This window comes from Streptomyces argenteolus, assembly GCF_042902585.1.
Classification (GTDB): domain Bacteria; phylum Actinomycetota; class Actinomycetes; order Streptomycetales; family Streptomycetaceae; genus Streptomyces; species Streptomyces argenteolus.
The window spans coordinates 287,489-344,131 of sequence record NZ_JBIBEG010000008.1 but is presented as its reverse complement, the minus strand read 5'-3'; the positions used below and the strand labels follow the sequence as shown (position 1 = coordinate 344,131).

49 protein-coding genes (1 of these 49 running past the window's edge) are annotated in these 56,643 nt (G+C 72.2%); 22 read left to right on the top strand and 27 right to left on the bottom strand.

From position 1 onward, the window contains the following. The 3 genes from ACFY8O_RS27035 to ACFY8O_RS27025 form a co-directional block, all read right to left on the bottom strand. Positions 1-642: the beginning of a DUF5719 family protein gene (locus ACFY8O_RS27035; RefSeq protein ID WP_387906637.1), read on the bottom strand. It extends 924 nt beyond the left edge of the window; the window shows 642 of its 1,566 coding nt (coding positions 1-642); its start codon is at positions 640-642; its stop codon lies off the left edge, out of view. Further along, the gene (locus ACFY8O_RS27030) at positions 639-4,469 is read right to left on the bottom strand and encodes a glycosyltransferase (RefSeq protein ID WP_387906634.1); all 3,831 of its coding nucleotides are present in this window, start codon (positions 4,467-4,469) and stop codon (positions 639-641) included. Before ACFY8O_RS27030 ends, ACFY8O_RS27035 begins: the two co-directional genes overlap by 4 nt. A gap of 269 nt (positions 4,470-4,738) precedes the next feature. Next, entirely contained in the window at positions 4,739-5,002 is a 264-nt protein-coding gene (locus ACFY8O_RS27025) for a WhiB family transcriptional regulator (RefSeq protein ID WP_031093859.1), read from the bottom strand. 677 nt (positions 5,003-5,679) lie between these two features. On the opposite strand from ACFY8O_RS27025, the gene ACFY8O_RS27020 reads away from it, so the two are divergent. The 3 genes from ACFY8O_RS27020 (at position 5,680) to ACFY8O_RS27010 (ending at position 8,568) form a co-directional block, all read left to right on the top strand. After that, complete coding sequence (locus tag ACFY8O_RS27020; RefSeq protein ID WP_387906631.1) at positions 5,680-6,180, top strand: cysteine dioxygenase; 501 nt, start codon at positions 5,680-5,682, stop codon at positions 6,178-6,180. Between the two features lie 109 nt (positions 6,181-6,289). After that, a complete protein-coding gene (gene cofD / locus ACFY8O_RS27015; protein WP_387906628.1) occupies positions 6,290-7,246 on the top strand; it encodes a 2-phospho-L-lactate transferase in 957 nt (318 codons plus the stop codon). After that, positions 7,243-8,568: a coenzyme F420-0:L-glutamate ligase gene (locus tag ACFY8O_RS27010; protein WP_387906625.1), complete on the top strand. Its 1,326-nt coding sequence runs from the start codon at positions 7,243-7,245 to the stop codon at positions 8,566-8,568. The genes cofD and ACFY8O_RS27010 overlap by 4 nt, the downstream gene beginning before the upstream one ends. Before the next feature lie 9 nt (positions 8,569-8,577). On the opposite strand, the gene ACFY8O_RS27005 is transcribed toward ACFY8O_RS27010, so the two are convergent. The 3 genes from ACFY8O_RS27005 to ACFY8O_RS26995 all read right to left on the bottom strand — a co-directional run bounded on the left by ACFY8O_RS27005 (position 8,578) and on the right by ACFY8O_RS26995 (position 12,241). After that, positions 8,578-9,576 (bottom strand): DNA-3-methyladenine glycosylase family protein, encoded by a 999-nt coding sequence (locus ACFY8O_RS27005; protein ID WP_387906622.1) that lies wholly within the window; start codon positions 9,574-9,576, stop codon positions 8,578-8,580. 58 nt (positions 9,577-9,634) lie between these two features. After that, positions 9,635-10,726, bottom strand: coding sequence for a sugar phosphate nucleotidyltransferase (locus tag ACFY8O_RS27000; RefSeq protein WP_145808909.1), 1,092 nt, complete (start codon positions 10,724-10,726; stop codon positions 9,635-9,637). A gap of 78 nt (positions 10,727-10,804) precedes the next feature. After that, a complete protein-coding gene (locus ACFY8O_RS26995) occupies positions 10,805-12,241 on the bottom strand; it encodes a peptidoglycan recognition protein family protein (RefSeq protein ID WP_387906620.1) in 1,437 nt (478 codons plus the stop codon). Between the two features lie 139 nt (positions 12,242-12,380). Here ACFY8O_RS26995 and ACFY8O_RS26990 point away from each other — a divergent pair, with 139 nt between their 5' ends. From ACFY8O_RS26990 to ACFY8O_RS26980, 3 genes are all read left to right on the top strand, one after another. Further along, complete coding sequence (locus tag ACFY8O_RS26990; RefSeq protein WP_387906617.1) at positions 12,381-13,133, top strand: TIGR03089 family protein; 753 nt, start codon at positions 12,381-12,383, stop codon at positions 13,131-13,133. A 186-nt stretch (positions 13,134-13,319) separates the two neighbouring features. Next, positions 13,320-14,678 carry an LCP family protein gene (locus tag ACFY8O_RS26985; protein ID WP_387906615.1) on the top strand — a complete coding sequence of 453 codons (1,359 nt, stop codon included), beginning with the start codon at positions 13,320-13,322 and terminating at the stop codon, positions 14,676-14,678. 536 nt (positions 14,679-15,214) lie between these two features. Further along, on the top strand, positions 15,215-16,879 hold the full coding sequence (locus ACFY8O_RS26980) for an LCP family protein (RefSeq protein WP_387906612.1): 1,665 nt from the start codon (positions 15,215-15,217) through the stop codon (positions 16,877-16,879). A 65-nt stretch (positions 16,880-16,944) separates the two neighbouring features. Here ACFY8O_RS26980 and ACFY8O_RS26975 read toward each other — a convergent pair whose 3' ends face one another. Continuing rightward, entirely contained in the window at positions 16,945-17,967 is a 1,023-nt protein-coding gene (locus ACFY8O_RS26975) for a glycosyltransferase family 2 protein (protein WP_145808918.1), read from the bottom strand. Positions 17,968-18,107: 140 nt separating this feature from the next. On the opposite strand from ACFY8O_RS26975, the gene ACFY8O_RS26970 reads away from it, so the two are divergent. Next, positions 18,108-19,658: an LCP family protein gene (locus ACFY8O_RS26970; protein ID WP_449341830.1), complete on the top strand. Its 1,551-nt coding sequence runs from the start codon at positions 18,108-18,110 to the stop codon at positions 19,656-19,658. Positions 19,659-19,749: 91 nt separating this feature from the next. Here ACFY8O_RS26970 and ACFY8O_RS26965 read toward each other — a convergent pair whose 3' ends face one another. After that, positions 19,750-21,171 (bottom strand): MFS transporter, encoded by a 1,422-nt coding sequence (locus tag ACFY8O_RS26965; protein WP_387906608.1) that lies wholly within the window; start codon positions 21,169-21,171, stop codon positions 19,750-19,752. Positions 21,172-21,174: 3 nt separating this feature from the next. Then, positions 21,175-22,413: a M20 metallopeptidase family protein gene (locus ACFY8O_RS26960; protein ID WP_387906606.1), complete on the bottom strand. Its 1,239-nt coding sequence runs from the start codon at positions 22,411-22,413 to the stop codon at positions 21,175-21,177. A gap of 59 nt (positions 22,414-22,472) precedes the next feature. Between ACFY8O_RS26960 and ACFY8O_RS26955 the strand changes: the two genes are divergently transcribed. After that, positions 22,473-23,600, top strand: a complete 1,128-nt coding sequence (locus ACFY8O_RS26955; protein WP_387906603.1) for an Lrp/AsnC family transcriptional regulator — start codon at positions 22,473-22,475, stop codon at positions 23,598-23,600. Between the two features lie 76 nt (positions 23,601-23,676). Here ACFY8O_RS26955 and ACFY8O_RS26950 read toward each other — a convergent pair whose 3' ends face one another. Beyond that, entirely contained in the window at positions 23,677-24,225 is a 549-nt protein-coding gene (locus tag ACFY8O_RS26950) for an acyl-CoA thioesterase (protein WP_145808927.1), read from the bottom strand. Positions 24,226-24,344: 119 nt separating this feature from the next. Here ACFY8O_RS26950 and ACFY8O_RS26945 point away from each other — a divergent pair, with 119 nt between their 5' ends. Continuing rightward, entirely contained in the window at positions 24,345-25,631 is a 1,287-nt protein-coding gene (locus ACFY8O_RS26945; protein ID WP_387906601.1) for an LCP family protein, read from the top strand. 91 nt (positions 25,632-25,722) lie between these two features. Here ACFY8O_RS26945 and ACFY8O_RS26940 read toward each other — a convergent pair whose 3' ends face one another. Both ACFY8O_RS26940 and ACFY8O_RS26935 read right to left on the bottom strand, forming a co-directional pair. Then, complete coding sequence (locus tag ACFY8O_RS26940; RefSeq protein WP_387906598.1) at positions 25,723-25,869, bottom strand: hypothetical protein; 147 nt, start codon at positions 25,867-25,869, stop codon at positions 25,723-25,725. Between the two features lie 306 nt (positions 25,870-26,175). Then, entirely contained in the window at positions 26,176-27,333 is a 1,158-nt protein-coding gene (locus ACFY8O_RS26935; RefSeq protein WP_145809368.1) for an acyl-CoA dehydrogenase, read from the bottom strand. A 240-nt stretch (positions 27,334-27,573) separates the two neighbouring features. On the opposite strand from ACFY8O_RS26935, the gene ACFY8O_RS26930 reads away from it, so the two are divergent. Then, on the top strand, positions 27,574-28,917 hold the full coding sequence (locus ACFY8O_RS26930) for a UDP-glucose dehydrogenase family protein (RefSeq protein ID WP_387906596.1): 1,344 nt from the start codon (positions 27,574-27,576) through the stop codon (positions 28,915-28,917). A gap of 325 nt (positions 28,918-29,242) precedes the next feature. On the opposite strand, the gene ACFY8O_RS26925 is transcribed toward ACFY8O_RS26930, so the two are convergent. The 3 genes from ACFY8O_RS26925 to ACFY8O_RS26915 are packed head-to-tail and all read right to left on the bottom strand — an operon-like array spanning position 29,243 to position 32,131. Continuing rightward, on the bottom strand, positions 29,243-30,439 hold the full coding sequence (locus tag ACFY8O_RS26925; RefSeq protein ID WP_387906593.1) for a dipeptidase: 1,197 nt from the start codon (positions 30,437-30,439) through the stop codon (positions 29,243-29,245). Positions 30,440-30,446: 7 nt separating this feature from the next. Beyond that, positions 30,447-30,983, bottom strand: coding sequence for a 5-(carboxyamino)imidazole ribonucleotide mutase (gene purE, locus ACFY8O_RS26920; RefSeq protein ID WP_145808937.1), 537 nt, complete (start codon positions 30,981-30,983; stop codon positions 30,447-30,449). Continuing rightward, complete coding sequence (locus ACFY8O_RS26915; protein WP_387906590.1) at positions 30,980-32,131, bottom strand: 5-(carboxyamino)imidazole ribonucleotide synthase; 1,152 nt, start codon at positions 32,129-32,131, stop codon at positions 30,980-30,982. The genes purE and ACFY8O_RS26915 overlap by 4 nt, the downstream gene beginning before the upstream one ends. Positions 32,132-32,305: 174 nt before the next feature. Here ACFY8O_RS26915 and ACFY8O_RS26910 point away from each other — a divergent pair, with 174 nt between their 5' ends. Next, the gene (locus ACFY8O_RS26910; protein WP_145808940.1) at positions 32,306-32,824 is read left to right on the top strand and encodes a GtrA family protein; all 519 of its coding nucleotides are present in this window, start codon (positions 32,306-32,308) and stop codon (positions 32,822-32,824) included. 84 nt (positions 32,825-32,908) lie between these two features. Here the strand turns inward: ACFY8O_RS26910 and ACFY8O_RS26905 are convergent, their stop codons facing one another. Both ACFY8O_RS26905 and ACFY8O_RS26900 read right to left on the bottom strand, forming a co-directional pair. Beyond that, on the bottom strand, positions 32,909-34,174 hold the full coding sequence (locus tag ACFY8O_RS26905; RefSeq protein ID WP_387906588.1) for an ATP-binding protein: 1,266 nt from the start codon (positions 34,172-34,174) through the stop codon (positions 32,909-32,911). A gap of 15 nt (positions 34,175-34,189) precedes the next feature. Continuing rightward, positions 34,190-34,867: a response regulator transcription factor gene (locus ACFY8O_RS26900; protein WP_099177243.1), complete on the bottom strand. Its 678-nt coding sequence runs from the start codon at positions 34,865-34,867 to the stop codon at positions 34,190-34,192. Between the two features lie 487 nt (positions 34,868-35,354). Here ACFY8O_RS26900 and ACFY8O_RS26895 point away from each other — a divergent pair, with 487 nt between their 5' ends. Next, on the top strand, positions 35,355-36,845 hold the full coding sequence (locus ACFY8O_RS26895) for an oligopeptide:H+ symporter (protein WP_387906585.1): 1,491 nt from the start codon (positions 35,355-35,357) through the stop codon (positions 36,843-36,845). 106 nt (positions 36,846-36,951) lie between these two features. Here ACFY8O_RS26895 and ACFY8O_RS26890 read toward each other — a convergent pair whose 3' ends face one another. Together ACFY8O_RS26890 and ACFY8O_RS26885 are read right to left on the bottom strand one after the other, a co-directional pair. Further along, positions 36,952-37,443 (bottom strand): ATP-binding protein, encoded by a 492-nt coding sequence (locus ACFY8O_RS26890; protein ID WP_387906583.1) that lies wholly within the window; start codon positions 37,441-37,443, stop codon positions 36,952-36,954. 205 nt (positions 37,444-37,648) lie between these two features. Then, positions 37,649-38,017, bottom strand: a complete 369-nt coding sequence (locus tag ACFY8O_RS26885) for an STAS domain-containing protein (RefSeq protein WP_387906580.1) — start codon at positions 38,015-38,017, stop codon at positions 37,649-37,651. A 290-nt stretch (positions 38,018-38,307) separates the two neighbouring features. Between ACFY8O_RS26885 and ACFY8O_RS26880 the strand changes: the two genes are divergently transcribed. Further along, positions 38,308-39,297 (top strand): RNA polymerase sigma factor SigF, encoded by a 990-nt coding sequence (locus tag ACFY8O_RS26880; protein ID WP_387906578.1) that lies wholly within the window; start codon positions 38,308-38,310, stop codon positions 39,295-39,297. 275 nt (positions 39,298-39,572) lie between these two features. Here ACFY8O_RS26880 and hutI read toward each other — a convergent pair whose 3' ends face one another. From hutI to hutU, 4 genes are all read right to left on the bottom strand, one after another. After that, positions 39,573-40,760 (bottom strand): imidazolonepropionase, encoded by a 1,188-nt coding sequence (gene hutI, locus ACFY8O_RS26875; protein WP_387906575.1) that lies wholly within the window; start codon positions 40,758-40,760, stop codon positions 39,573-39,575. Positions 40,761-40,924: 164 nt separating this feature from the next. Continuing rightward, positions 40,925-42,295, bottom strand: coding sequence for a formimidoylglutamate deiminase (locus ACFY8O_RS26870; RefSeq protein WP_387906573.1), 1,371 nt, complete (start codon positions 42,293-42,295; stop codon positions 40,925-40,927). Then, a complete protein-coding gene (locus ACFY8O_RS26865; protein ID WP_387906698.1) occupies positions 42,286-43,500 on the bottom strand; it encodes an allantoate amidohydrolase in 1,215 nt (404 codons plus the stop codon). The genes ACFY8O_RS26870 and ACFY8O_RS26865 overlap by 10 nt, the downstream gene beginning before the upstream one ends. 149 nt (positions 43,501-43,649) lie before the next feature. Beyond that, positions 43,650-45,314, bottom strand: a complete 1,665-nt coding sequence (hutU, locus tag ACFY8O_RS26860; protein WP_145808951.1) for a urocanate hydratase — start codon at positions 45,312-45,314, stop codon at positions 43,650-43,652. 123 nt (positions 45,315-45,437) lie between these two features. On the opposite strand from hutU, the gene ACFY8O_RS26855 reads away from it, so the two are divergent. The 5 genes from ACFY8O_RS26855 (at position 45,438) to ACFY8O_RS26835 (ending at position 48,010) form a co-directional block, all read left to right on the top strand. Continuing rightward, a complete protein-coding gene (locus ACFY8O_RS26855) occupies positions 45,438-45,560 on the top strand; it encodes a hypothetical protein (RefSeq protein ID WP_387906570.1) in 123 nt (40 codons plus the stop codon). A 311-nt stretch (positions 45,561-45,871) separates the two neighbouring features. Continuing rightward, positions 45,872-46,276: a hypothetical protein gene (locus tag ACFY8O_RS26850; protein ID WP_387906568.1), complete on the top strand. Its 405-nt coding sequence runs from the start codon at positions 45,872-45,874 to the stop codon at positions 46,274-46,276. Beyond that, the gene (locus ACFY8O_RS26845; RefSeq protein ID WP_145808954.1) at positions 46,273-47,067 is read left to right on the top strand and encodes a helix-turn-helix domain-containing protein; all 795 of its coding nucleotides are present in this window, start codon (positions 46,273-46,275) and stop codon (positions 47,065-47,067) included. The genes ACFY8O_RS26850 and ACFY8O_RS26845 overlap by 4 nt, the downstream gene beginning before the upstream one ends. A 38-nt stretch (positions 47,068-47,105) precedes the next feature. Beyond that, the gene (locus tag ACFY8O_RS26840; protein ID WP_145808956.1) at positions 47,106-47,573 is read left to right on the top strand and encodes a roadblock/LC7 domain-containing protein; all 468 of its coding nucleotides are present in this window, start codon (positions 47,106-47,108) and stop codon (positions 47,571-47,573) included. A gap of 62 nt (positions 47,574-47,635) precedes the next feature. Next, entirely contained in the window at positions 47,636-48,010 is a 375-nt protein-coding gene (locus ACFY8O_RS26835) for a hypothetical protein (RefSeq protein WP_145808957.1), read from the top strand. 9 nt (positions 48,011-48,019) lie between these two features. On the opposite strand, the gene ACFY8O_RS26830 is transcribed toward ACFY8O_RS26835, so the two are convergent. Both ACFY8O_RS26830 and ACFY8O_RS26825 read right to left on the bottom strand, forming a co-directional pair. Then, on the bottom strand, positions 48,020-48,559 hold the full coding sequence (locus ACFY8O_RS26830) for a hypothetical protein (RefSeq protein ID WP_387906695.1): 540 nt from the start codon (positions 48,557-48,559) through the stop codon (positions 48,020-48,022). Between the two features lie 235 nt (positions 48,560-48,794). Further along, positions 48,795-49,643, bottom strand: coding sequence for a MurR/RpiR family transcriptional regulator (locus tag ACFY8O_RS26825; RefSeq protein ID WP_387906565.1), 849 nt, complete (start codon positions 49,641-49,643; stop codon positions 48,795-48,797). Between the two features lie 179 nt (positions 49,644-49,822). On the opposite strand from ACFY8O_RS26825, the gene ACFY8O_RS26820 reads away from it, so the two are divergent. Continuing rightward, complete coding sequence (locus ACFY8O_RS26820; RefSeq protein ID WP_387906563.1) at positions 49,823-50,404, top strand: thioredoxin domain-containing protein; 582 nt, start codon at positions 49,823-49,825, stop codon at positions 50,402-50,404. Between the two features lie 297 nt (positions 50,405-50,701). On the opposite strand, the gene ACFY8O_RS26815 is transcribed toward ACFY8O_RS26820, so the two are convergent. Further along, a complete protein-coding gene (locus ACFY8O_RS26815; RefSeq protein ID WP_387906560.1) occupies positions 50,702-51,508 on the bottom strand; it encodes a maleylpyruvate isomerase family mycothiol-dependent enzyme in 807 nt (268 codons plus the stop codon). Between the two features lie 129 nt (positions 51,509-51,637). On the opposite strand from ACFY8O_RS26815, the gene ACFY8O_RS26810 reads away from it, so the two are divergent. Next, positions 51,638-52,057 carry a hypothetical protein gene (locus ACFY8O_RS26810; RefSeq protein ID WP_387906557.1) on the top strand — a complete coding sequence of 140 codons (420 nt, stop codon included), beginning with the start codon at positions 51,638-51,640 and terminating at the stop codon, positions 52,055-52,057. A gap of 299 nt (positions 52,058-52,356) precedes the next feature. On the opposite strand, the gene ACFY8O_RS26805 is transcribed toward ACFY8O_RS26810, so the two are convergent. Further along, complete coding sequence (locus tag ACFY8O_RS26805) at positions 52,357-53,760, bottom strand: cystathionine beta-synthase (RefSeq protein WP_145808964.1); 1,404 nt, start codon at positions 53,758-53,760, stop codon at positions 52,357-52,359. A gap of 155 nt (positions 53,761-53,915) precedes the next feature. Between ACFY8O_RS26805 and ACFY8O_RS26800 the strand changes: the two genes are divergently transcribed. Both ACFY8O_RS26800 and ACFY8O_RS26795 read left to right on the top strand, forming a co-directional pair. Continuing rightward, positions 53,916-55,070: an SGNH/GDSL hydrolase family protein gene (locus tag ACFY8O_RS26800; RefSeq protein WP_387906692.1), complete on the top strand. Its 1,155-nt coding sequence runs from the start codon at positions 53,916-53,918 to the stop codon at positions 55,068-55,070. 159 nt (positions 55,071-55,229) lie between these two features. Further along, positions 55,230-56,450, top strand: a complete 1,221-nt coding sequence (locus ACFY8O_RS26795; RefSeq protein ID WP_145808966.1) for an acetyl-CoA C-acetyltransferase — start codon at positions 55,230-55,232, stop codon at positions 56,448-56,450. Positions 56,451-56,643 lie beyond the last annotated feature (193 nt).

Genomic DNA, 56,643 nt, shown 5'->3' with positions numbered 1-56,643 from the left:
GGCGGCCGTGTCGTCGGGGTTGGTCAGGTGGATGTAGTCCTGCCGCGCCGGCGCGGTGCTCGCGCCGGGGAACCAGAAGTCCGTGTCGGGCGCGGAGCAGCTGACCCCGAGGAGACCCCGGGCACCGCCGGCGGCGGCCGTGGTGGTCTGCTGGGCCGCCCAGCCGGGGGCCAGCTTGCCGGTCGCGGTGCCGATGAGCGCGGGAGCGTCGGACTTGTCCGTGTCGGCGGTGGACGGCTTTCCGGTGTCCTTGAGGGAGATGACGGGCTCACCGTCGGCCGCCGTCTCCTTGTCGGCGTCCTTCTCCTTCTCCTTCTCCTCGTCGGAGGCGCCGTCCTCGTCCGACGCGTCCTCGTCGGCGGGTGCGTCCTCGTCCGCGGGAAGGGCCTCGGCGGGCTCCAGCTCGGCGGCACCGGCCTCGCCGCCGCTCTTCCCGGCCGGCGTGAAGGACGTGTACGTCGTCTCCGCGAGGTCGGACATGCTGGGGACGGGGCACAGCAGGCTCGTGCGCTCGACCGGGAGCCGGGCCGCCGCCCTCGCCTCCGGTTCGTCCGCGTCGCCGGGCGCGGTGAGCGCGGCGAAGCCGGTGACTGCGGCGAGGGCGACGGTGCCCGCGATGAGGGACAGGGGGGTGGACTTCACTCGGACTCGCCTCGCGATGCGTTGCCGTTGCCGTTGCCGTTGCCGTTCTGCCACGGGTCCTGACCCGGTGCAGGGTTCTCGTCGTGCCCGCCGTACGGCGAGGTGTCCTCGGCCGCTGCGCCGTAGGGCTGCTGCTGGGCGTAGCCGTACGGGTCGTAGGCGCCCTGCTGATACGGGTCCAGCTGGTAGGCGTCGCCCTGGTAGTACTGCCCGGCGTCCTGGCCGCCCTGGTACTGCCCGGTGTCCTGGCCGCCCTGGTACTGGCCGGTGTCCTGGCCGCCCTGGTACTGGCTGTAGTCCACGTCCTGGTACTGCTGCTGGGCGTCCCACTCCCCGTAGCCGCTCTGCTGCGGGACCGCCGCGTACGTGCCGTCCTGGTCACCGGGAACAGCCGCGTACGCACCCGTGGCGTCCTGGTCACCCGGAACCGCCGCGTACGGATCGGTGGTCTGCTGCGCCGGGATGTACTGCCCGTCGGCGGCGGGTGCCTCCTCGGTGGGGAAGGCCTCCGCGTAGGCCGTGGCCGTACCGGCTTCGCCCTCGGCCGCCGCAGCGGCGTCCGCCTGGGCCGCCGCGCGCAGCCTGCGCGCCCGGCGTCCCTCGCCGACGACCGGTTCGGCCGGGACGTTCTCCGTCTCCTCGGGCAGATCGTCGTCGATCTCCCGGCGTCGGCCGGGCAGGGCGAGCACCACCAGGACGACGCCCAGCGCCACCTGCGTCCAGACCCATGCGGTGTGCGCGACGGGGGTGTCGTACGTGAGGTCGAGCGTCCCGCCGCCGGAGGGGAGCTGGAAGCCCTGGGCCCAGCCGTCCACGGTCTTCGGGGTCAGGGCGACACCGTCGAGCGTGGCCTGCCAGCCCGGGTCGGCGGCGTCGGCGATCCGCAGCACCCGGCCGGACCCGCCCTCGGGGATCTCGGTGTGCGCCTCGACCGGCAGCGAACCCACCGGTACGGGCTCGGCGCCCTCGCCGGAGGGGACGATGGTGAGGCGGGACGCCTGGCGGTCGACGCGCCACAGGGCACTGCCGTCCAGCTGGCTGAGCCGGCTCAGGCCGGGGGTCGAGTCCAGGACCCGGCTCATCTGGCGCGGGGCTCCGTCCCGTACGAGGACGTAGCGGATCGCGAAGCCGCTCAGCTGGCTGCCCTGGTCGGCGCCGGAGCCGGCCACCAGGTTGGCGACGACCTTGTCGAGGTGGGAGTTGCTGCCGCCGGCCTCGGTGAGTTCGGCGTCGCCGAGCCGTGCGCCGGAGCCGCGGACCAGGCTGTAGGAGACGGTCGCCGGTGAGGTGCCCCCGAGGATCAGGGTGCGCGGCTGGTCCCGGGTGGTGCTCTCCTCCGCGACGAAGGCGGGCACCTGTACGGGGTCGCGGCGCTCCAGCGGTCCGGCGGCGCCGCCGATCATCCAGCCCGCCGCGGCCAGGACCGGTGCGAGGCCGGCGGCCAGGGCGATCAGCGCGGCGACCGGCTGGCGCCAGCCGAAGCTCAGCGCGGCCACCCGCACCCGGGCGCCGTCCGCACCGAGCAGGGCGGCACAGAGCAGCGCGATGCCGTAGACGAGGGTGGCGGGGCCGGCCCAGGTGGAGCCGTTGGAGATCCCCGCGAACACCAGGGCGACGAGCACGACGACCCAGGACGTACGGATCGCGAACTGCCGCTCCCCGCGCAGCAGCGCGGCCAGCGCCGCGAGCACGATGCCCAGCAGCAGGACGCCGCCCGCGGCCTTGGGGCCGCCGGGGCTGATGCCGAGCAGGTCGAGGGCGGACGCCGTACCCGTGCCGATGTCCAGCCCGGCCTCCTTCAGGAAGCCGGACGGGCTGGTCAGCAGGGACAGCGACCAGGGCGCGAGGACGAGCATCGGGGTGGCCGCCGTGGCCAGGAAGCGCAGCCCGTACGCGGTGATGTCGCTCCGCCGCAGCACGAGCACCCCCATGCCGAGGACCAGCGCGAGCGGCCAGACGATCGGGGTGAACGCCGTCGTGAAGGTGAGCAGCAGGGTGTACGCCCAGGTGGCGCGCCAGCTGCCGCGTGCGGTGGAGCCGTCGCCGCGCAGCCCGTGCGCCGCGACGGCGGCCCGGGCGATCAGCGGCAGGAGGACGGCCAGGACGGCCGTACCGAGGCGGCCGGTGGCCAGAGCTCCGGTCGCGGCGGGCAGGAAGGCGTACGCGATGCTCGCCCAGGCCCGCAGGAGCCGGGACTCGATCAGCGGCCGGGAGGCGAAGTACGCGGTGAGCCCGGCGAGCGGGACGGAGCAGACGAGCAGGAGCGTGAGGGCGAAGCCCGTGGAGCCGAGGAAGAGCGCCGAGAGGGCGGCGATCACCGCGAGGTAGGGCGGCGCGGTCTGGGTTCCGCCGGTCCCCACGGGGTGCCAGCCGTCCGCGTAACGCGCCCAGAGGTCGGAGACGTCGGCCGGGGCGGGCAGCAGCGCGCCGCCGGCGAGGGCGCCGCTGCCGAGGAGGCCGCGGCAGGCGACCAGGGAGACCAGGAGGAGGAGCAGGAAGAGCACGGGGCCGGGCTTGCGGCCGACCCGCTTGAGCCGCGCGAACTGCTCGATCTCCAGGAAGTCCGCGTCGTCGCCGCCGGGGCCGGACTCGACCGCCCCGTGCCGGGAACCGCCGGAATCGGATTCGGAGCGGCTGCCGAAGTTGCCCGCGACCTGCTCGACGGTGGCCCGTACGGTGGCGCCGGGCGGCGGGAACAGGGACCGCAGCTCGGCCGCGTCCACCGCCCCCTTGCCGCGCGCGCGGCGCGCGGCGATGATCCGCCCGGGGCGCAGCAGCGTGCCGAAGAGTCCCGCGACCTCGTCGAGCGCCTGCCCCGGCACCTTGCCGACGAGATAGGCGAGGGTGCGCAGCAGTGTGCCGACGACGAGGCGGAGCAGGGCCCACGGCAGCTGCTTGCCGCGGGCGTTGACGAGCATCGTGTAGACGGCGCCCGCCTTGTCGACGCGGTGCGGGCTCGACACGGAGCGTCCGGCACAGTCGATGGGGCGGCGTTCCCTTGCGGAGGCCTCGGCGTGCCGCAGCACGGCGTCGGGGGCGACGAGCACCCGGTGGCCCGCCATGTGCGCGCGCCAGCAGAGGTCGACGTCGTCCCGCATCAGCGGGAGCCTGCGGTCGAAGCCGCCGAGCTCCTCCCAGACGTCACGGCGCACGAGCATGCCCGCCGAGGAGACGGAGAGCACGGTACGGATCTGGTCGTGCTGCCCCTGGTCCTGTTCGCGGCGGTCCAGGCCGGTCCAGCGGCGTCCGCTGTTGGCGATGGAGACGCCGACCTCGAGGAGCTGCTTGCGGTCGTACCAGCCGCGCAGCTTGGGCCCGACGATCGCGGCGTGCCGGTCGTTCTCGACGACGCGCAGCATCTCGGCGAGCGCGTCCGGCTCGGGTGCGCTGTCGTCGTGCAGCAGCCAGAGCCACTGGACGGGCTCGCCGTGCGGGAGTTCGGGCAGGTCGTACGCGTCGTCGCGCCAGCTGCGGGTGACGGGGTCCCAGCCGCTGGGGCGCTTCAGGTACGGCAGGTCGTCGGGGGTGAGCACCCCTGCCGTCCGGACCGCCTCGTCGACGGCGGTGCCGAAGCTGGTGCGCCGCGCGAGGTGCAGGACGCGCTCGCCGCCGAGCGCCTCGGTGACCAGGCGGGCGGAGTCGTCGGCGCTGCCGGTGTCGGCGGCGACGACGTTCTGCACGGGGCGTTCCTGCCCGAGCAGTCCGGCCAGCACGCGGGGCAACCAGCGTGCACCGTCGTGCGAGACGAGCACGGCGGTGACCACGTGCCGGGGGAACTCTGGGGCGGCGGCCTCGTTCGGCGCCGCCGGGTGGCTGTGCACGGACATCGGGGTAGGGGCCCTCCGGCCGGATCCGGAGGGGGTTCCCCCCGGGGGCTGCATCGGTGTACACGCGCGCCCCGGCGGGGCGTTGGCGCGTCTCTCGGACGGGGCCCCACACTAACGGTACGGATGTGCGCCCCGCGCCGAACGGCTGACCGGCGGGATCCGGGGGCGCTTCGAGGCGGACGGACGCGGCGACGGCCCGGGGCCCCACCCTGCGTGCAGGGTGGGGCCCCGGGCCGTCGCGGTCCCGGCGTCAGCTCGCGCCGGGTGCGTCAGATCGCGGCCTTCTTCAGGCGGCGCCGCTCACGCTCGGAGAGGCCGCCCCAGATGCCGAAGCGCTCGTCGTTGTTGAGGGCGTATTCAAGGCATTCCGAGCGGACCTCGCAGGCGAGACAGACCTTCTTGGCCTCGCGGGTCGAGCCGCCCTTTTCGGGAAAGAAGGACTCGGGATCGGTCTGGGCGCACAGCGCGCGCTCCTGCCAGCCGAGTTCCTCGTCCGCGTCCTCGACCAGCAGTTGCTGGAACAGCTCGGTCATGTGCGCCCCTCGTCTGTCTCTTGCGTCCCCGTGATGCGGCCGTTATCGATGCGGCCGAACGACACGAGTGAAATTACAAGTGTGTAGCTTCGGGCCAGTCAAGCGAAGATCTGCTATTGGCCTCGGTATTCACTCTGCGGAACCAAGCGTATACAGAAAGTGTTCAAATCACCAAAAATCTGACATATGCCATGCGCGTCCGACATCGCGGCCTCTCACCCAGTGAGACGAGCGAGCGGGCCGCAATGTTTCGATTTGATCACCGAAGCGACCAAGATCACAGTCGGGTCACGGGTCGTCAGGCCTGCGCACGGACCCAGTTGTTGCGCCACCTTGCCTGCCGGAGGGGAGCTAAAACCTTTCTCCACCCCCTGCGACCGGATGGTGTGAAACATTGCCGCCAAATCGGGCATTGAGTTGACAGACCGCCCACAGAGCCGGTCTCCTTGACCGCATGCCAGCGACCGCAGCCTCGTACACGACCCGCATCCGCGGGTTCCGTACGGCTGTCCAGGCCCGCTGTTGCTGTTCCAGCTGTCACAGCTGTTGAGCCGTAGCGCTCCAGCTCTGATCCAGCTCCTCCCACCGCGTCACCGCGGTCTTCCGCTCCACCGCATTCCGGTCTTCCGCGACACCCCCACGTACGCGCATCCACATGCCGAGGAACCACCGCACCCATGAACAGCGACAGCGACCTCTCCATCGCCGGGGACATCCTCGATGTCCAGCACCTTCTGCGTCCTGCCCGCCCCCACCCCTCCACCGTCGCCGAGTTCGTCGGACTGGCCCGCTCCCTCGCGGCCGACCGCGACAGCTGGGCCCCGCTCGTCCGGTACGACACCACGACCCGCTGGTACCACCGGCTGCGCACGGGCCCCGGCTACGAGGTGTGGCTGCTGAGCTGGGTCCCCGGCCAGGGCAGCGGGCGCCACGACCACGGCCCGTCCTCCGGCGTCCTCACGGTGCTGGAGGGCGAGTTGACCGAGCACACCGCACGCGGCCCGCTGACCCTGGGTCCCGGCGCCCAGCGTGTCTTCGCCCCCGGTTACGTCCACGAGGCCGTCAACGACTCCCTCCAACCCGCCGTCAGCCTGCACATCTACTTCCCGGGCCTGACCGAGATGCCGATGCACTCGGCGCGGTGCTCCCCGGTGGCCGAGACCTCCGTCCCGGCCTGACCCCTCCGCGCGGGGACGGGCTCGCCAGGCCCGCCCTCCGCCGGACGGCCCACCCGCCGCCCGCCACCACCCCGACGAGGACCGTGCTCCGCCTGACAGACTGTCGGGCATGCGCATTGTGGTTCTGGCCGGCGGTATCGGTGGTGCTCGTTTCCTGCGTGGCCTCAAACAGGCCGCTCCCGACGCGGACATCACGGTGATCGGCAACACCGGTGACGACATCCATCTGTTCGGGCTGAAGGTCTGTCCCGACCTCGACACCGTGATGTACACCCTCGGCGGTGGCATCGACGAGGAGCAGGGCTGGGGGCGTACCGACGAGAGCTTCCGGGTCAAGGAGGAGCTCGCGGAGTACGGCGTAGGGCCGGAGTGGTTCGGCCTCGGCGACCGTGACTTCGCCACCCACATCGTCCGGACGCAGATGCTCGGCGCCGGCTACCCGCTGAGCGCGGTCACGGAGGCGCTCTGCGCCCGGTGGAAGCCCGGGGTCCGGCTGATCCCGATGTCCGACGACCGCGTCGAGACGCACGTGGCCGTGGACGTCGACGGCGAGAGCAAGGCCATCCACTTCCAGGAGTACTGGGTGAAAATGCGCGCCTCCGTGGCGGCGCGGGCCGTCGTGCCGGTCGGCGCGGAGCAGGCCAAGCCCGCCCCCGGGGTCCTGGAGGCCCTCGCCGAGGCCGACGTCATTCTCTTCCCGCCCTCCAACCCCGTGGTGTCGGTGGGCACCATCCTCGCCGTGCCCGGCATCAGGGAGGCGATCGCCGACGCCGGTGTCCCCGTGGTCGGGCTCTCCCCCATCGTGGGCGACGCGCCAGTGCGGGGCATGGCCGACAAGGTCCTCGGCGCGGTGGGCGTGGAGTCGACCGCCTCGGCCGTCGCCCGTCACTACGGTTCGGGTCTGCTCGACGGCTGGCTCGTCGACACCGTGGACGCCGGATCGGTCGACGAGGTGGAGGCGGCGGGTATCCGCTGCCGTGCCGTTCCCCTGATGATGACGGACGTGGACGCCACCGCCGAGATGGCCCGGCAGGCCCTGGCGCTGGCCGAGGAGGTACGGGCATGAGCGGCCAGGCACCCTCGTACCGGGTGTGGGCCCTGCCGGGGATGCCCGAGGTGCGGGAGGGCGACGACCTCGCGAAGCTGATCGCCGCCACGGACCCCGGTCTGGTGGACGGCGACGTCCTGCTGGTCACCTCGAAGATCGTCTCCAAGGCGGAGGGACGGATCGTCGAGGCCGCCGACCGGGAGGCAGCGATCGACGCCGAGACGGTCCGGGTCGTCGCCCGGCGCGGGACGCTGAGGATCGTGGAGAACAGGCAGGGCCTCGTCATGGCCGCGGCCGGCGTCGACGCCTCGAACACCCCGGCGGGGACCGTGCTGCTCCTGCCCGAGGACCCGGACGCCTCGGCGCGGACCCTCAGGGACGGTCTGCGCGACGCGCTCGGCGTGGAGGTCGGGGTCGTCGTCACGGACACCTTCGGCCGCCCCTGGCGCAACGGTCTGACGGACGTGGCGATCGGCGCCGCCGGGGTCAGGGTCCTGGACGACCTGCGGGGCGGCACCGACGCCCACGGCAATCCGCTGAGCGCCACGGTCGTGGCCACGGCCGACGAGCTGGCGGCGGCCGGGGACCTGGTGAAGGGCAAGGCGTCAGGACTGCCGGTCGCCGTGGTGCGCGGGCTCCCCCACGTGGTGGCGACGGGTCCCGGCACGTCCGGGGACGAGGACCGGGGCGCGCGGGCGATGGTGCGGGGCGCGGCCGACGACATGTTCCGGCTGGGGACGTCCGAGGCGGTGCGGGAGGCGCTCGGTCTGCGCCGCACGGTGCGGGAGTTCACGGACGAGCCGGTCGATCCCGGCGCGGTGCGGCGCGCGGTGGCCGCGGCGGTGACCGCCCCCGCTCCGCACCACACGACACCCTGGCGGTTCGTCCTGCTGGAGTCGGAGCGCGCGCGGACCGGGCTGCTCGACGCGATGCGGGACGCCTGGATCGCGGACCTGCGCCGGGACGGGCGCAGCGAGGAGTCGGTCGCCAGGCGGGTGCGGCGGGGCGACGTCCTGCGCGACGCGCCGTATCTGGCGGTGCCGTGCCTCGTGATGGACGGCTCGCACTCCTACGGAGACGAGCGCAGGGACACGGCGGAGCGCGAGATGTTCGTGGTCGCGGCCGGTGCGGGTGTGCAGAACTTCCTGGTGGCGCTGGCCGGCGAGCGGCTCGGCTCGGCGTGGGTGTCCTCGACGATGTTCTGCCGGCCGGTGGTGCGCGAGGTGCTGGACCTCCCGGACTCCTGGGATCCGCTGGGCGCGGTGGCCGTGGGGCATCCGAAGGGGACTCCTCCGGCCCGGGCCCCGCGTGACGCCGGGGCGTTCATCGAAGTGCGGTGAGGCGCGGGGTCACAGCCGGGCGATGTCGCCCGGCGTCATCCGGGGCGCCCGGCGCGCCGGGATGTGGCCCGAGAGCAGGATCAGCCGGGTCGCCCGGTGGCGCTGGCCCTCGTACGGTTCGAGCAGCGTGAGCATCTCGTCGTCGCCCGCGTCGCGGTTGCCCGCGAGCGCGTGACCGACGATGCCCGGCAGGTGGTAGTCGCCGACGGTGACCGCGTCGGCCGCGCCGTTGGAGCGCTGGAGGGTTTCCGCCGCGGTCCAGGGGCCGATGCCGGGGATGAGCTGGAGCCGGGCCATCGCCTCGGGCAGCTCCATCGAGGCCGCCTCCTCCATGCGCCGGGCCACCCGGACCGCGCGCAGGACCGTGGCGGAGCGCTTGGAGTCGACGCCCGCGCGGTGCCACTCCCAGGAGGGGATCAGCGACCAGGTCCTCGCGTCCGGCATGACGTGCAGTCCGTACGCCCCGAACGCGGCGTCGGCGGGGCCGGGGGCCGGGGTGCCGTAGGTGCGGACGAGCAGCCGCCAGGCCCGGTAGGCCTCGTCGGTGGTGACCTTCTGTTCCAGGATCGACGGGATCAGGGACTCCATGACCAGCCCGGTGCGCAGCAGGCGCAGACCGGGCCGCCGGCGCTGGGTCTCGGCGACCAGCCGGTGGCGCGGGCGGAAGACCTCCGGGGTGTCCTCGGCGCCGAGGAGCGCGGGCAGGCCGTCCAGCAGCCACTGCGCGCCCGGACCCCAGGCCGCCGCCGCGACCCCGCCGTCACGGGCCGCGCAGAGGCGCAGGGTGCCGGGTCCCGCCGGGGTGCGGGTGGCCCGCCAGAAGGTCCCGTCACGCAGGGCCCGGAAGCAGGGGTCCGCCGGGCCGCGCCGCAGGGGGCTCAGGACCAGCCGGAGGTCGAGGGGCCCCGCCGGAGCCCAGGTCCGGGTCAGCGGCGCGGCGGACGTCTGCGCCACCGCCGCCTGCCTGCGCGGCACGGCGGTGGTGCGGGGTACGAAGCGTCCTGCCACGGGTGAAGATCCTAGGTCGTCGGGGGTCCCTGTCGAGGGTAAGGCCGACGAGGACCGTTCACTGGTCGGACGAGAAGCGGACCGAGGCATCGGGGAGGCTTGCGCCGCACCAGATCCGGATGCCGTCGCGCAGTTCGTTGTCGGCTCCGACGTGAGCACCGTCACCCACGACCGCGCCGGTGAGGACCGTACGGCTGCCGATCCGGGCGCCCGCCCCGACCAGGGAGTCGGTGATCACCGCGCCCGGCTCGACGACGGCGCCGGCCAGCACGGTGGAGCCGGTGATCCTCGCGCCCTCGCCGATCAGCGCGCCCTCGCCGACGACCGTGCCACCGGTGAGCTTGGCATCGGCGGCCACCGAGGCGGTGGGCAGGACGAGCCGGTCGCCGCAGCGACCGGGCACCGCCGGGGAGGGAGCGCGGCCCAGGACCAGGTCGGCCGAGCCGCGCACGAACGCCTGCGGGGTGCCGAGGTCCAGCCAGTAGGTGGAGTCGACCATGCCCTGGAGATGCGCCCCGGACGCCAGCAGCCCGGGGAAGGTCTCGCGTTCCACCGAGACCGGCCGGCCCGTGGGGATCGTGTCGATGACCGACCTGCGGAAGACGTACGCCCCCGCGTTGATCTGGTCGGTGACTATCTCCTCGGGGGTCTGCGGCTTCTCCAGGAAGGCCGTCACCCTGCCCGTGGGATCCGTCGGCACGAGACCGAAGGCCCGCGGGTCCTCCACCCGCGTGAGGTGCAGGGAGACGTCCGCCCCGGACGTGGCGTGCGCCGCGACCAGGGCCCGGATGTCGAGACCGGTGAGGATGTCGCCGTTGAACACGATGACGGGTTCGTCCGGTCCTGAGGCCAGGCGCGAGGCCACGTTCCGGATGGCCCCGCCGGTGCCGAGCGGCTCGCGTTCCGTGACGTACTCGATGGAGAGGCCGAGCGACGAGCCGTCACCGAAGTACGGCTCGAACACCTCCGCCAGGTAGGACGTCGCGAGCACGATGTGCTCCACCCCGGCGGCCCTCGCACGCGCGAGCTGGTGCGTGAGGAACGGCACCCCCGCGGCCGGGACCATCGGCTTCGGGGTGTGCACCGTGAGCGGACGCAGCCGGGTGCCCTTGCCACCGACCAGGAGGATCGCTTCTCTTGCCTCTGTCACAGCACCGTCTCTGCTTCCTGCTGGGGCCGGGCCTCGTATCGGCTGGCCAGTGTATGCAGACCGTTCGGTCCCTCCCGGTCAGCGGCCCTGCAGCTTGGCCGAACTCGTCCGGGCCGTGCCGAGCTTCTTGTAGAGACGGATTCCAGGGCATTCGGTTGCGAATCCGTCGCGGTGCCCGGAGATGACGTTGAGTGTGGCCTTCGCGCCCTTCTTGTACTTGCCGCTGCCCCCGGAGACGAGTGTGACCTTGCCCTTGGGGTTGCGACCGAACAGCCCGAGCTTCCAGGCCGTCAGTTTGGCGATGGCGGTGACGGAGGCGGCGGGCGGGTTCTTCGAGCTGAACGTCCCGAGGACCGCGATGCCCATGCTGTTGGTGTTGAACCCGAGCGTGTGGGCCCCGAGGACCGCCTTCGACACGCCTCCGGCGCGCCCTTCGTAGATGTTTCCGCACTTGTCGACGGCGAAGTTGTAGCCGAAGTCGCGCCAGCCACTGCTCTTGACGTGGTAGCGGTAGATACTGCGCAGGACCGAGGGGGCCTGGGCGCAGGTGTAGTTGTTGCCGGTGGCGCTGTGGTGGACGAAGGCGGCCTTGACGGTCGAGGTGTACGCGAAGGCGCGCTCGCGCAGGCTCTCGTCGGCGCCCCAGCCCTTACGCGTGACGATGCGCGGGCGCGGTCCCACGAACGGCTTGGCGCCCGCCGCCACGACCGCCTGTTCCTCGGACTCCGCCTTGCCGAGGGCCGGGATCTCCCTGGCGCCCAGCGGTGCGAGGTCGGCGTTGACCGCCGAGCTCTCGGCCGCGGCCAGGGTGAGGCCCGCGGTCTCGGGCAGGGCCCCCGGCTGGGCGGCCGTGGTGGTGCCCGCCGAGGGGGCCACGGCGGGGACGGCGGTCGCGCTGCCCGTGGCCGGGGCGCCTTCGGTGCGCGGCTGTTCCGGGTCCTCGCCCGGGTCGACGAGCTCCACCCGCAGCCCGGCGGGGAGGGCCCCGGCGGCGGTGGTGTCGCGGGTCCCGGCGCTCTCGGAGCGGACGCGTACGTCGACGCCGTCCGAGTCGCCGACCCAGAGCGGGGCGGTGGAACCGCGCACCTTGCCCGATTCGCGCTCCGGGCTGCCGGAGTCGGCGGCGTGGTCGATGTTGTGGGTCTCCAGGGACTGCCAGCCGGACCAGCGGCCGGTGCCGGTCGCACGGGTGCGGACCTGGACGGTGCCGTGCAGCTCGGCGTCGGCGTCGTCCCAGATCACGCCGACGAGCGAGAAACGGTGGGCGTCCCGGCGGAGCAGCCCTTGTGCGGCTGCGGGATTCGAGGATTCGGTGGGTTTGCCGGTGGCCCTCGGTGCGGTGAGTGCCCGCAGGGGCAGGGACTGGGTCGAGCCCGCGGGCTCGGCCGGGGACGCCACGGCCGCCGGGGCGACCGTGGCCGTGGTGGCGGGGGTGGCAGGGGCGGGCGCGGCGAGCGGAAGGGTGAGTGCCGTCGCGCAGGTGACGCCGATGGAAGTCGCAAGAAGTGCTCGCATGAGGAGAATCCTTGACGTAGTCGGACACATCGGCTACTGGAGTACACACGGGGCGATGTGACGCTCCGTCTGCCGAACCGGTGTACCGGGCACCCGTCACGCGCGGTCGGGCTTCCGCCCGCCGCGTACCCTTGCGCGGATGAACGCCAGTGATCGCACCCCCGCCGACCTGCTGCGATCCGCGCTCGCCGCGGACCCGGCCCGCCCTCTCGTCACCTTCTACGACGACGCAACCGGAGAGCGCGTCGAACTGTCGGTGGCCACCTTCGCCAATTGGGTGGCGAAGACCGCCAACCTGCTCCAGGGTGACCTGGCCGCCGAGCCGGGCGACCGGCTCGCGCTGCTGCTTCCGGCCCACTGGCAGTCGGCCGTCTGGCTGCTCGCCTGCTCCTCGGTGGGTGTCGTGGCGGACGTGCAGGGGGATCCCGCCTCCGCCGATCTGGTGGTCAGCGGGCCGGACGGCCTCGACCGCGCCCGGGCGTGCCGCGGCGAGCGGATGGCGCTGGCGCTCCGCCCGCTGGGAGGCCGCTTCCCGCAGCCGCCCGAGGGCTTCGCGGACTACGCGGTGGAGGTGCCGGGCCAGGGCGACCGCTTCGCCCCGTACGCCCCGGTGGACCCGGGGGCGCCCGCTCTGGCCGTGGCGGGCACCGGGCTGACGGCGGAACAGGTGGTCGCCCGGGCCCGGGAGGACGCCGCGGCTCTGGGGCTCGGGCCGGGGTCCCGGCTGCTGACGGGGCGCGCGTACGACACGTGGGAGGGCCTGTCCGCCGGGCTCTTCGCGCCGCTCGCGGCGGGCGGCTCCGTGGTGCTGTGCCGCTATCTGGACCAGCTCGACGCGGACGCGCTGGCCAAGCGCGTCGAGAGCGAGCGCATCACCGGCACCGCGGTATGACAAGCGCCCCGAGGGCCACTCGTCCGGCCCATGGCGGGCCGAGCCCCCGGGACTGAGCACCGACGGCGGTACATGATCGGGCGGTACGGGGGCACCGACGAGAACGCCGCCCGAATGCACAACCAAGCGTGAGGTTCAGCCGTCTACTTCTGCGACCGGCGGCCCATCGCGCCGCCGAACGTGAGGATGGACGCAGACGTGAGCGACAGCCCCGGCACCCCGGCCGACCCGGACCGCCCGGACAGCGCGGACAGCCCGGCCGGGGAGGGGCGGACGAAGGGATCCCGGGAGACCTCGGACGCCGCTCCGCGGGACGACGCGGCCCCCGCCGCCCCCGCGGCGCCCGAGGACGGCGGGGACGGGACCTGGGGTGCCCGGCCCGAGCGCGACCCCGGGCAGCACAGACGTCACTGGCTCCGCTGGACCGCCCTCGCCGCCTCCTTCCTCGTGCTGATCGCCGCCGGGGCCGGCTGGTGGCTGTACAAGAAGCTCGACGGGAACATCACGACGGACACGAGCGCCGCCGCCGAGCTCAAGGCGTACGAGAAGGACCGCCCGCTGCCGATCGCACGGAACGCGCAGAACATCCTGCTCATCGGCTCCGACACCCGGTCGGGCGACAACAGGGCCTACGGGCGCGACGACGGCGGCAGCCAGCGTTCGGACACCACGATCCTGCTGCACCTCGCGGCCGACCGGAAGAGCGCCACGGCGGTGTCCATCCCGCGTGACCTGATGGCCGAGATCCCCAGCTGCCACACGGCGGACGGGAAGGCCACCAGGGAGCAGTTCGCGCAGTTCAACTGGGCCTTCGAGCTCGGCGGCACGGCCTGCACGATCCGCACGGTGGAGAAGATGACGGGCATTCGCGTCGACCACCACATGGTCATCGACTTCAGCGGCTTCAAGGACATGGTGGACGCCGTGGACGGTGTCGAGGTCTGCCTGAAGAAGCCCGTCGACGACGCCGACGCGCACCTCAAGCTCCCGGCGGGCCGTCAGAAGCTGGACGGCGAGGAGGCCCTCGGCTACGTGCGGGCGCGCAAGTCGATCGGCAACGGCAGCGACACCGAGCGCATGGACCGCCAGCAGAAGTTCCTGGGCGCCCTCGTCAACAAGATGCAGAGCAACGGCGTCCTGCTGAACCCGACGCGGCTCTACCCGGTGCTGGACGCGGCGACGAAGTCGCTCACCACGGACCCGGGCCTCGACTCGCTGAGGGACCTGTACGACCTGGTGCGCGGCATGCGCAACGTCCCGACCGACCAGGTGCAGTTCCTGACCGTGCCCCGCCAGTCCTACCGGGCCGACGCGAACCGGGACGAGCTCGTCCAGCCGGCCGCGGACCAGCTGTTCGCGGCGCTGCGCGAGGACGAACCCGTGGCCGTGGTCCCCGCCGGCGAACTCAATTCCGGGGATTCACAGGCGGACCACAGCTCCGAGAAGGACTCGTCCGGCCAAAAGCCCGGTGATACGGACGCGAGCCCCACGCCTGCTCCCACCTATTCGGGGTCGAATGCGGCCGAGGATCCGTGCGGCTCGTAAAACAATTCTCAAACAGGGGTGGCAATCGGCGCGGAATAGGTGGAATGCCCGGTTGTAAGGAACGTGGAATGTGTCACGCGCGCCCCCCGTGGGCGAATCCGCCGGATAGTGTGACGCGATCCGGCACCGGCGGCCACCAGACCGCGCACGGCCGGAGTGTGAGGAACCGAGCGCCGTGCCGGGGGAGGCGCCTCGCGTGGCACCGACGGAGGATCCAGGCAGCCGTGGACGCGCACAGTTGTGGGCGGGCGGAGGAAATAAATCCCGCCGACCAGTGGGTGCCCGGCTCGCGGACCGGCCCTTACGAATTGCGACGGAACAACTCCGGAACAGAGTCGGCCGGTCCTTCCGGCGTCCATGGTCCTCGCATCGCATCACGGCGGAGGAAGGCACGGCCGCGGGCAGGCGGGGTCACGGACCGCGCGCAGGCCGTCGCGCACACGCTCATCCGGAAGGCAAGCGCCGACGAGGCGGTATGCGCGAAGTGACGACCGTCGTCGCGCCACAACAGAATTCTGAGCAGTAGGGGGGTCCTGGTGGGACGGAGCAGCACACGCGGGGAGGGGACTCGCCCGCGCGGCCGCCACGACGGCGACGGCACGGGCGACATGGACGGCCGGGCGGGGCGCGCGGGGCACGGCCGACGTCAGCCGTCCGCGCCGGAGAAGGGCGGGGACGGCCGACAAGGGCCGAACCGCCGTACCCGGCGGGCCGCCAAGGGCGGCAAGAGGCGTGTACTGCGCTGGGTGGCCGTCGTCCTCGCCCTGCTGATACTCGGGACCGGGGGCGCCGGTTACGTGTACTACAAGCACCTGAACGGCAACATCAGGAAGGAGAATCTGACCCTCGGCGACAAGGACATGGCCGATCACAAGGCCAACGCCGCCGGTCAGACCCCGCTGAACATCCTGCTCATCGGCTCCGACGCCCGCGACTCCACCGCCAACCAGAAGCTGGGCGGCGCCAAGGAGACCTTCGGGGGCACGCCGCTCGCCGACGTGCAGATGCTGCTCCACCTCTCCGCGGACCGGAGCAACATCTCCGTGGTGAGCATGCCGCGCGACACCATGCTGAAGATGCCCAAGTGCACCGACCCCGACTCCGGCAAGGTGTACGCGGCCAGCACCGTCGACGTCCAGACCAACGAGAGCCTCGGCCGCGGCGGCCCGGGATGCACGGTGGCCGCCTGGTACGAGCTCACCGGCATCACCATCGACCACTTCATGATGATCGACTTCGCGGGTGTGGTCTCCATGGCCGACGCGGTCGGCGGGGTCCCGGTCTGTGTCGACGCCAACGTCTACTCGCACACCAGCGACGGCAAGGGCTCGGGGCTGAAGCTGGAGGAGGGCACGACGTCGGTCAAGGGCAAGCAGGCCCTCCAGTGGCTGCGCACGCGCTACGGCTTCGAGGACAACACGGACCTCGGCCGGACCAAGGCCCAGCACCAGTACCTGAACTCGATGGTCCGCGAGCTGCGCAAGGGCACGAAGCTCACCGATCCCGGGAAGCTGATGAATCTCGCCGAGGCCGCGACCAGCGCGCTGACGGTCGACAAGGGCCTCGACACCGTCAAGAAGCTGTACGACCTGGCCGAGGAGCTCAAGAAGGCCCCGACCGACCGGATCACCATGACGACCATGCCGAACGTCTACGGCACGGGCCGTAACGCGGGCCGGGTCTACCCGAAGGCCGAGGAGGCCGAGCAGGTCTTCCGGATGATCCGGGAGGACATCCCGCTGGACGGCAAGGCGTCCAAGCGCAAGACGCCCGTCACCAAGGACACCGCCGCGCCCGCCGCGGAGATCGCGGTCACCGTGCGCAACGCGACCGGTACCGACGCGCTCGGGCCGGCCGAGGGCCGTGCGAGCACCGTCGAGGCCACGCTCACGGAGGCCGGATTCACCCGGGCCGCGGTCGACTCGCAGAACGTCGAAGGCGCCGCGAGGACCGGCATCCTCTACCCCAGCGCGGACCTGGAGGCCGACGCACAGGCGGTCGCCAAGGCGCTGGGCATCCCGGTCTCCCAGGTGAAGAAGTCGACGGACGCCTCGGGGATCGTGCTCGCCGTCGGTGCGGACTGGCGCGAGGACGGGGCCTACCCGGCCAAGGACACCGAGAAGACGCCGACCTCCGCGAACCCGCTCAACGGTGCGGACGAGAAGGCGTGCATGCACGTCAATCCCGGTTTCACCTGGTGATCCACGGCTGAGACGAGGAAGGGCCCTGCCGTCGACGGCGGGGCCCTTCCTCGTGCGTGGGGGTGTCAGGCCGTCTGCTCCTGGATGGCCGGGCGGCGGCTGGCGATGACCTTCTTCGCGAGGGAGCGGGGGCTGGTCAGGAAGCCGTAGCCCCAGGACATGTGCATGGTCGCCAGGGCCACCGGGATCTGGGCCCGTGCCTTCAGCGACAGACCCTTACCGGCCGGCAGCGACCCGGCCACGATGGCCGCGACGTACCCGGCCGGCACGACGAAGGCCCACGGGGTGACGGCGGCGCCCACGACGATGCCCGCGGCGATGGCGCAGACGGCGGTCGGCGGGGCCAGGTAGCGCAGATTGATCGAGCCGGAGTGGTAGCGGGCCACGACGTGACGCCAGCGGCCGTAGTCCTTGTACTGCTTGGCGAGCGCCCGCACGCTGGGCCGCGGGCGGTACTGGACCTTCAGTTCGGGCGAGAACCAGATCAGGCCGCCCGCCTCGCGGATACGGAAGTTCAGCTCCCAGTCCTGGGCGCGGATGAACTCCACGTTGTAGCCGTCCGCCCGCTCCAGCGCCTCGCGGCGGAAGACGCCCAGGAACACGGTCTCGGCCGGGCCCGCCTCGCCCCCCGTGTGGAAGGCCGCGTTGCCTACGCCGATCTTCGACGTCATCGCGGCGGCGACGGCCTCCTCCCAGGCGTTCTCGCCCTCGGCGTTCATGATGCCGCCGACGTTCTGCGCGCCGGTCTCCTCCAGGAGCCGTACCGCGGTGGCGATGTAGTTGGGCGAGAGCATGCCGTGGCCGTCCACCCGTACCACGATCGGGTGACGTGACGCCTTGATCGCGGCGTTGAGCGCCGCCGGGGTGCGTCCGGTCGGGTTGGCGACGGTGTGGACCCGGGAGTCCTCCCGGACCAGCTCGGCCGCGATCTCGTCCGTACGGTCGTTCGAGGGGCCGAGGGCGATCACGACCTCCATCTCACCGGCGTACTCCTGCTCCAGGATGTGCCGGACCGAGTTCCTGAGATGGCGTTCCTCGTTGAGCACCGGCATGATCACGGAGACGGCGGGGTACTGCGCGGCAGACATGTGGTCCTCGGGGGTCCTCGGGGATGCCGGGGGTCCGGGGGTTGTCGCACCCCAGGAGGCGGCGTGATTCGGCCGCCACGTTACCGCGAACGGGGGACAGCGGCGCGCCCCGCCGGGTCTCCTCCCGGTCTGCAGATCGTATGGGCCTACCGTGCGAAAGTCCCACTCGCACCGCGGAGGTGTCCCTCGTGCCCACGCCGCACCGATCGCCCCGTCCACCGCACCCCCGCACCGCTCCCCCACAGCGCAGGACTGCCCGGCAGCCCGGAGGCCGCACCGCGCGGCGGAACCGGGCCGGCGGGCGGAAGGCGCAGCCCCGGTGGGGCATGCGGGTCGCCACCGGGCTGTCCGTGCTGGTGCTCGGCGCGGGCGGGATCGGCCATGCCGTCGTGAGCGGGCTGGAGACCGGCATCGACCGGGTCGACCCGTTCAAGGACATGAAGAACCGGCCCCAGGGCGGCCACGGTATGAATCTCCTGCTCGTCGGCACCGACGGCCGCGACAGGATCACCACGGCGGAGAAGAAGAAGTACAAGCTGGGCGGCGCCCCCTGCCACTGCACCGACACCCTGATGCTCGTCCACCTCTCGGCCGACAAGCAGCGGGCCAGCGTCATCAGCCTGCCGCGCGACAGCTACGCCGAGCTCCCCGGCCACACCGACGCCACCACCGGCAAGGAGCACTCCCCGCATCCGGTGAAGCTGAACGCCGCCTACGCCGAGGGCGGCCCCCAGCTCACGGTGCGGACCGTGGAGCAGATGACGGGCATCAAGATCGACCACTATCTGGAGGTCGACTTCACCAGCTTCATGAAGACGGTCGACACCCTCGGCGGGGTGGAGATCTGCACCGCGAAGCCGCTCAAGGACACGTACACCGGCCTGGACCTCGCCCCCGGCACCCACAAGCTGGACGGCGGGCAGTCCCTGCAGTACGTGCGGTCCCGTCATCTGGACGGAGCCGCCGACCTGGGCCGGATGCAGCGCCAGCAGAAGTTCATGGCCGCGCTGATCAAGCAGACGACCAGCAGCGGCGTGCTGATGAACCCGGTGAAGTTCCAGGAGGTCACCTCGACCATGCTGGAATCCGTACGCGCCGACAAGGGCTTCGGCACGCAGCAGATGCTGGAGCTCGGCAAGGCCATGCGCGGGTTCACCCCGGCCTCCTCCGAGTTCGCCTCCGTGCCCCTGGAGGAGGAGGGCTACCAGGTCAAGGGCATCGGCTCCACGGTGAAGTGGGACGCGCGCAAGTCGAAGAAGCTGTTCCAGGCCCTGCGCGAGGACCGGCCGCTCGCCTCACACCTGCCGGAGCAGCCCAAGGCGAAGCTCGTCGACGTGGCTCCGCAGCAGATCCGGGTCCAGGTCTACAACGGGACCCCGAAGGACGGGCTCGGCCAGGACGTCGACGCGGCCCTGCGCGCCACCGGCTTCGACACCACCCGCGCACCGCTGAACGGCGGGCCGAGCGATCTGACCCGGACGGTGGTCAGGTACGACCCGCGCTGGGACAGGTCGGCGAAGTCCCTGGCCGCGGCGCTGCCCGGCTGTGAGCTGCTGGCGGTGAAGGGGCAGGGCGGCACGATGAAGGTCACCGCCGGCTCCGACTTCACGAAGGTGCAGCGGGTCAAGGCCGAGGACACCCGGCGCGGGGAGTTCGGCACGGTCACCGGGGACCAGGTGGTCTGCCCGTGAGCACGGCGGGCCGGGGCGCCCGCCCCCGGCCCGCCGCTCGCGGCCCGGTCCGGCCGGCCGCCGGCGCCCCTCCCGCCGTCCGCGTACGGGTTCAGCTCTCCTGGCGCCGGGCGACGACGGTCGCCACCAGGGCCGTCAGGGCGGCAGCCGAGGCGACCAGCCAGAGGGCTTCGTAGCCTCCCTCCCCCGGCTCTCCGGTGGAGGACACGAAGGCGCCGAGCAGGGAGGCGAAGACCCCTCCCGCCACGGCCCCGCCGACCGTCTTGACGTTGTTGTAGAGGGCGGCGGAGATACCGGACCTCGCCGGGTCCGAGGCCTCGACGATCACCGTCGGCATGGCGCCGAGGGCCAGCCCCATCCCCAGGCCGGTGAAGGCCGACCCGGCCGCCATCTGCCAGATCTCGTCGTGCAGGAGGGCGAACTGCAGGAAGGTCAGGGCCACCAGCGCGAACGCCACCATCAGCGTGCGCCGGTAGCCGATCCGCCCGGCGACGGCTGCCGTCCCCAGCGAACCGATGACGCTGCCGACGGCCCCCGGCAGCAGCACGAGCGAGATGGACAGCGCGCTCAGCCCGAAGCCGTATCCGGTCACCTCCGGGTCGGCCGCGTAGAACGTGGAGTTCGGTGCCTGGCTCCCGAAGTAGAAAACCCCGAACAGGAACGCCGCGCAGTAGAAGGGGGCCGTGGTCCGCGCGGCCAGCGCCCGTACGTCCACCAGGGGCTCGGAGCCGCGCAGTTCCACCCGCACCCACACCGCCAGCAGCACCACCCCGAGCGTGACGGGCACCAGCACCCGCGCCGAGCCCCAGGAACCGCCCTCCGCCCCGGAGATCCCTCCCAGGAGGGCGACCATACCGGCGCTGAGCAGCACCACCCCGGCCCAGTCCACCCGGCCTCCCGCCCTGGTCCGTGACTCCGGCACCGCCACGAACGAGACGGGCACGCAGACCACCGCGAGCGCGGCGGGCACCAGAAGGGTGAGCCGCAGACTTCCGAAGGCGGAGTCGACCAGCCCCATCACCACCCCGCCGGCCATCGCGCCCAGGGTCAGCGCGCCCACCAGACGCGCGATGGCCCGCCGGGCCTCGGCCACGGGCAGCCGGTCCCGTACGAGGGCGATCTCCAGGGGGAGCAGGGCGGCGATCGGCCCCTGGAGGACGCGGCCGGCGAGCAGCGTCGCGTAGTCGGGCGCCAGTGCGACGATCAGGGTGCCCGCCGCGATCGCCGCCAGGGCGACGCGCAGCATGCGGCGGTGGCCGTACAGGTCACCGAGTCGGCCGAAGAGCGGCACGCAGACGGCGGCGGCCAGCAGTTGCACGGAGACGACCCAGTTCAGGGCGGCCGAACCGATGCCGAGGTGGCCGGCGAGATCGGGGAGCAGCGGCGCGAGTCCGACCTGGAGGAACCCGCTGGTGACCTCGAAGAGGATCAGCAGTCCGACGACGGCCGTGACGGATGCGGGCAGCGGCTGCTCGGCGGGGCTCGCCGGTGGCGGGGTGGCGGTGGCGGTCACGGGTCACTCCTGGGGGGAGGGGGCGGGTGTGGCCGCGGACTCCGCGGCGAGCGGCGTACCGAGCCGGCGCAGGGCCAGACCGGCCAGGAGCGCGGCGGCGTGCGGAAGGGCGCCGTCGTCGTAGACGGCCTGTGGGGAGTGGTTCATCGGGGCCAGGGCCGGGTCGGTGCCGGGCGGGCAGGCGCCGAGGCCGAGAAAGGCTCCGGGCACGTTCCGCAGCACGAAGGAGAAGTCCTCGGCCCCCGCCATCGGCTTGGGCGCCTCGAAGACGTGCCCCTCGCCCAGGACCTGGCGTGCGGTCTCCAGGGCGAAGGCCGCCTCGTCCGCGTCGTTGACGGTCGGCGGGTACTGCTCGACGTAGTCGATCTCCGCGGTCACCCCGTGGGCGGCTGCCACCCCGTGCACCGTGCGTTCGAACGCGGCGCGAACCGCCGCGTGGGAGGCGTCGGAGAAGCTCCGCACGGTGGCGGCGAACCGTGCGGTCTCCGGGATGACGTTGGCCGCGGTGCCCGCCTCGATCATGCCGACGGTGACGACGGCGGGGTCGAAGACGTCGATCTCGCGGGTGACGGCGGTCTGGAGGGCGGTGACCATGGCGCACAGCGCGGGCACCGGATCGGCGGCGGTGTGCGGGGAGGACCCGTGGCCGCCGCGTCCGCGCACCGTGACCGACACGGCGTCCGAGGCGGCGAGCATGGGTCCCGGCCGGGTCGCGGCGAAACCGGTGGGGGCCCCGAGGGAGATCACGTGCAGGGCGTACGCGGCGACGACCCGTTCCCCGGCGGCGTCGAGGACTCCCTCGTCGATCATGATCTGCGCGCCGCCCTGCCCCTCCTCGCCGGGCTGGAACATGAGCACGACGTCCCCGGCCAGTTCCGCGCGGTGGGCGGCCAGCAGCCTGGCGGCGCCGACGAGCCCGGTGACGTGCAGGTCGTGCCCGCAGGCGTGCATCCGGCCGTCGAGGACGGAGGCGTACGGAACGCCGGTGTCCTCCTGGACCGGGAGCGCGTCCATGTCACCGCGCAGGAGCACGGCGGGTCCGGGCAGGCCGCCCCGCAGGACGGCTGTCACGGAGCTCAGGGCGGTACCGAGCCGGATCTCCAGGCCGAGGCCCTCCAGCGCGGCGAGGATCTTCGCCTGGGTCAGCGGCAGGTCGAGGCCGATCTCCGGCTCACGGTGCAGCGCGTGGCGCAGTTCGGTCAGGTCGGGGGCGAGGTCACGGGCCTCGTCGAGCAAGGACATGGGCGTATCGTGCGGAGCGAACCACGCCGACCATGATCGTCCGCAGGAAAGCGCTCCTCATGAGCTCATCGACGCATGAATCCGCCGTGCCCTCCGAAGGCCTGCTGGGCACCGGGCAGCCGGCGCTCCTCGACGAGCTGGACTACCTGCTGATCACCGCCCTCCAGACCTCCCCCAGGGCGGAGTGGGCCCAGATCGGCAAGGCGCTCGGGGTGGACGCGTCCACGGCCGCGCGCCGCTGGAACCGGCTCACCGAGGCCGGGAACGCCTGGCTGAGCTGCTACACGGTGGCGGTCGGGCCCGTGGCGCCGATCATCGCGTTCATCGAGGTGGACTGTGCGGCGGGCGCGCTCCACGAGGTGGCGGCGGAGATCGCCGACGATCCGCATCTGATCAGCATCGAGCACGTCACCGGCGCGCGGGACCTGCTGCTGACCGCGGCCTTCCCCGACCTGGCGATGCTCGCCCGCTACGTCGGTTTCCGCCTCGGCCGGCTGCCCGGGGTGTCGGCCACCCGCTCCCAGACCGCGACCGCCGTGCACACCGAGGGCAGTCGCTGGCGGCTGGACCGGCTGGCCCCCGACAGCCAGGACGTACTGGCGAAGGACCGGGGGCCTGCCGCGCCGAGGCGTGGGCTGGCCGCCCCGGACGCGCTGGACACCCGGCTCTACCTGCTGCTGAGCGAGGACTTCCGGCAGCCCGCCGCCCGGCTGGCCGAGCGCCTCGGCGTCAGCCCGACCACGGTGCGCCGCAGACTGGACCGGATGCACCGGCAGGACGCGCTCATCTACCGGTGCGAGGTGGCCCGCCCTCTCTCCGGCTGGCCGATCTCCGTCACCTTCTGGGGCGTCGCTCCGGCGGGCGAGGCCGCCCGCATCGCCTCACAGCTCATCCGGATGCGGGAGACACGGCTCTGCGCCTCCCTGACCGGCCCGCACAACCTTCTGCTGACGGTGTGGCTGCGCTCCGCCGAGGACATAGGCGGGTTCGAAGCCAGGCTCACGGACCGCTTTCCCGAGCTCGCCGTCATGGACCGGGCGGTGGCCCTGTGGCAGCTCAAGATCGCCGGGCATCTCCTCGATCCCCGGGGCCGCCACATCCGGGGCGTGCCCGTGACGTTCTGGGAGGAGCCGGGGGCCGAGCGGGCCGAGGACGCGCTGCTGGAGCGGTTGCGCGTGGCGCGCTGACCGGCGGCGCCGCTCCGAGGGGAGCACGCGCCGGCGCACCACGGCCGTACCGGGCCGCGGCCCGCCCCGGGTGCCGCTAGTCGTCGATGCCCTCGGCCACCCGCCGCTCGCGCAGCTCCTTGATCGCGCGGCGCCGGGCGAGGCGGTGCGTACGGCGGATCTGTGCCTCCTGGTAGCGGCGCTTGTCGCGCTCCGTCTCCGGGACGACCTCCGGCACGCGGCGCGGCTTGCCCTCCTCGTCGACCGCCGCGAACACCAGGTACGCGCTGCCCACCTGCTGGGCGGGGGTGGACTCGTTCCACCGCTCGGCCATGACGCGGACGCCGACCTCCATCGAGGAGCGGCCCGTCCAGTTCACCTGCGCGCGGACGTGAACGAGGTCACCCACACGGACCGGCTCCAGGAAGACCATCTCGTCCATCGAGGCCGTCACCGCCGGGCCGCCGGAGTGCCGGCCGGCGACCGCGCCCGCCGCGTCGTCGACGAGTTTCATGATCACGCCGCCGTGCACGGTACCCAGGAGGTTGGTGTCGTGGCTGGTCATGATGTGGCTGAGGGTGGTCCGGGAAGCCGAGGTCGGCTTGACCGGAACTGCGCCCTCCGGCGGCTGGGGCTGATCTGTCATGGCGTCCACCTTATGCGGGGGCTTGCCCCCGGTTGCTTTGCATCAGCTTCGCAACAGCCCTGACCCGATCTCCCCTACACCCTGTAAGACCGACAGGCCGAGACGGCACACTGGTCCGCATGAGCGATTGGCCCGAAGGGCGGAACGGCGGACCAGGCGAGCGCTACGGGCGGGGCAGCGACAGCCCCCAGCCCGAGAGCGCCCGCGCCATGCCGCACGTCCGGCGCCGCCCCACGCCGCCGCAGGCCCCGCCTCGCATCCCCCCGCAGCAGGGGCAGGGATACGACGACGGAGCCGGAGCCGGTTACGACAGCGGCTGGAACACGGGCCAGGTCTACGGCGGCGGACAGCGCGGCGGCCACGGCAGTGGCGGTCACGGCGGTGGCCGTGGCGGCGACAGCGGATACGTCCAGCCCCGCCCCGCCCCGAACTGGGGCCGGCGGCTCAAGGTGGGCGCCCTCACGCTGGTCGTCGTGGTGCTCGCCGTCTCCATCGGCACGTACTTCTGGGCCGACGGAAAGCTCAAGCGTGAGGTGGACCTCTCCAAGGTCATCGAGCGCCCCTCCGAGGGCGACGGCACGAACTACCTCATCGTCGGCTCCGACAGCCGCGAGGGGATGACGTCCGAGGACAAGAAGAAGCTGCACACCGGCTCCGCCGAGGGCAAGCGCACCGACTCGATGATGATCCTGCACGACGGCTCCAACGGCCCGACGCTGATCTCCCTCCCCCGCGACTCGAACGTCGAGATCCCGTCCTTCAAGGGGTCCGAGTCCGGCAAGATGTTCCAGGGCACCGGCCGCCAGGTGAAGCTGAACGCCGCGTACGCCGAGGACGGCCCCGAACTGCTCGTGCGCACGGTGGAGTTCAACACCGGGCTGCGCATCGACCACTACGTCGAGATCGGCTTCGGCGGCTTCGCCAAGATCGTGGACGCCATCGGCGGCGTCGAGCTGGACATCCCCAAGGCCTTCAAGGACAAGAAGTCCGGCGCCGACTTCCAGGCCGGCAAGCAGACGCTCAACGGCGAGCAGTCCCTCGCCTTCGTCCGCACCCGCTACGCCTTCGCGGGCAGCGACCTGGACCGTACGAAGAACCAGCAGAAGTTCCTCGCGGCCCTGGCCTCCCAGACGGCGACCCCGTCGACGATCCTCAACCCCTTCAAGCTCTACCCGACGATGGGCGCGGGCCTGGACACCCTGATCGTGGACAAGGACATGTCGCTCTGGTCGCTCGGCAACATGTTCTTCGCGATGAAGGGCGTCACCGGCGGCGAGGGTACGTCGATGAACATCCCGCTCTCGGGCCAGAGCGTGAACGGCAACCTCGTCTGGGACAAGGACAAGGTGAAGCAGCTCGTGGAGCAACTGAAGAACGACGAGAAGGTCACCGTCAAGGGCAGCTGACGGCGCCGCCGGAGACGGCCGACGACGCGAGGGCGGGCCGGGGATGATCTCCCCGGCCCGCCCTTCCGCCGTGGTGGCGCGGCGGCCGGGTTCAGCGCCGCAGACGGGCGCGTACGAGAACCGCGTCGTGGTCGGTGGGGGTCGCGGGCTCGATGCTCACCTCCGGCGCCGCGAGGTCGCCGTACACGTGCTGGATGCCGGGGGCCTGGGTGGCGGTGTCGTCGGTCAGCGTCCACATGCCCGCGAGGACGAGGGCGCGCAGCCGCGCCAGGGGAGGTGATCACTGCCCGAGTGTGCGGACCCGCGCGCGGTGAGAAGGGCGCCGGGGCCCCTGGGCCGACACTTCCGGCGGGCTCCACCGGAGCGCCCGGGCCGGTCATCTCCCGTTGCCCCGCACGCCATCCACGGACGGCCCCGGCCGGGGCCCCACGGCCGCCGGAGGCGCGGCGCCTGCCTGCCGGGCGGGCGCGACGAAGAGGGCCCCCGCGGGGCAGGGGCCCTCTTCGTCCGGCGTGCGCGGAGGTCGTCCGGCGTGCGCGGAGGACTACGGCAGGTTGCGCGCCATGACGATGCGCTGGACCTGGTTCGTGCCCTCGTAGATCTGAGTGATCTTGGCGTCGCGCATCATGCGCTCGACCGGGTAGTCACGGGTGTAGCCGTAGCCGCCGAGCAGCTGGACCGCGTCCGTGGTGACCTCCATCGCGACGTCGGAGGCGAAGCACTTCGCCGCGGCGCCGAAGAAGGTCAGGTCGCCGTCGAGGCGCTCGGACCTGGCCGCCGCCGCGTAGGTGAGCTGGCGGGCCGCCTCCAGCTTCATGGCCATGTCGGCGAGCATGAACTGGACGCCCTGGAAGTCGCCGATCGGCTTGCCGAACTGCTTGCGCTCCTGGACGTACCCCTTGGCGTAGTCCAGGGCGCCCTGGGCGATGCCGAGGGCCTGGGCCGCGATCGTGATGCGGGTGTGGTCCAGGGTCTTCATCGCCGTGGCGAAGCCCGTGCCCTCCTCACCGATCATGCGGTCGGCGGGGATGCGGACGTTGTCGAAGTAGATCTCGCGCGTGGGGGAGCCCTTGATGCCGAGCTTCTTCTCCGGGGCGCCGAAGGAGACGCCCTCGTCGGACTTCTCGACGACGAACGCCGAGATGCCCTTGGAGCGCTTCTCCGGGTCGGTCACGGCCATGACCGTGTAGTACTCGGACACACCCGCGTTGGTGATCCAGCGCTTCACGCCGTTGAGGACCCAGAAGTCACCGTCGCGGACGGCCTTGGTCTTCATGCCCGCCGCGTCCGAGCCGGCGTCCGGCTCGGAGAGGGCGTACGAGAACATCGCGTCACCCTTGGCGAGCGGGCCCAGGTACTTCTTCTTGAGGGCCTCGGAACCGGAGAGGATCACCGGCAGCGAGCCCAGCTTGTTGACGGCCGGGATCAGAGAGGAGGAGGCGCAGACGCGGGCCACCTCCTCGATCACGATCACGGTGGCGAGCGCGTCGGCGCCCGCGCCGCCGTACTCCTCCGGGACGTGGACCGCGTGCAGGTCCGAGGCGACCAGGGCGTCGAGCGCCTCCTGCGGGAAGCGCGCCTCCTCGTCGACCGCGGCGGCGAACGGGGCGATCTTCGCCTCGGCGAGCGAACGGATCGTCTCGCGGAGCATGTCGTGCTCCTCGGCCGGACGGTACAGGTCGAAATCGGTCGAACCCGCCAAGACGTTCACTCCCCAAGGATGCTAACTACCGTTAAGTAACCCAATTTTAGTGGGCCGGGCTCAGGAAGGCATACGGGCGGGGCACGTGACCTTGCCGACAGCGGGCGGACCACAGCCGCACGGGCCGCGGAAAGGCTGGTGGGCGGCCCCTGGGACGGGTGCGGGACGGCCGGAAATCCGGAGTCCGGGTGCCCGGATATGCTCGGCTCCGCACGTCGTCCGCCTCGTTCAGGAGCACCTATGGCCCTCAAGATCACCGTGATCGGCACCGGCTACCTCGGCGCCACCCATGCAGCGGCCATGGCGGAGCTGGGCTTCGAGGTCCTCGGGCTGGACATCGTGCCCGAGAAGGTCGAGATGCTCTCGGCGGGCCGGGTGCCCATGTACGAGCCGGGGCTCGAGGAGCTCCTGCGCAAGCACGTCGCCGGCATCGAGGGGTCCACGGGGCGCCTGCGGTTCACCACCTCCTGGGAGGAGGTCGGCGCCTTCGGCGATGTGCACTTCGTCTGCGTGAACACCCCCCAGAAGCACGGCGAGTACGCCTGCGACATGAGCTACGTGGACAGCGCCTTCGAGTCGCTGGCCCCGCAGCTGACGCGCCCCACGCTGGTGGTCGGCAAGTCCACCGTGCCGGTGGGCTCGGCCGCGCGCCTCGCGGACCGGCTGGCGGAGCTGGCCCCGGTGGGCGCGGACGCGGAGCTGGCCTGGAACCCTGAGTTCCTGCGCGAGGGTTTCGCGGTGAACGACACCCTGCACCCCGACCGGCTCGTGGCCGGCGTGCGCAGCGAGCGCGCCGAGAAGCTGCTGCGCGAGGTGTACGCGGGCCCGATCGGCGAGGGGTCGCCGTTCGTGGTGACGGACTTCCCGACGGCCGAGCTGGTGAAGACCTCGGCCAACTCCTTCCTCGCCACCAAGATCTCGTTCATCAACGCCATGGCGGAGGTATGCGAGGCGGCCGACGGTGACGTGGTGAAGCTGGCGGAGGCGCTGGGCCACGACGAGCGGATCGGCAAGAAGTTCCTGCGCGCCGGTGTCGGCTTCGGCGGCGGGTGCCTGCCGAAGGACATCAGGGCGTTCATGGCGCGGGCCGGCGAGCTGGGCGCGGACCAGGCGCTGACCTTCCTGCGCGAGGTCGACTCGATCAACATGCGGCGGCGCGGTCACATGGTGGAGCTGGCCCGCGAGGCCGTCGGCGGCGCCTCCTTCCTGGGCAAGCGCGTGGCGGTGCTGGGCGCCACGTTCAAGCCGGACTCGGACGACGTACGCGACTCACCGGCCCTGAACGTGGCCGGGCAGATACACCTCCAGGGCGGCCAGGTCACCGTCTTCGACCCGAAGGGCATGGACAACGCCCGCCGCCTCTTCCCGACCCTCGGCTACGCGGACACTGCGCTGGACGCCGTGCGCGGGGCGGACGTGGTGCTGCACCTGACGGAATGGCGTGAGTTCCGCGAGCTGGACGTGGTCGCGCTCGGCGAGGTCGTGGGCGAGCGGATCATCCTGGACGGGCGCAACGCCCTGGACCCGCTGGTGTGGCGTGAAGCCGGGTGGACCTACCGCGCGATGGGCCGCCCGAAGGCCTGACGCCGGAGGGAGGGGGTGGACCGGCCCCGGCCCACCCCCTCCCTCGTTCAGCGCGACCCGGCCGGTGCGCGCACCGGCCGCGATCCGCTCGGCGAGCGCGTCGTTCACGGCGGGGAAACGGCAGCGGCCGGGACCCTGAGCGTGCCTTCGGCGAAGGGCACGGCATCCCGTCCCCGGTGAAGCGCGGCTCTCCTGGCCACGGTCGGCGCCACGGACCTCGGTTCGAAGGTGCTGTCGCCCGACGCGTCGGGCACCACGATGCGTGGACGCGCGACGGCGACAGGGCGGGCGCCGTCGGCGCCCGCCCTGTCCTCCCGCCCGTTTCTCAGCCCAGCGGGCCGTCCAGCTCCTCGATCGTCGCGTGGGACGGGCCGACGCGCGCGCTCAGGTCGCGGGCCACGGCTTCCGCCTCGCGCAGGACCCGGACCGCGTTCTGCCACGTCAGCTTGGCCACGTCGGCATCCGACCAGCCTCGTGTCAGGAGCTCGGCGATCAGGTACGGGTATCCGGAGACGTCCTCCAGCTCCAGCGGGAGGAACGCCGTGCCGTCGTAGTCACCGCCGATACCGATGTGATCGATCCCGGCGATCTCGCGCATGTGGTCGAGGTGGTCGGCGATCGTGGCCACGGTGGCCATCGGGCGCGGGTTGAGCGCCTCGAAGTCCGCGTGGATCCGCATGGCGGCCGGAGTGGTGTCCAGGTGGTGCAGCCCGTGCTCCCGCATGTTGCGGTCCGCGGCGAGCGTCCACTCGACGGCGGCCGGCAGGACGAACTTGGGCACGAACGTCGCCATGGCGACGCCCCCGTTGGCCGCGAGCATCCGCAGCACGTCGTCGGGGATGTTGCGCGGGTGGTCGCAGACCGCCCGGGCGGAGGAGTGCGAGAAGATCACCGGCGCCACGGAGGTGGCGAGCGCGTCGCGCATCGTGGTGGCCGCCACGTGGGAGAGGTCGACCAGCATGCCGATGCGGTTCATCTCGCGCACGACCTCACGGCCGAACTCCGAGAGGCCACCGACGCGGGGGGAGTCGGTCGCCGAGTCCGCCCAGTCGGTGTTGTCGTTGTGGGTGAGCGTCATGTAGCGGACGCCGAGGGTGTGCAGGGCGCGCAGGGTGCCCAGCGAGTTGTTGATGGAGTGGCCGCCCTCGGCCCCCATCAGGGAGGCGATACGGCCCTCGGCGCGGGCCTTCTCCATGTCGTCCGCCGTCAGCGCGCGCCGCAGGTCCTCGGGATAGCGGGCCAGCATCTCCGCGACGACGTCGATCTGCTCCAGCGTGGCGCTCACCGCGTCGTCACCGGCCAGATGCGGCGCGACGTAGACCGACCAGAACTGCGCGCCCACGCCGCCGGCCCGCAGACGCGGGATGTCGGTGTGCAGGGAACCGCTCTGGTCCCGGGCGATGTCACGCGCGTCCAGGTCGTAACCGACCTGCTCGCGCAGGGCCCAGGGGAGGTCGTTGTGACCGTCGACGACGGGGTGGCCGGAGAGGAGCAGCCGGGCGCGGTCCAGGTTGTCGCTCACCGGGGGCCTACTTCCCGAAGCCGAAGGAGTCCGCGCCCTGGGTCTTGGCGCGCAGCCGCTTGCCCTTCTCCGTGGCCTGGTCGTTGAGCTCCTGCTGGAAGTCCTTCATCCGCTCCAGCAGCGCGCTGTCGTGGGCGGCGAGGATGCGGGCGGCGAGCAGACCCGCGTTACGGGCGCCGCCGACCGAGACGGTGGCGACGGGCACCCCGGCCGGCATCTGGACGATGGACAGCAGGCTGTCCATGCCGTCGAGGTACTTCAGCGGAACCGGTACGCCGATCACGGGCAGCGGGGTGACCGAGGCCAGCATCCCCGGGAGGTGTGCGGCTCCCCCCGCGCCCGCGATGACGGCCTTGAGACCGCGGTCCGCGGCCCCCTCGCCGTACGCGATCATCTCGCGGGGCATGCGGTGCGCGGAGACGACGTCGACCTCGTAGGGGATCTCGAACTCGTCGAGGGCCTTGGCCGCCGCTTCCATCACGGGCCAGTCGGAGTCCGAGCCCATCACGATGCCGACGACGGGGGCGGAACCTTGTGCGGTCATTCGGTGATCGTTCCTCGCAGGTAGTCGGCCGCGTGCCGGGCGCGCTCCCGCACGTCCGCCAGATCGTCGCCGTAGGTGTTGACGTGACCGACCTTGCGGCCGGGCTTCACGTCCTTGCCGTACATGTGGATCTTGAGCTGCGGGTCGCGGGCCATGCAGTGCAGATACGCCTGGTACATGTCCGGGTAGTCACCGCCGAGGACGTTGCACATGACCGTCCAGGGGGCACGGGGGCGCGGGTCGCCGAGCGGGAGGTCCAGGACGGCCCGCACGTGGTTGGCGAACTGGGAGGTGACCGCGCCGTCCTGGGTCCAGTGCCCGGAGTTGTGCGGGCGCATCGCCAGCTCGTTCACGAGGATGCCGGGCCGCCCGTCGGGGCCGCGCGTCTCGAAGAGCTCGACCGCGAGGTGACCCACCACGCCCAGCTCGTCGGCTATCCGCAGGGCGAGCTGCTGGGCCTCGCCGGCGAGGCGCTCGTCCAGGTCGGGTGCCGGGGCGATGACGGTGTCGCAGACCCCGCCGACCTGGATGGACTCGACGACCGGGTAGGCCACCGCCTGGCCGTGCGGCGACCGGACGATGTTGGCCGCCAGCTCCCGCGTGAAGTCGACCTTCTCCTCGGCGAGGACGGCGACACCGGCCCGGAAAGGCTCGGCGGCGTCCTCCTCGGAGCGGACCACCCACACGCCCTTGCCGTCATAGCCTCCGCGGACCGTCTTGAGGATGACGGGGAAGCCGCCCACCTCCTCGGCGAAGGCCGCGGCGTCCGCCGGGTCAGCGACGATGCGGTGGCGGGGGCAGGGCGCGCCGATCTCCATGAGCTTGGCGCGCATCACCCCCTTGTCCTGGGCGTGCACGAGAGCATCGGGGCCGGGGCGCACGGGAATGCCGTCCGCCTCCAGAGCCCGCAGGTGCTCGGTCGGCACGTGCTCGTGGTCGAAGGTGATCACGTCGCAGCCGCGCGCGAAGGCGCGCAGCGTCTCCAGGTCGCGGTAGTCGCCGACGACGACCTCACCGACCACCTGGGCGGCCGAGTCCTGGGGAGTGTCACTGAGGAGCTTGAATTTCAGGCCGAGGGGGATGCCCGCCTCGTGGGTCATACGGGCGAGCTGACCGCCACCGACCATGCCGACTACAGGGAACGTCACCAGTCCAGGGTATCGGGCGGCCGGGAGCTCCCCTCACCCTCTCCGGCCGGGCCGGCCGCCCCGGAGCGCGGGCGCCCTCGTCATACGGGCCCGCCGGCTCACAGGCATCACACGGGAGGGCTGGTTAGCATGGCCGGGTTGACGAAACCGACCGGACGGGGCTGAGCGATCACCATGAGCGAACGGGGCGCACTGCGGACCCGGCTTGATCTGCTGGCCCGGGAGGTCGCCAAGTTCGGCGCGGTCGGCGCACTCGGGCTGGTCGTCAACATCGTCGTCTCCAACCTGATCTGGCGGACCACGGATATTCCGGTGGTGCGGGCCGGGCTGATGGGGACGGTCGTCGCCATCCTCTTCAACTACGTGGGCTTCCGCTACTGGACCTACCGGGACCGCGACAAGACCGGCCGGACCCGGGAGCTGATGCTGTTCCTGCTGTTCAGCGCCGTCGGAGCGGTGATCGAGACGGGTGTCCTCTATCTGGCGACGTACGGCTTCGGATGGGACAGCCCGGTCCAGAGCAACATCTTCAAGGTCCTCGGCATCGGGATCGCCACCCTGTTCCGCTTCTGGTCCTACCGCACCTGGGTGTTCCGGGCGCTCCCCGCCAAGGAGGCCGTGCTCGACGCGGAACGATTTCTGGAGCAGCGGCGGCCCGCCGACGAGGTGACTCCCGGCCCCGTGCCCCACTGACGTCCACGCCCTCCGGCCTCCTCGCCCCACGGGCGTACGGCGTCGGCGCGGGCCTGCCGGGCCCGGTGGCCGGGCTCACGGCGCTCAGCGCACCGGGCGGGCGGAGTCCTTGCGGCTCGGGGCGACCCGGCTGAGGAAGAGGGCGAAGACCGGGGGCTGCTGCTGGAGCAGTTCGAGCCGGCCCCCGTCGGCCTCGGCGAGGTCGCGGGCCACGGCGAGGCCGATGCCGGTGGAGTTGCGGCCGCTGATGGTCCGCTCGAAGATCCGCGCCCCCAGGTCGGCGGGGACACCGGGACCCTCGTCCGTGACCTCGACGACCACCTGGTTGCCGGTCACGCGGGTGCGCAGGGCCACCGTGCCGCCGCCGTGCATCAGTGAGTTCTCGATCAGCGCGGCGAGCACCTGCGCGACGGCGCCCGGGGTGCCGACGGCCTCCAGCCCGTGCTTGCCCGAACAGACGACGGCACGGCCCGCGCTGCGGTAGGCCGGACGCCACTCCTCGATCTGCTGCTTGACGACCTCGTCGAGGTCGAAGACGACGGCGGACCCGGTGCGCGGGTCACGGGAGTTCGTCAGCAGCCGCTGCACCACGTCCGTGAGCCGCTCGACCTGGGTGAGCGCGATGTTGGCCTCCTCCTTCACCGTGTCCGGGTCGTCGGTGACGGAGATCTCCTCGATCCGCATGGAGAGCGCGGTCAGCGGCGTACGGAGCTGGTGCGAGGCGTCCGCGGCGAGGCGCCGTTCCGCGGTCAGCATCCGGGCGATGCGCTCGGCGGAGGAGTCCAGGACGTCGGCGACCCGGTCCAGCTCGGCCACCCCGTACCGCTTGTGCCGGGGCCGCGGGTCGCCCGAGCCGAGGCGCTCGGCCGTCTCGGCGAGGTCGGTGAGCGGGGAGGTCAGCCGGTTGGCCTGGCGTACGGCGAGGAGGACGGCGGAGACGATGGCGAGCAGTGCCACGGCTCCGATGATGAGCAGGGTCCTGCCGACCTCGCGGGTCACCGCGGAGCGGGACTCCTCGACGGTGACCTTCTCGCCCTGCTCGCCCGTCTCGGTGCTGCGGACGACGCTGTCCGTGGGGCGGTCACCGACCTCGATGGGCGGTCGCCCGGGGATCTCGACCCGGGCGTAGCGGCTGGGGTCGACCTGCTCGGCCAGGACCTGCGGAGTGATCCGCTCGGCGCCGAGCAGCCGGCTCTCGACGACGCTGATCAGCCGGAATGCCTCGGAGTCCACGCTCTCCTGGGCGCTGTTGCTGATGGTGCGGGTCTCGACGATGACGAGGGACACGCCGAAGACGGCGATCACGACGAGCACCACGGCGAGCGTGGAGTTGATCAGTCGACGGCGCATGACTGTCTCTGTACGTCAGCTCTTCTCGAACCGGAAGCCGACGCCCCGGACGGTGGCGATGTAGCGCGGATTGGCCGCGTCGTCGCCGAGCTTCTTGCGGAGCCAGGAGATGTGCATGTCTAGGGTCTTGGTGGAGGACCACCAGGTGGTGTCCCAGACCTCGCGCATCAGCTGGTCACGGGTGACGACTCGGCCGGCGTCCCTGACCAGCACCCGCAGCAGGTCGAACTCCTTGGCGGTGAGCTGGAGTTCCTCGTCGCCCATCCAGGCGCGGTGGGACTCGACGTCGATCCTGACCCCGTGGGTGGCGGGCTGGGGAGCGGGCTCCGTGGCACCGCGGCGCAGCAGGGCGCGGACCCGGGCGAGGAGCTCGGCGAGGCGGAAGGGCTTCGTGACGTAGTCGTCGGCCCCCGCGTCCAGGCCGACCACCGTGTCGACCTCGTCGGCCCGGGCGGTCAGCACCAGGATCGGCACGGCGTGGCCGTCCGCCCGGAGCCGCCTGGCGACCTCCAGGCCGTCCATCCCGGGCAGTCCCAGGTCCAGCACGACGAGGTCGATGCCGCCCTGGAGCCCGGCGTCGAGCGCGGTCGGGCCGTCCTCGCGGACCTCGACCTCGTAACCCTCCCGACGCAGGGCGCGGGCCAGTGGCTCCGAGATGGATGCGTCGTCCTCGGCGAGCAGTACACGGGTCATGCAGTGATGGTAGTCCGCGCTGGGCCGCCTGAGTGAGGCGCTCGACAGACCCTGCGGCTCAGGGCCACGAATCGGTCATCCACCTTTGAATATGCGACCGTGGTTCCACTGCAACCTGTGATCCATGTCTCAAGTCCTTCCATATCGGCGTGTGTCGTGTCGTATGGTTGCTCGACGCCTGTTGCACCACCGAAGGACCTTTGGGCAGCGTTTCGCGCCAAGGGTCGCTTTTGTGTACGGGCCGGTTTCCACCGGCCCCGACCAGTGAATGACCTGTGGGCCGGGCCCGGAGCGCGAGGACGCGCGACGGGCGTGGATCCCGGAGCGGTCCGTCCCGCGATGACGCCCCCGAGACTCCGTACGGAGCGGTGGCCGGATCGAATCCCCTCGAGGCGTCGGGGGTGGGACGTCCACGCACCGGTGCCGGCTACCCCCCACCGGGCGCGCACGCCACGAGGCGACGCGTCCCGACCAGCAAGGATCGACCATGGCGTCCAGCCTGACGAAGGACTCGGCCAGTTCCACCGGCACCGAGAAGACCTTCTTCGGCCACCCCCGCGGCCTGGCCACACTCTTCATGACGGAGATGTGGGAGCGCTTCAGCTACTACGGCATGCGCGCCCTTCTCCCGCTCTACCTGATCGCTCCCAACGGGCTTCACATGAACCCCGCCACGGCCACGGCGATCTACTCCGTCTACCTGTCGCTGGTGTACCTGCTCGCCATGCCCGGCGGCTGGTTCGGCGACCGCGTCTGGGGACCCCGCAAGACCGTCGCCATCGCCGGCGGCGTCATCATGCTCGGCCACCTGACGCTGGCCCTGCCCACCGAGGGCACCTTCTTCGCCGGACTCGGCCTGGTCGCCATCGGTTCGGGCCTGCTGAAGTCGAACATCTCCACGATGGTCGGCCACCTCTACGACGGCCCGGACGACCCGCGCCGTGACGGTGGCTTCACGATCTTCTACATGGGCATCAACATGGGTGCCTTCGCCGCCCCGCTGATCATCGGCACCGTCGGCGAGAACGTGAACTGGCACCTGGGCTTCGCCCTGGCCGCGCTCGGCATGGGCCTCGGTGTCGCCCAGTTCCTGCTCGGCACCCGTCACCTGAACGAGCGCAGCCTCGTCGTGCCGAAGCCGCTCTCCGCCGACGAGCGCTCGTCCACGCTGCGCAAGTCGATGATCTGGCTGGGCGTCGCCGCCGTCTTCTACATCGGCACGGTCGTCACCGGCGTCTACACGCTGAACTGGCTGCTGGTCCCGATCACCATCGCCGGCCTGGTCATCCCGGTCATGGTCCTGGTGCGCATCAAGCGCGACAAGGAGCTGAGCCAGACCGAGCAGAAGAAGATGTCCGGCTACATCTGGTTCTTCGTGGCCGCCGCCATCTTCTGGATGATCTACGACCAGGGCGGTTCGACCCTGGCGATCTTCGCGGACTCCTCCGCGGAGAACTCGGTCCTCGGCTGGGACTTCCCCGTCTCCTGGTACCAGTCGGTCAACCCGGTCCTGATCATGGCGCTGGCCCCGGTCTTCGCCGCCTTCTGGATGGCGCTGAACCGGCGGGGCAAGGAGCCGAGCACGGTCGTGAAGTTCAGCTCCGGTCTGGTGCTGGTCGGCGCGTCGTTCTTCCTCTTCCTGGCGCCGCTGACGATCGCGGGTGACGGCCACAAGGCCGCCGCGATGTGGCTGGTCGCGATCTACTTCGTGCAGACCGTCGGCGAGCTGACGCTGTCCCCGGTCGGCCTCTCGGTCACCACGAAGATGGCCCCGGCCAAGTACGCCAGCCAGATGATGGGTGTCTGGTTCCTGGCCGTGACCGCCGGTGACTGCACCACGGGCCTCCTCTCCCTCGCGGGGGTCGAGCTCAACGGCACCGGGGTGGTGGCCCTCCAGGCGGCCCTCGCGGTCGTCGCCGGTGCCGCGATCTTCATGTACCGCGGCAAGGTCAAGGAGCTCATGGGCGACGTCCGCTGACCCGGACACCGCCCGCACGACTCAGGGCCCGCACCGATCGGTGCGGGCCCTGAGTCGTGTCGTACGAGGTCGTCGTGGCGTACGGGTGGGAGGTGGCGGCCGGGAGCTACGCGGGCGCCGCGAGCTCCGCCCAGACGGTCTTGCCCGGCTGCTCGGGGGTGCGCGTCACGCCCCAGTCCAGGCAGAGCCGCTGCACGATGAACATGCCGTGCCCTCCGGGCCGCCCCGCGCGGTGCGGGGTGCGAGGCGCGGGCTGCCCCGCGCCGCCGTCGGCGACCTCGACGCGAAGCATCTTCGGGGAGTAGGCGATGCGCAGCTCCTCCGGACCGCCCGCGTGCAGGCAGGCGTTCGTGACGAGCTCGGAGACCACCAGAAGAACGTCCTCGGCGGCGGCCCGCCGGTCGGCGCCGGAGGCCGGAAGCCAGCCCCAGTCGTGGAGCGCCTGCCGGGCGAAGTCGCGGGCCATGGGCACGATGCCGGTGGCCTCTCTCAACGAGAGCGTGCGCCACTGCCGGTCAGTGGGCGCGACAGAGGCGGTGCCCGTGCCGTCGGGCTCGCGGCCGAGGCCGCCCGGCGGATGTTGCCGGGTGGTGCTCATCAGCGCTTCACCTCACCGATTCACCGTGTGTTGCCATCGAACAGATACTGATCAGATACAGAGAGTGTGGGGCTTCACGACCCCGACGAGGTCTCTCCTGCCCGGCTGAATGGTGACAACACCCACTTCGCCTACGCCGTGAGCGTGACGCCTGCGACAGGGGAGGTACCCCGCTGCGGTGGAGAGGCATGGAGGACGCCGCCCGTCAGCTGCTGAGCGCCTCTTCGAGCGAGGAGTGGACGGTGAAGACCGCCTCCGCCCCCGTGATCTCGAAGACGCGAGCCACCACGGGCTGCATTCCGGCCAAGTGAACTCCTCCACCGGCGGCCTCCGCCTTCAGGCGCGCGCCGAGCAGCACGTTGAGCCCGGTGGAGTCGCAGAACTCGAGGCGTGAGCAGTCGACCACGAGACGCGTGCGTCCCTGATCGAGTGCGCTCTCCAGAGGCTCGCGCAGCAGATCGGCGGTGTGGTGATCGAGCTCACCCACCGGCGTCACGACCTCGCTGCCGCCTTCTGTCCGGACGTCGACCTGTAGCCGTCCCCGGTTCGCACTGCCGACCGTCCCGCGGTCCATGCCGCCCCTCTTCGCCGTCCATCACTGTCCGCGGCATCGTATGCCCGCGGTTGTCATCGTGGCTGCCCGCGACGTGCCTGAAACATTACGCGTTTCCCTCGCCACACGGTAGTCGAAGAACTCAACAAACCGGACATACAGGCGTATTTGGCACTTGTGACTGCCGGTCGGAACCGGGTAAGGGTAGAGGGACATCACCACAGGACCCGATCGGCTTCGGAGGCGCCGCTTCACCGCAGGAAGACGTATGGGCATCGGCAGCCATATGCCGAGAACGATGGAGGAGAACCATGTCACCCCGGCTCGACGTACCGCGTACCCACATCGCGACGTCGGCATGTCCTCAGGGACCGACCGATTCCGACTCCGCTGTCGCGAGCGCCGTTCCCGGCCAGCGCACCAGCACCCGCACCACCCGCACCACCGCTCCGGCCCCGGAGGACGACTTCTCGGGCGAGGAGTTCGAGGGGCTCGACGGTCTCCCCGAGATCCCCCACTACGCCGAAGTGGGCGCGCTGGACGCCAGAGCCCTCTCGAAGACGCTCTTCGCGCGGCTCGAGACCCTCGAGGAGGGCACCCACGAGCACGCGTACGTCCGCAACACGCTCGTCGAACTCAACCTGGCTCTGGTCAAGTTCGCCGCCGCCCGGTTCCGCTCGCGCAGCGAGCCCATGGAGGACATCGTCCAGGTCGGCACCATCGGCCTGATCAAGGCGATCGACCGCTTCGAGCTCAGCCGCGGGGTGGAGTTCCCCACCTTCGCGATGCCCACCATCATCGGCGAGATCAAGCGCTTCTTCCGCGACACCAGCTGGTCGGTGCGCGTGCCTCGCCGGCTCCAGGAGCTCCGGCTCGACCTCGCCAAGGCGGGCGACGAGCTGGCCCAGAAGCTGGACCGCGCCCCCACGGTCGCGGAGCTCGCCGAGCGGCTCGGCCTCAGCAGGGACGAGGTCGTCGAGGGCATGGCCGCGAGCAACGCGTACACCGCGAGCTCGCTGGACGCCAAGCACGACGACCACGACGACGGCGCCGACGGGGCCCTCGCCGACCGCATCGGTTACGAGGACCACAGCCTGGAGGGCATCGAGTACGTCGAGTCCCTGAAGCCGCTCATCGCCTCGCTGCCCTCGCGTGACCGGACGATTCTCTCCCTGCGCTTCGTCGCCAACATGACGCAGTCGGAGATCGGCGAGGAGCTCGGCATCTCGCAGATGCACGTGTCCCGGCTGCTCTCCCGGACGCTGGTCAAGCTCCGCAAGGGGCTGACCGTCGAGGAGTGATCCCGCGTCCCGGCACCCCGGGAACGCCCCCGCGGAAGGACCTGCCCCGGCTGACGGGCAGGTCCTTCCGCATGGTTGACGACGTGTCACGGCCCACACGGGACATGGGACATGGGTTCTCGGGGGAACGGCATGACTCCTGGGCGGAACGGTCCCGCGGCCCGTGCCGCGGAGGCGACGACGAGGGCCGGGCTCGGCCGGGGGCACGCGCGCGTGCGGCCACCCCCTCCGCTTCCCGTGCGCGACCGGAGAGGACCGGTCCGCTTCCCCTCGTGTCACACGACCCGCTGTCCGCTCCGCCACACCGCCCTGACCAGCGGGACTCCCGGCCGGTAGGCGAGGTGGACGTGGCTGGGGGCGTCGAGAAGCACGAGGTCGGCGCGCGCGCCCGGGGTGATCCGGCCGATGTCGGTGCGGCGCAGCGCGGCGGCGCCCCCGGCGGTGGCGGACCAGACCGCCTCGTCGGGGGTCATGCCCATGTCCCGTACGGCGAGGGCGACGCAGAACGGCATGGATGAGGTGAAGGAGGACCCCGGGTTGCAGTCCGTCGACAGCGCCACGGTCGCGCCCGCGCGCAGGATCCGGCGGGCGTCGGGCCACTGCGCACGGGTGGAGAACTCGGCGCCGGGGAGCAGGGTGGCGACCGTGTGCCCCTGGCCGAGGGCGTCGAGGTCCGCGTCGTCGAGGTGGGTGCAGTGGTCGGCGGAGGCCGCGCCGAGCTCGACGGCGAGCTGGACACCGGGACCGTGGCCGAGCTGGTTGGCGTGGACGCGGGGGTGCAGACCGGCGGCCAGGCCCGCGGTGAGGACGGTGCGCGCCTGGTCCTCGTCGAAGGCGCCCCGCTCGCAGAAGACGTCGATCCAGCGGGCGTGGGGTGCGCAGGCGGCGAGCATCGGGCCGGTGACCAGGTCCACGTAGGCGGCGGGGTCGTCCGCGTGGTCGGGGGACACGATGTGGGCGCCGAGGAAGGTGACCTCGTCGGTGTGCCGGGCGGCGACGCGCAGGGACCGCGCCTCGTCCTCGACGGTGAGCCCGTAGCCGGACTTGGTCTCCAGGGTGGTGGTGCCCTGCTGGAGTGCCTCGGCGACGTAGCGGGCGACGTTGGCCGACAGTTCCTCGTCGGAGGCGGAGCGGGTGGCGGAGACGGTGGTGCGGATGCCTCCGGCGGAGTAGGGGTGGCCGGACATGCGGGCGTTGAACTCGGCGGTCCGGTCGCCCGCGAACACCAGGTGGGAGTGGGAGTCCACGAAGCCGGGGATCACGGCCCGGCCGCCCGCGTCGACGGCGTTGTCGGTGGCGGGTGCTTTGCTGGATTCACCGGTCCACACGATGCGGTCGCCGTCGATGACGACGGCCGCGTCCCGGATCAGGCCCAGGGGGGTCCCGTCGCCGAGGGAGGGGTTGTTGGTGACCAGGTTCGCGATGTGGGTGATGGCGGTCGTCGGGCTCGTCGGGCTCGTCATCAGGGCACGGCTTTCGTCGGGTTCGCCGCCCGGCTGCGCTGCCGGGGGCGGGGGCGTTCTTACGGCACCGGTGAGGACCGGGACTGCGGTGGGGGCGGGGGCTCCGGTGGGGGCCGGGGCTCCAGCGTGGGCGGGGGCCCCTGCCGGGGCCGCCTTCCGAGGGCTCAGCCGTGCAGGGCGGCGACCGCGGAAGCAAGCGCTCCGGGCACGTCGTCGATCCGTGTGTGCCGGCCGTCCCGGACGATGTGCCGTCCCGCCACCACCGTGTGCCGCACATCCGCCGCGGAGGCGGCGAATACGGCCGTTTCCGCTGCCAGCCTGGGCACCGGCCCGGCCGTCCGCACGGAGTCGAGCGCGACGGTCGTGAGATCGGCGGGCGCGCCCGGTTCCAGCACCCCCGCGTCCGGACGGCCGAGTGCGGCGTGCCCGTCGGCGGAGGCGGCCCTGAGGAGGGCGGCAGCCGTCCAGTGGCCGCGTACATGGGTGCGCAGACGTTCGTTCAGCTCCATCGCCCGCGCCTCCTCGAAGAGGTCGATGACGGCGTGGCTGTCGCTGCCCAGCGAGAGCGGCGAGCCGGCGGTCTGGAGGGCCGCGGCGGGACCGATCCCGTCGGCGAGGTCGCGTTCGGTGGTGGGGCACATGCAGGTGCCCGTCCGGGAGCCGCCCAGCAGTTCGATGTCCTCGGCGTCCAGGTGAGTGTTGTGGATTCCGGTCGTGCGGGGGCCGAGGACCCCGTGATCGGCGAGCAGCCGGGCGGGGCTGCGGCCGTGGGCGGCGCGACAGGCGTCGTTCTCCGCCGTCTGTTCGGAGAGGTGGACGTGCAGGGGGGCGGCACGCTCCCGCGCCCACTCCGCGACGGTGGACAGCTGCCCGGCCGGGACCGCGCGTACGGAATGGATGGCGGCGCCGATGCGCACCAGGTCGTCGTCGCCCTTGAGGAGACCGGCGCGCTCCGCCCAGGCGTCGGCCGTGGTGTCCGAGAAGCGGAGCTGGTGCCGGCTGGGCTTCTCGCCGAAGCCGGCCGCGAGGTAGGCGGTGTCGAGCAGGGTGATGCGGATGCCCGCCTCGCCGGCCGCCGCGATGAGCGCCTCGCCCATGGCGTTGGGGTTGTCGTAGGGCGTTCCGCCGGGCGCGTGGTGCAGATAGTGGAATTCGCCCACAGCGGTGATGCCCGCCAGCGCCATCTCCGCGTACGTGGCGCGGGCCAGGTCGTAGTAGCTGTCGGGGGTGAGCCGGGCGGCCGTGCGGTACATCGTCTCGCGCCACGTCCAGAAGGTGCCGGAGCCCACCTGGACCGTGGACCGCAGGGCGCGGTGGAAGGCGTGCGAATGGGTGTTGGCCAGCCCGGGGACGGTCAGGCCACGCAGCGATGTGGCGCCGGGCGGGGGCGTTTCGATGCCCGTTCGCACACCGGCGATGCGCCCGCCGGCCACGTCCAGGAGGACCCCCGGCTCGACGTGGGTGCCGAGCCAGGCGTGCGACATCCAGTACGTCGCGGTGACCGGTGTGCCCGTCGGTTGCGTTGTCAGCTGCACGCGAGACCTTCCAGTACGTCGGCGAGTGCCCTCACCCCGGCCGCGCAGTCGTCCTCCGCCGCGTGCTCGGCGGGCGAGTGCGAGATCCCGGTGGGGTTCCGTACGAACAGCATGGCGGTCGGCACGGAAGCGGACAAAATACCCGCGTCGTGTCCCGCCCCGGTTCCGAGCACCGGCACGGCGCGGCCCGAAGGGCCGGGACCTGACCGCCCCAGCAGCCGGCACAGCTCGTCACGCAGCGCGTGCTGGAACTCCACGACGGGCGTGAACGACTCCCGCACGACGGTGAGGTCGATCCCCGCCCGCTCGGCGTGCTCCCGCGCGGCCCGCTCGACGCCGGCGACGACGGTGTCCAGGGTGGCCTGGTCGGCGGCCCGTGAGTCGAGCCAGCCCCGCACGAGGGAGGGGATCGCGTTGACCCCGTTCGGCTCGACGGCGACCTTGCCGAAGGTGGCGAGGCCACCGGCGAGCTCCGCCTCGCGCCGGGCCGCGAGCACGGTCTCGGCGTACGTGGGCATCGGGTCGCGGCGGTCGGCGAGCCGGGTGGTGCCCGCGTGGTTCGCCTCCCCGCGGAAGTCGAACCGCCAGCGGCCGTGCGGCCAGATGGCGGAGGCGACACCCACCGGGTCCCCGCTCAGGTCGAGGGCCCGCCCCTGTTCCACGTGCAGTTCGACGAACGCTCCGATCCGGGCGAGGCGTTCGGGGTCGGGCCCGAGGGCGTCGGGGTCGTGTCCCGCGGCCTCCATGGCCTGCGGCAACGAGACGCCGTCCCCGTCCCGCAGCCGGTGCGCGCCCTCGACGGTCAGCTGCCCCGCGGCGAGCCGGGACCCGACGCAGGCGAGCCCGAAGCGGGCCCCTTCCTCGTCACCGAAGTTGGTGATGGCGAAAGGCTTCGTGAACTCCGCTCCCCTGCGGCGGAGTTCGTCGAGCGCCGCGAAGGAGGACACCACGCCCAGAGGACCGTCGAAAGCCCCGCCGTCGGGCACGGAGTCGAGGTGGGAACCGGTGACCACGGCGTCCCCCGCGAGCGGATCGCCGAGCCAGGCCCACTGGTTGCCGTTGCGGTCGGTCTCGTGGGTGAGCCCACGGGCCTCCGCCTGGGCGCGGAACCACTCCCGGCAGTCCCGGTCCGCCCCGGTCCAGGCGTACCGCCGGTAGCCGCCGCTCCCCGGGTCGAGGCCGATGCGCCCGAGGTCTCGCCACATCGCCTGGAACGACTGCGGTTCGCGCGCCGGCCGCCCGTCGCCGCTCCCAGGACGCCCCGGCTCCCCCGGACGCGCACCGCCGTGCCCCGGCAGCCCTGACCGCCCCGGCCCCGCGCCGGCCACGCCCGCACCCGCGTCCACCGTTCCGGTCACCGGGCGTCGCCCTCCGCCATTGGGACCCGTACGCCCTTGTCCGTGGCGACCGACTCCGCGATGTCGTACCCCGCGTCGACATGCCGGATGACACCCATGCCGGGGTCGTTCGTCAGCACCCGGCGGATCTTCTCGCCCGCGAGCGGGGTGCCGTCGGCGACCGTCACCTGTCCCGCGTGGATCGAGCGCCCCATCCCCACCCCGCCGCCGTGGTGGAGGGACACCCAGGACGCCCCGGAGGCGACGTTGACCATGGCGTTCAGCAGCGGCCAGTCCGCGATCGCGTCGGAGCCGTCCAGCATGGCCTCGGTCTCCCGGTACGGGGAGGCGACCGACCCGCAGTCCAGGTGGTCGCGTCCGATGGCCAGCGGCGCCGCCAGTTCCCCGGTCGCCACCATGTCGTTGAACCGCTCGCCCGCGCGGTCCCGCTCGCCGTAGCCGAGCCAGCAGATCCGGGCCGGGAGACCCTGGAAGTGGACCCGCTCCCCCGCCATGCGGATCCAGCGGTGCAGCGACTCGTTCTCCGGGAAGAGTTCGAGCAGCGCCCTGTCGGTCTTGTGGATGTCCGAGGCCTCGCCCGACAGCGCGGCCCAGCGGAAGGGGCCCTTGCCCTCGCAGAAGAGGGGCCGGATGTAGGCGGGCACGAACCCCGGAAAGTCGAACGCCCGCGCGTAACCGGCGAGCTGGGCCTCGCCCCGGATCGAGTTGCCGTAGTCGAAGACCTCGGCCCCGGCGTCCATGAAGCCCACCATGGCCTCGACGTGGGCAGCCATCGACTCCCGGGCGCGCCGGGTGAAGTCGGCGGGCTTCTCGGCGGCGTACGAGGCCATGTCGTCGAAGTCGACCCCCACGGGCAGATAGGCGAGCGGGTCGTGCGCGCTGGTCTGGTCGGTGACGATGTCGATCGGAGCGCCCTCGGCGAGCATGCGGGGCAGCAGCTCCGCGGCGTTGCCGAGCAGGCCGATGGAGAGCGGGCGCCGTGCGTCGCGGGCCTCGACGGCCAGCTGGAGCGCGTGCTCCAGGGAGTCGGCGCGCACGTCCAGGAACCGGTGCTCGATCCGGCGCTCGATGGCGCGCGGGTCGCAGTCGACGCACAGGGCGACACCGTCGTTCATCGTGACGGCCAGCGGCTGGGCTCCGCCCATACCGCCTAGTCCGGCCGTCAGCGTGATGGTGCCGGCCAGCGTCCCGCCGAACCGCTTGGCGGCGACGGCGGCGAACGTCTCGTAGGTGCCCTGGAGGATGCCCTGGGTCCCGATGTAGATCCAGGAGCCCGCGGTCATCTGCCCGTACATGGTGAGCCCGAGGGCCTCCAGACGGCGGAACTCCTCCCAGTTGGCCCAGTCACCCACCAGGTTGGAGTTGGCGATCAGGACACGGGGCGCCCACTCGTGGGTCTGCATGACACCGACCGGGCGCCCGGACTGGACGAGCATCGTCTCGTCCTGCTTCAGGGTCCGCAGCGTACGGACCATGGCGTCGAAGGACCGCCAGTCACGCGCGGCCTTGCCCGTGCCGCCGTAGACGACGAGCTTGTCGGGGTGTTCGGCGACCTCGGGGTCGAGATTGTTCTGGAGCATGCGGAGGGCGGCTTCCTGCTGCCATCCCAGGGCGCTCAGTTCCGTACCGCGCGGTGCCCGTACGGGGCGGGGTCCTGACATGGCGGCTGCCTCCTCGGATGTGACTCACCTATTCACATCCTGGCGACCTGAATACTCCTAGTCAACAGGTGCGGCCCCGGCCCCGCCGGGCAGTCGTCCTCCCCTCACTCTCCGGGAGGGACCTTGACCGCGCCCCAGACGACTCCGCGGACCGGCGAGGCCCCGCCCGAGCGGGCCATCGGCCCCGAGCCCCTCACCCTGTTCGTCATCGTCGGCGTCCTCGGCACAGAGCTCACCGGCCGGTGAGCCCTGACCGGTATCGCGGACGTCGGCATCAGGGCCGGGATCCTCCTGCTGATCGGAATCGATCTCCGGGCGGTCGACAAGGTGGTGATATCGCGACCGAAAGGGTCTGAGAACACTCACCGAGGGCCTGATTCAGCCAGGGGAGGGCAGTCGGCCGGACAACTTCCGACCGGCTGCCGCGCCTCCACCTGCGGGCCCTTACACGGTCCTTCGCATGTACCACTGGAAAATGCCAGAACTCCCACCTGGCACACACACGTTGCGTAGCCTCTCCACTACATCCGTACGCCACGTCGGGAGGGGAATCCGCGGTGCCCGGAATCGACGAGTGCCTCATCGAAGTCATGAGGCTGCCCGGCGCCAGAGGCGCCGCGGTGGTCGACTGGACCAGCGGTCTCGCCCTCGGCACCATAGGTGAGTCGCCCAACGGCGACCACGAGGCCACGGCCGCCGAGACGGCCGAGGTGGCGAGGATGGCGGCGGAACAGCCCGTCTTCGCCCAGGCCGAGGCGCCCGCCGGTTCGGCCGGTCCGCCCGCCCCCGCCGTCGAGGACGTCATCGTCACCACCGGCCCCGGCTACCACATCCTCCGTTTCGTCGAGACGGCGTTCGACAGCAGCGTCTTCCTCCACCTCTGGCTGGACCGCGCGGAGGGCAACCTCGCCCTCGCCCGCATCAAACTCGGCGCGATAGCGGAGCGGCTGGTCCTGGCATGAGACACACCGCCGCCGCCCCGGCGGACCTGCCCGAACGGGCCGCCCCGTCCCCGATGCTCCAGCGGCTGGCGGCCGAACGCGCGACCGGTGCGCTGATGCGTGACCGCGGCACCCTGTACCTCGCCGACGGCCAGGTCGTCCACGCGGAGAGCCCGGCCACCCCCGGCATCGACGTCCTGCTGACCGCGGGTGGAGCCCTGCGCTCCGAGGGCTGGTGGGACGCGGTCGCCCAGGCGGGCGCCGGCCGACGGGTCGGGCGCTACCTCGTGGACAGCGGCCGGGTTCCCGGCGGCGCCCTGGAGCTCTGCCATCTGGGGGCGTTGTACGACGCGGCCTTCTTCGCCCTGGCTCCCACCCACACACCGGCCCGCTTCCGTTACGGGGTCTCCCACTGGATGGGCCCCGTCCGCCCGGTGCCCGTGCACGCCGTGCAGCGCGAGACCCTGCGCCGCCGCGAACTCCTGGACCGGATCTGGCCGGACGCGCTCACCGACAGCGCCCCGCTCGTCCCCACGGCGCACCCGGTGGACGCGCCGGTGCCCCCGCGTCAGCGCCGCGTCCTGGCTCTGGTCGACGGTGAGCGCACCGCCACGGACATCGCCCGGGAACTGGGCCGCTCCGCCTTCCACATCCTGGTCGACCTGCGCCGGCTCGCCGCCGCCGGACTGGTCGAAGCGGTCCGCCCGGCCGGTGCCGGGTCCGAGCCCGGCCGGATCACGCTTCCCGAGGTCACCACCGACCCCGACGTCGCCCTGCTCCGCCGGCTCAGAGACGCATTGGAGGCACTGTGATACGCGCGCTCAGACAGCGTGCCGGGAGGAGACAGCTGATGGTGCCCGAGGCCGAAGTGAAGGATGTCCTCGACGAGCTCCAGCGGTTACGCGCCCGGGTACCGCTCCTGACCGGCGCACTCGCCGCCAGCACCGACGGCCTGATCGTCGCCCAGGACACACCGGGCATCGAGGCCGAGGGCGTCGCCGCCCTCACCGCCGCCGCACTGGGCGTGTCGATCCGGATGGCCGACGCCACCGGACGCGGCGGATTCCGTGAACTCCTGATCCGGGGCGAGAACGGCTACATCGCCACCTACGCAGCGGGCTCCTCCGCCGTCCTCACCCTGCTGGCCGAGGACCGCATCAACGTCGGCCGCCTCCACCTCGAAGGCCGCCGCGCGGGCGCCCGCATCGGCGAAGTCGTCGACGCCGTCCAGGAACTCGCCGACCGGACCGTCGCCCCTCCCCGGGCGCAGCAGTCCGGGGCCCTGCCCCGACGCGCCACCACACCTGATCACACGTGACCCCCGTACGCAGTCAGAAACGGACCGGCCAACGGGCCGGCCAGGGAAAGGAAACGAGCACTATGGCCAACACCGAAGCGTCACTGAAGGAAGCGATGGCGTCGATCGAGGGGACCCTCGGTGTCGCACTCGTCGACTACACGAGCGGCATGGCCCTGGGCACCCTCGGCGGCGGCAAGGACTTCAACCTGGAGGTCGCCGCTGCGGGCAACACGGACGTCATCCGCGCGAAGCTGCGGACCATGGAGCACCTGGGCATCAAGGACGAGATCGAGGACGTCCTGATCACCCTCGGCGGTCAGTACCACCTGATCCGGCTGCTCAAGACCCGTGGCAGCAACGGCCTGTTCCTCTACCTCGTCCTGGACAAGGGCAGGGCCAACCTCGCGATGGCCCGCCACCAGCTGAAGCGCATCGAGGCCGAGCTGGAGGTCTGACCCGCGGTCTCACGGGCGGCGACGCCGCGCCCCACCCGGCGCGGCGTCCCCCGCCACGGGCCCGGTCGTCCGGTAGGCCTCGACCTGCTTGCCCGCAGGCCTGCCGTTCTCCACCCGGTCCGTACGCACCCAGTACAGGACGTCGTCCCGAACCTCCCGGCGCCCGAACCGCACGGCTTTCAGCCAGATCCCGGCACCCGCCCCGGCCAGCACGAGCCCGCCGGCCCCCGGGAGCACGGCGGCGCTCGCCACCGCCACCAGGAACGCGCCGAGCAGCCACCACCGGTGCGCGCGCCGCCAGTTCCGTACGGTCACGTCCCTGTCCTGGAGGAAATCGCTCCGGCCCGCCCGGGTGGCGCCCGCGGCGAGCTCCGCGTACCGCCCCCTCCGGGCGAACACCACCACGGCCAGGGTCACGAGGAACAGCGCGGCGCCGGCCAGGAGGCCGATCCGCCGGCCGGTGAGCCCCGGCACGAACGCCCCGACGACCGCCGCCGCCACGCCCGACCACCACATCGGCGCGGCCCCGGCCCGCACGACCACGGCCACCCTCGCCAGCGACTGAGCTCCGCGCCCCACGTCCGTACTCCTCTCCCGCAGCTCCCTGTGCACCTTCTGGGCGCGGAGATTAATGGGCGCAGATGAGTGACGTCTGAGAATCGGCGCAAGCGGGGCTCCCAGTTCCGGAAGACACCCGGCCGCACGGCAGGCGTACGCCCACGGCGTCACCTCCGGTGCCACGGCGGCGGGCGCGGTGGAGCCACGGCCGCCGCCCGGACGCCCGCTACTCGACGAACAGCCCGCGCGCCGCCGCATTGGCGTCGAACTCCTCCAGCCGCGCCTGCGCGTCGGGCAGGCCGTCGCACATGGCTTCCAGCAGCGCCCGCCCCAGCAGCATCGGCGCGCACGCCGTGTCGAAGGCCAGCCCCGTCCCCACCGCGGCCGGGAGCAGCAGGTCACTGTGGGCGGCCACCGGGGCGAACGCCGAGTCGGCCACGGTCACGACGGTCAGCCCTTGCTCACGCGCGTACGCCAGCGCGTCCACGGACTCGCGGGGGTGCCGGGGCAGCGCGAAGCACATCAGCGCACTCGCGCCCGCGCGCCGGGCGGCGTCGATGCGGTCGTACAGCATGCTGCCGCCCTCGTCGAGCACCCGGACGTCGGGGTGCACCTTGGCGGCGAAGTAGCCGAAGCCCCGGGCCTGCGGGGAGGCTGCCCGCAGGCCGACGACGAGCAGCGGCCGGGACGCGGCGAGCAGCCGCCCCGCCCGCTCCACCGGGGCCGGATCGGCGAGCAGCTCGGCGAGCTGGCGCAGATTCTCGATCTCGGCGCGCACCGCCTGCTGGTATTCGTTCAGGGCGTCCTCCGCGCCGGAGCCGGCCTCCGCCCCGCCCGGTGCGACCTCCCGCAGGTGCCTGCGCAGGGCGGGGTAGCCGTCGAATCCGAGCGCCACGGCGAAGCGTGTGACGGACGGCTGGCTGACCCCGGCCAGCTCGGCCAGCTCGACGCTCGACAGGAACGGGGCGTCGGCGGCCCGCCGCACCATGGAGTGCGCGATCCGCCGCTGGGTGGGCGTGAGCCGCCGCCCCTCGAAGAGCTGCTGCAACCGCGCCGCCGGGCTGCTCACGCTCATGCTGTCCCCTCCACCGATTCCGCCGCGCCCGTCCGGCACCCCGAGGAATCCATTCAGCCAGCAAGTCCTCTGCATGTCCATATACATCCGCTGGTCCGGGCCGGGTGCGCGGCGCCGGGCCCCGCCGGTCCGGCGGGGCTCGCATTGCGGGACCGCTCTCCCCTGCCGACCCTTGGAGCATGATCCCAGCCAATACGAGAGGGCCCGGCGGCATCGTCGTCCGCTACGGCGACACCGAGGCCGCACACGTGCTGAGCGTCTACGCCGATCTCCGCTGCCCGTACTGCAAACGCATGGAGCTGGACCTCGGAGCGGTGATGGAGCGGGCCGCGGACGCGGGCAGATTCGCGGTGGACCACCACTTCGGCACGTTCATCGACGATTCCGCGGGCGGCAGCGGATCCCTGGAGGCGCTGGCCGCGCTGGGCGCAGCGGCGGACGAGGGACAGAAGCCGTTCATGCAGTACCTGCGGGTCCTCTACGCCGATCAGCCCAGCGAGGACGTCGACGCCTTCGCCGACCGGGAGAACCTGCTGCGGCTGGCCGGCGAGGTCGAGGCGCTGCACACCGACTCCTTCCGGCAGAAGGTCGCCGAGCGCACCTATCTGCCCTGGGCGGCGCAGGTGTCGGCGGCCTTCGAGGAGAGCGGCGTCCGGTCCACCCCGACGGTCCTGATCGACAGCACACCGGTGGCCGTCATCAACAGCATGGGGTACGCGGTGACACCCGAGGCCTTCCTCGCCGAGGTCACTCCTCCGTGAGCCCCGGCGCTCCCGAGAGCCGCCGGCCTGGTCCCCTGGCGCGCCGGGGAAACTGCCGGGCCCCACGCCCGCAGCTCCCCGGGGCATCGGCGTTCCCCGCCCCGGAACGCCGCACGGAGGCCCGGGGAGTGCGCCACGGGCCCGGCACCGGCCGGCACGGGCAGCGGGAGCGGCCGGGGAGCACGGCCGGCACGGTCAGCGGGGCGGGCCCGGGAGCACGGCCGGCACGGTCAGCGGGGCCGGCCCGGGAGCACGCGCGGCGGCACGGGCGGGGGCCCGGCGCGGGCAGCTCGGGCGTCAGAACACCACCCGGGCCGCCAGCAGCGCCGCCCCTGCCTCCGGATCCCCCTCAAGCTCCAGGCGCTCTCGCGTCGGGCGTCCGGACAGGTGCCGGGCGAAGTCGACCGCGTCCGCGTGGAGCGTGGCGGCCGGACCGCCGATGCCCAGCAGGTAGACGCCCCCCGCGGGGCCGTGGAGGTCGACTGCCACCGCCGGCCCCGTCCAGGAGAGGGCCAGATCCAGCACCACCTGGCCCACGATCTCCCGGTCGTGCCGGTCGAGCACCAGCTCGGCGCCGGTGGCGTCGCCGAGGTCCACCCGGTGCATCCAGGTGTCGCGGGTGACCAGGACGTTGCCGAGGTAGTCCACGGAGTCGTCGGGCAGCGCCCTGGCCTCCGGGTAGAGCAGGCTCAGCCGGATCGTGCGGCGGACCGGGGCGGGCATCCGCCGCAGGGCGATGAGGCCCTGCGGCGCGAAGTGGGCCAGAGCGCCGATCAGCTCTCGCCCCGGGACCGCCTTCCGGTCCTCGATCTGGCACTCGTTGTGGCCGTCGAGCGGGCCGAGCCCCGGATGGGTCCGCGCGGCCCTGCGCACCCGGCGCAGGGCGACCCAGGGCCGGGGCAGCTCCTCGAACTGACCGACGGTGTGGGCCAGCATGTCCCGGACCGTCCAGCCGTCGCACACCGTGGGGCGCCGCCAGTCCTCGTCGGAGAGCTCACGGAACGTGGACAGCGTCGCCCGCAGCTCCGCCTCGTTGACCAGGCGGGCCCGCGTCCCGGTCGTACGCGGAATGGCGCGGGCGGACGACGTCGTGGTGGTGGCCATGGGCACGCCTCCCGTCTCCCGGCATCCACGCTACGCCGGGGAGACACCGCCCGCCCTGCTCGGCGGACCGCCGAAACCGGGGGGCTGTCCCCAGTGTCCCGGGTGTCCCGGCTCCGTACCGTGACGGGCATGGAAACTCGTGAACCCGAGCTCAGGCGAGAGCTCGACGCCACCCTTCGGGCCCGCGCCGAGCTCGGGCCCGAGTACGAGTCCGCGCTCGTCGACTCGTTCCTGGAAAAGGTCGAGCAGCGGCTGGACAGCACCCTCGACCGGCACCTGCGGCGCAGCCTCGCCGAGCAGCGGACGACCACCGCCCGGGGCGGCGCGGAGCCCGCCGGGATCGGGGGGACCTTCGTGGAGCGGTTCGGTTTCGGTGTCGTCTCGCTGGTGCTGGCCGTGCCGCTGTCCGCGATCGGCGTCGCGAACGCGGGGATCGAGGGGCTCGTCACGGCCTGGCTCGGAATCGTCGGGGTGAACGCCGTGCATGCCGCCCGCTCCTGGCCGTGGGGACGGGCCGGGAAGCGGGCCCCGTCCGGCTGGGACGACTGAGGCGACAGGCGCCGGGCTCCGGCCCGCGCGCACGAATAATCGCGGGGACCGCCGCACCCCCGGTTGCCCAGGGGGCGGGACGACGGCGGTCCCCGCGAGGGACGCGGTCCCGGGTCAGGGCCGGGTCTCGCGTCCGGGCGACGGTGGAGGTCCGGGAGCCGCTCCGTAGTCCGTGTCGCCGTTCGTGGTGCCGGCGGGTTCCCCCGCCGACACCCCTTACTGTGCCGGAGCCGTGTTAAGCCGGTGCTGCGCCTACGTGTCGCGCTCGTACCGTTTGCGCGAACCCGGGAAACACGTCCCTACGCCTTGGGCGCCGAGCCCTTGGCGAGGAAGGCCAGCAGGTCCTGCCTGCTCACGACCCCCGTCGGCTTGCCCTCGACGAGGACGATCGCCGCGTCGGCACCGTCCGCACCGCTGAGCACCGCCATGAGGTCCTCGACCGGTTCGCCCGATCCGACCTGCGGCAGCGGGGCCGACATGTGCTTCTCCAGCGGATCGGAGAGCGTGGCGCGCTGGGTGAACAGGGCGTCCAGGAGCTGACGCTCCACGACGGAGCCGATGACCTCGGCGGCCATGACGTCCGGGTGCCCCGCGCCGGGCTTCACGATCGGCATCTGGGAGACGCCGTACTCCCGGAGCACGTCGATGGCCTCGCCGACCGTCTCCTCCGGGTGCATGTGGACGAGCGAGGGCAGCGGGCCGTCCTTGAAGTCGAGGACGGCACCGACCCGCGCGGAGGGGCCGGAGTCCTCCAGGAAGCCGTAGTCGGCCATCCATTCGTCGTTGAAGATCTTGCTCATGTAACCGCGCCCGCTGTCGGGGAGCAGGACGACGACCACGTCCTCGGGGCCCAGCCGCTTCGCGACCTCCAGGGCCGCGACGACCGCCATGCCGCAGGAGCCGCCGACGAGCAGCCCCTCCTCCTTGGCCAGGCGGCGGGTCATCTGGAAGGAGTCCTTGTCGGAGACCGCGACGATCTCGTCCGTGACCGTACGGTCGTAGGCGCTCGGCCAGAAGTCCTCGCCCACACCCTCCACCAGATACGGGCGCCCGGATCCGCCGGAGTAGACGGAGCCCTCGGGGTCGGCGCCGATGATCTGGACCCGGTTGCCGCTGACCTCCTTGAGGTAGCTGCCCGTGCCGGTGATAGTGCCGCCGGTGCCGACGCCCGCGACGAAGTGGGTGATCCGCCCGTCCGTCTGCTTCCAGAGCTCGGGACCGGTGCTCTCGTAGTGCGAGCGCGGGTTGTTCGGGTTGGAGTACTGGTCGGGCTTCCAGGCTCCGGGGGTCTCGCGGACCAGGCGGTCGGAGACGTTGTAGTACGAGTCCGGGTGCTCAGGGTCGACGGCCGTCGGGCAGACCACGACCTCGGCGCCGTACGCGCGCAGCACGTTGATCTTGTCCGTGGACACCTTGTCCGGGCAGACGAAGATGCACTTGTAGCCCTTCTGCTGGGCGACGATGGCCAGCCCGACCCCCGTGTTGCCGCTGGTGGGCTCGACGATGGTGCCGCCGGGCTGGAGCTCGCCGCTCTGCTCGGCGGCTTCGATCATGCGCAGCGCGATGCGGTCCTTCACCGACCCGCCGGGGTTGAAGTACTCGACCTTGGCCAGAACCGTCGCCTGAATGCCTGCCGACACATTGCGCAGCCTGACCAGCGGGGTGTTGCCGACAAGACTGATCATCGAATCGTGGAATTGCACCGTGTACTCCGGGATCTCCGTGATGGTCAGCCAAGAGTATGCGTACGGGCACGAGATTGGACGAAGCGATTGAGCGACGCCCCCCACGGGGCAGGTAGTGCTGTGTACGGCTGTACGGCACGGAGGAGGTGGACCGGACTGTGTCGAGAGCGAGGGTGGCACGGCGGATCGCGGCGGGTGCGGCTTACGGGGGCGGCAGCGTAGGGCTGATCGGTGCCGCGACGGTCGGCCTGGTGCTGGCCGAGGTGCAGCTGGCGAAACGGCAGGTGGGCGGCGGCAAGGCCCCGGTCCCGCCGAGCGCGGACGGGAGGTACGGGGTGGCCTTCGCCGGCCCGTCGGATCCGCTGCGCTTCGTGCTGCTCGGCGACTCCACGGCGGCGGGCCAGGGGGTGCGCAGGGCGGGCCAGACCCCGGGCGCGCTGCTGGCGTCCGGGCTGGCCGCGGTGGCGGAGCGGCCGGTGGATCTGCGGAACGTGGCACTGCCCGGTGCCCGCTCCGACGACCTGGAACGGCAGGTGTCCCTGGTCCTGGCGGACCCGTACGGGGTGCCGGACGTCTGCGCGATCATGATCGGCGCGAACGACGTGACCCACCGGATGCCGGCCACGCAGTCGGTGCGCTGTCTGAGCACGGCCGTACGGCGGCTGCGCACGGCGGGCGCGGAGGTCGTCGTGGGGACCTGCCCCGACCTGGGCACGATCGAGCCCGTCTACCAGCCGCTGCGCTGGCTGGCGCGGCGGGTGAGCCGGCAGCTCGCGGCGGCGCAGACGATCGGCGCGGTGGAGCAGGGCGGCCGGACGGTGTCGCTGGGCGACCTCCTCGGACCGGAGTTCGAGGCGAATCCCCGCGAGCTCTTCGGGCCCGACAACTACCACCCCTCGGCCGAGGGGTACGCGACCGCCTCCATGGCGATGCTGCCGACGCTGTGCGCGGCGCTGGGGCTGTGGCCGGAGTCCGACCACCTGGACAGCTCGCGGCGCGAGGACATGCTGCCGGTGGCCAAGGCGGCCTCCAGGGCCGCCCGTGAGGCGGGCACGGAGGTCACCGGGGCCCGGGCGCCCTGGGCCCTGCTCAAGCACCGCAGGCGGCGGCGTCTGCCCGCCCACACGGAGCCGGTGCGCCACGACGACACGGACGCGGGGAGCGGCACGGAGAACGGCCCGGCAACCGGCCCGGAAAGCGGCGGGGCGAAGGACGCGGGGACGGGCAGCAGGCCGGAGCCGGGGAAGGATGCGGGCACCGGCACCGGGACGGGCCCGAAGGGGCCGCTGCCCGGCCATGGCTTCGGGGCCACCTGGCGCCGGGCATGAGTGCGCGGTCCGGCCATGCGGGAACAATGCGGGCGACTGAGCGGTTGCTTAGAAAAGAGGTCCGCATCACATCGCCTGTCGGGTGACCTCAGCTATACGTCCGGGTAACTTCCAAGGCAGCCCAGCCTTCCTGCCTTCCAGTCCTCATGGAGCCGCGTGATGCCCGAAGCCGTGATCGTCTCTGCTGCCCGTTCGCCCATCGGCCGGGCCTTCAAGGGGTCCCTCAAGGACCTGCGCGCGGACGACCTGACCGCGACCATCATCCAGACCGCGCTGGCCAAGGTCCCCGAGCTGGACCCCAAGGACATCGACGACCTGATGCTCGGCTGCGGCCTCCCCGGCGGCGAGCAGGGCAACAACCTGGGCCGCATCATCGCCGTACAGATGGGGATGGACCACCTCCCCGGCTGCACGGTCACCCGCTACTGCTCGTCCTCGCTCCAGACCAGCCGCATGGCGCTGCACGCCATCAAGGCGGGCGAGGGTGACGTCTTCATCTCCGCCGGCGTCGAGATGGTCTCCCGCTTCGCGAAGGGCAACTCCGACAGCCTGCCGGACACGCACAACCCGTTCTTCGCCGAGGCCGAGGCCCGCACCGCGGCCCGCGCGGAGCAGTCCGGCACGAGCTGGAGCGACCCGCGCGAGGAGGGCCTGGTCCCGGACGCGTACATCGCGATGGGCCAGACCGCAGAGAACCTGGCCCGGATCAAGGGCGTCACCCGCCAGGACATGGACGAGTTCGGCGTGCGCTCGCAGAACCTCGCGGAGGAGGCCCTCAAGAACGGCTTCTGGGAGCGCGAGATCACTCCGGTGACCACGCCGGACGGCACGGTGGTCTCGAAGGACGACGGCCCGCGCGCGGGCGTCACCCTGGAGGGCGTGCAGGGCCTGAAGCCGGTGTTCCGCCCCGACGGGCTCGTCACCGCCGCCAACTGCTGCCCGCTCAACGACGGCGCCGCCGCGCTCGTCATCATGTCCGACACCAAGGCCCGCGAGCTGGGCCTGACCCCGCTGGCGCGCATCGTCTCGACCGGCGTCTCCGGCCTGTCCCCCGAGATCATGGGCTACGGCCCGGTCGAGGCCAGCAAGCAGGCGCTGAAGCGTGCCGGACTGACCGTCGACGACATCGACCTCGCCGAGATCAACGAGGCGTTCGCCGCGCAGGTCATCCCGTCCTACCGGGACCTCGGCCTGCCGCTGGACAAGGTCAACGTCAACGGCGGCGCGATCGCCGTCGGCCACCCCTTCGGCATGACCGGCGCCCGCATCACCGGCACGCTGATCAACAGCCTGCAGTTCCACGACAAGCAGTTCGGCCTGGAGACCATGTGCGTGGGCGGCGGCCAGGGCATGGCCATGGTGATCGAGCGACTGAGCTGAGCCGTAGCGGAGGGTAGGGGTCGCCCGAGGTACGAGGGCGGCACCTGCCCGCAGCGGAGGCGAAGCACAGCGCGACCCCGGGCACAGAGCGGCTGAGCTGAGCCGTAGCGGAGGGTAGGGGTCGTCCGAGGTACGAGGGCGGCACCTGCCCGCAGCGGAGGCGAAGCACAGCGCGACCCCGGGCACAGAGCGG

Bases quoted from the DNA above. Each gene is read 5' to 3' on its own strand.
- ACFY8O_RS27030 (WP_387906634.1), bottom strand. From the start codon at position 4,469: ATGTCCGTGCACAGCCACCCGGCGGCGCCGAACGAGGCCGCCGCCCCA.
- ACFY8O_RS27025 (WP_031093859.1), bottom strand. From the start codon at position 5,002: ATGACCGAGCTGTTCCAGCAACTGCTGGTCGAGGACGCGGACGAGGAA.
- ACFY8O_RS27020 (WP_387906631.1), top strand. From the start codon at position 5,680: ATGAACAGCGACAGCGACCTCTCCATCGCCGGGGACATCCTCGATGTC.
- cofD (WP_387906628.1), top strand. From the start codon at position 6,290: ATGCGCATTGTGGTTCTGGCCGGCGGTATCGGTGGTGCTCGTTTCCTG.
- ACFY8O_RS27010 (WP_387906625.1), top strand. From the start codon at position 7,243: ATGAGCGGCCAGGCACCCTCGTACCGGGTGTGGGCCCTGCCGGGGATG.
- ACFY8O_RS26995 (WP_387906620.1), bottom strand. From the start codon at position 12,241: ATGCGAGCACTTCTTGCGACTTCCATCGGCGTCACCTGCGCGACGGCA.
- ACFY8O_RS26990 (WP_387906617.1), top strand. From the start codon at position 12,381: ATGAACGCCAGTGATCGCACCCCCGCCGACCTGCTGCGATCCGCGCTC.
- ACFY8O_RS26985 (WP_387906615.1), top strand. From the start codon at position 13,320: ATGGACGCAGACGTGAGCGACAGCCCCGGCACCCCGGCCGACCCGGAC.
- ACFY8O_RS26975 (WP_145808918.1), bottom strand. From the start codon at position 17,967: ATGTCTGCCGCGCAGTACCCCGCCGTCTCCGTGATCATGCCGGTGCTC.
- ACFY8O_RS26970 (WP_449341830.1), top strand. From the start codon at position 18,108: ATGGGCCTACCGTGCGAAAGTCCCACTCGCACCGCGGAGGTGTCCCTC.
- ACFY8O_RS26960 (WP_387906606.1), bottom strand. From the start codon at position 22,413: ATGTCCTTGCTCGACGAGGCCCGTGACCTCGCCCCCGACCTGACCGAA.
- ACFY8O_RS26955 (WP_387906603.1), top strand. From the start codon at position 22,473: ATGAGCTCATCGACGCATGAATCCGCCGTGCCCTCCGAAGGCCTGCTG.
- ACFY8O_RS26950 (WP_145808927.1), bottom strand. From the start codon at position 24,225: ATGACAGATCAGCCCCAGCCGCCGGAGGGCGCAGTTCCGGTCAAGCCG.
- ACFY8O_RS26945 (WP_387906601.1), top strand. From the start codon at position 24,345: ATGAGCGATTGGCCCGAAGGGCGGAACGGCGGACCAGGCGAGCGCTAC.
- ACFY8O_RS26940 (WP_387906598.1), bottom strand. From the start codon at position 25,869: ATGTGGACGCTGACCGACGACACCGCCACCCAGGCCCCCGGCATCCAG.
- ACFY8O_RS26930 (WP_387906596.1), top strand. From the start codon at position 27,574: ATGGCCCTCAAGATCACCGTGATCGGCACCGGCTACCTCGGCGCCACC.
- purE (WP_145808937.1), bottom strand. From the start codon at position 30,983: ATGACCGCACAAGGTTCCGCCCCCGTCGTCGGCATCGTGATGGGCTCG.
- ACFY8O_RS26910 (WP_145808940.1), top strand. From the start codon at position 32,306: ATGAGCGAACGGGGCGCACTGCGGACCCGGCTTGATCTGCTGGCCCGG.
- ACFY8O_RS26905 (WP_387906588.1), bottom strand. From the start codon at position 34,174: ATGCGCCGTCGACTGATCAACTCCACGCTCGCCGTGGTGCTCGTCGTG.
- ACFY8O_RS26900 (WP_099177243.1), bottom strand. From the start codon at position 34,867: ATGACCCGTGTACTGCTCGCCGAGGACGACGCATCCATCTCGGAGCCA.
- ACFY8O_RS26895 (WP_387906585.1), top strand. From the start codon at position 35,355: ATGGCGTCCAGCCTGACGAAGGACTCGGCCAGTTCCACCGGCACCGAG.
- ACFY8O_RS26890 (WP_387906583.1), bottom strand. From the start codon at position 37,443: ATGAGCACCACCCGGCAACATCCGCCGGGCGGCCTCGGCCGCGAGCCC.
- ACFY8O_RS26885 (WP_387906580.1), bottom strand. From the start codon at position 38,017: ATGGACCGCGGGACGGTCGGCAGTGCGAACCGGGGACGGCTACAGGTC.
- ACFY8O_RS26880 (WP_387906578.1), top strand. From the start codon at position 38,308: ATGTCACCCCGGCTCGACGTACCGCGTACCCACATCGCGACGTCGGCA.
- hutI (WP_387906575.1), bottom strand. From the start codon at position 40,760: ATGACGAGCCCGACGAGCCCGACGACCGCCATCACCCACATCGCGAAC.
- ACFY8O_RS26865 (WP_387906698.1), bottom strand. From the start codon at position 43,500: ATGTGGCGAGACCTCGGGCGCATCGGCCTCGACCCGGGGAGCGGCGGC.
- hutU (WP_145808951.1), bottom strand. From the start codon at position 45,314: ATGTCAGGACCCCGCCCCGTACGGGCACCGCGCGGTACGGAACTGAGC.
- ACFY8O_RS26845 (WP_145808954.1), top strand. From the start codon at position 46,273: ATGAGACACACCGCCGCCGCCCCGGCGGACCTGCCCGAACGGGCCGCC.
- ACFY8O_RS26840 (WP_145808956.1), top strand. From the start codon at position 47,106: ATGGTGCCCGAGGCCGAAGTGAAGGATGTCCTCGACGAGCTCCAGCGG.
- ACFY8O_RS26835 (WP_145808957.1), top strand. From the start codon at position 47,636: ATGGCCAACACCGAAGCGTCACTGAAGGAAGCGATGGCGTCGATCGAG.
- ACFY8O_RS26825 (WP_387906565.1), bottom strand. From the start codon at position 49,643: ATGAGCGTGAGCAGCCCGGCGGCGCGGTTGCAGCAGCTCTTCGAGGGG.
- ACFY8O_RS26820 (WP_387906563.1), top strand. From the start codon at position 49,823: ATGATCCCAGCCAATACGAGAGGGCCCGGCGGCATCGTCGTCCGCTAC.
- ACFY8O_RS26815 (WP_387906560.1), bottom strand. From the start codon at position 51,508: ATGGCCACCACCACGACGTCGTCCGCCCGCGCCATTCCGCGTACGACC.
- ACFY8O_RS26810 (WP_387906557.1), top strand. From the start codon at position 51,638: ATGGAAACTCGTGAACCCGAGCTCAGGCGAGAGCTCGACGCCACCCTT.
- ACFY8O_RS26795 (WP_145808966.1), top strand. From the start codon at position 55,230: ATGCCCGAAGCCGTGATCGTCTCTGCTGCCCGTTCGCCCATCGGCCGG.